This is a genomic window from Pseudomonas sp. SWRI111, assembly GCF_014268555.1.
Classification (GTDB): Bacteria; Pseudomonadota; Gammaproteobacteria; order Pseudomonadales; family Pseudomonadaceae; genus Aquipseudomonas; species Aquipseudomonas hamedanensis.
The window spans coordinates 54,823-112,493 of record NZ_JABWQQ010000008.1 but is presented as its reverse complement, the minus strand read 5'-3'; the positions used below and the strand labels follow the sequence as shown (position 1 = coordinate 112,493).

Annotated in this window: 32 protein-coding genes (2 of these 32 only partly in view); 20 read left to right on the top strand and 12 right to left on the bottom strand. The window is 62.1% G+C overall.

What is annotated here, in order from left to right; translation table 11 throughout:
- The 3 genes from rnhA to HU755_RS11990 all read left to right on the top strand — a co-directional run.
- Window positions 1-286, top strand: partial view of a ribonuclease HI gene (rnhA, locus tag HU755_RS12000; RefSeq protein WP_007910572.1) — the 3' portion only. It extends 185 nt beyond the left edge of the window; the window shows 286 of its 471 coding nt (coding positions 186-471); its start codon lies off the left edge, out of view; it ends in the stop codon at window positions 284-286.
- A gap of 222 nt (window positions 287-508) precedes the next feature.
- On the top strand, window positions 509-1,267 hold the full coding sequence (gene dnaQ / locus HU755_RS11995) for a DNA polymerase III subunit epsilon (RefSeq protein WP_186548027.1): 759 nt from the start codon (window positions 509-511) through the stop codon (window positions 1,265-1,267).
- A gap of 238 nt (window positions 1,268-1,505) precedes the next feature.
- Window positions 1,506-2,120 carry a GNAT family N-acetyltransferase gene (locus HU755_RS11990; RefSeq protein ID WP_186548025.1) on the top strand — a complete coding sequence of 205 codons (615 nt, stop codon included), beginning with the start codon at window positions 1,506-1,508 and terminating at the stop codon, window positions 2,118-2,120.
- Here HU755_RS11990 and HU755_RS11985 read toward each other — a convergent pair.
- A complete protein-coding gene (locus HU755_RS11985; RefSeq protein WP_186632779.1) occupies window positions 2,086-2,979 on the bottom strand; it encodes a LysR substrate-binding domain-containing protein in 894 nt (297 codons plus the stop codon). The two genes, HU755_RS11990 and HU755_RS11985, sit on opposite strands and share 35 nt — an antisense overlap.
- 85 nt (window positions 2,980-3,064) lie before the next feature.
- Window positions 3,065-3,295 carry a hypothetical protein gene (locus tag HU755_RS11980; RefSeq protein WP_186621464.1) on the bottom strand — a complete coding sequence of 77 codons (231 nt, stop codon included), beginning with the start codon at window positions 3,293-3,295 and terminating at the stop codon, window positions 3,065-3,067.
- Between the two features lie 183 nt (window positions 3,296-3,478).
- Between HU755_RS11980 and HU755_RS11975 the strand changes: the two genes are divergently transcribed.
- A complete protein-coding gene (locus tag HU755_RS11975) occupies window positions 3,479-4,036 on the top strand; it encodes an NADPH-dependent FMN reductase (protein WP_186548018.1) in 558 nt (185 codons plus the stop codon).
- Between the two features lie 147 nt (window positions 4,037-4,183).
- Window positions 4,184-5,467, top strand: coding sequence for an arsenic transporter (locus tag HU755_RS11970; protein WP_186632776.1), 1,284 nt, complete (start codon window positions 4,184-4,186; stop codon window positions 5,465-5,467).
- 105 nt (window positions 5,468-5,572) lie between these two features.
- Here the strand turns inward: HU755_RS11970 and HU755_RS11965 are convergent, their stop codons facing one another.
- Window positions 5,573-6,523, bottom strand: coding sequence for a DUF1853 family protein (locus HU755_RS11965; RefSeq protein ID WP_186632773.1), 951 nt, complete (start codon window positions 6,521-6,523; stop codon window positions 5,573-5,575).
- 115 nt (window positions 6,524-6,638) lie between these two features.
- Between HU755_RS11965 and HU755_RS11960 the strand changes: the two genes are divergently transcribed.
- Genes HU755_RS11960 through pepN form a run of 6 tightly spaced genes read left to right on the top strand, consistent with a single transcriptional unit; the run spans window position 6,639 to window position 13,157 of the window.
- Complete coding sequence (locus HU755_RS11960) at window positions 6,639-7,529, top strand: NAD(+) kinase (RefSeq protein ID WP_003224174.1); 891 nt, start codon at window positions 6,639-6,641, stop codon at window positions 7,527-7,529.
- Entirely contained in the window at window positions 7,529-8,500 is a 972-nt protein-coding gene (locus HU755_RS11955) for a metallophosphoesterase (protein WP_186548012.1), read from the top strand. The genes HU755_RS11960 and HU755_RS11955 overlap by 1 nt, the downstream gene beginning before the upstream one ends.
- The gene (locus HU755_RS11950; protein ID WP_186632770.1) at window positions 8,497-9,366 is read left to right on the top strand and encodes a rhomboid family intramembrane serine protease; all 870 of its coding nucleotides are present in this window, start codon (window positions 8,497-8,499) and stop codon (window positions 9,364-9,366) included. The genes HU755_RS11955 and HU755_RS11950 overlap by 4 nt, the downstream gene beginning before the upstream one ends.
- 35 nt (window positions 9,367-9,401) lie before the next feature.
- Window positions 9,402-9,662, top strand: coding sequence for a YeaC family protein (locus tag HU755_RS11945; RefSeq protein ID WP_016774215.1), 261 nt, complete (start codon window positions 9,402-9,404; stop codon window positions 9,660-9,662).
- The gene (locus HU755_RS11940; protein ID WP_186548007.1) at window positions 9,659-10,489 is read left to right on the top strand and encodes a DUF2797 domain-containing protein; all 831 of its coding nucleotides are present in this window, start codon (window positions 9,659-9,661) and stop codon (window positions 10,487-10,489) included. The genes HU755_RS11945 and HU755_RS11940 overlap by 4 nt, the downstream gene beginning before the upstream one ends.
- A gap of 10 nt (window positions 10,490-10,499) precedes the next feature.
- Window positions 10,500-13,157, top strand: coding sequence for an aminopeptidase N (gene pepN, locus HU755_RS11935; RefSeq protein WP_186632767.1), 2,658 nt, complete (start codon window positions 10,500-10,502; stop codon window positions 13,155-13,157).
- A 291-nt stretch (window positions 13,158-13,448) separates the two neighbouring features.
- On the opposite strand, the gene katG is transcribed toward pepN, so the two are convergent.
- Window positions 13,449-15,722 carry a catalase/peroxidase HPI gene (gene katG / locus HU755_RS11930; RefSeq protein WP_186632764.1) on the bottom strand — a complete coding sequence of 758 codons (2,274 nt, stop codon included), beginning with the start codon at window positions 15,720-15,722 and terminating at the stop codon, window positions 13,449-13,451.
- A gap of 269 nt (window positions 15,723-15,991) precedes the next feature.
- Between katG and HU755_RS11925 the strand changes: the two genes are divergently transcribed.
- Complete coding sequence (locus tag HU755_RS11925; RefSeq protein WP_186632761.1) at window positions 15,992-16,390, top strand: hypothetical protein; 399 nt, start codon at window positions 15,992-15,994, stop codon at window positions 16,388-16,390.
- Window positions 16,391-16,560: 170 nt separating this feature from the next.
- Here the strand turns inward: HU755_RS11925 and HU755_RS11920 are convergent, their stop codons facing one another.
- Window positions 16,561-18,771 carry a sulfatase-like hydrolase/transferase gene (locus HU755_RS11920; protein WP_186632758.1) on the bottom strand — a complete coding sequence of 737 codons (2,211 nt, stop codon included), beginning with the start codon at window positions 18,769-18,771 and terminating at the stop codon, window positions 16,561-16,563.
- 36 nt (window positions 18,772-18,807) lie between these two features.
- Here HU755_RS11920 and HU755_RS11915 point away from each other — a divergent pair, with 36 nt between their 5' ends.
- A complete protein-coding gene (locus tag HU755_RS11915) occupies window positions 18,808-19,002 on the top strand; it encodes a hypothetical protein (protein ID WP_186632755.1) in 195 nt (64 codons plus the stop codon).
- 97 nt (window positions 19,003-19,099) lie between these two features.
- Window positions 19,100-20,116, top strand: a complete 1,017-nt coding sequence (locus tag HU755_RS11910) for an ABC transporter substrate-binding protein (protein WP_186621446.1) — start codon at window positions 19,100-19,102, stop codon at window positions 20,114-20,116.
- 221 nt (window positions 20,117-20,337) lie between these two features.
- On the opposite strand, the gene HU755_RS11905 is transcribed toward HU755_RS11910, so the two are convergent.
- The 6 genes from HU755_RS11905 to HU755_RS11880 all read right to left on the bottom strand — a co-directional run bounded on the left by HU755_RS11905 (window position 20,338) and on the right by HU755_RS11880 (window position 25,070).
- Window positions 20,338-20,793: a MarR family winged helix-turn-helix transcriptional regulator gene (locus tag HU755_RS11905; protein WP_186632752.1), complete on the bottom strand. Its 456-nt coding sequence runs from the start codon at window positions 20,791-20,793 to the stop codon at window positions 20,338-20,340.
- 174 nt (window positions 20,794-20,967) lie between these two features.
- Window positions 20,968-21,399, bottom strand: coding sequence for an Ohr family peroxiredoxin (locus tag HU755_RS11900; protein ID WP_186632749.1), 432 nt, complete (start codon window positions 21,397-21,399; stop codon window positions 20,968-20,970).
- 208 nt (window positions 21,400-21,607) lie between these two features.
- A complete protein-coding gene (locus HU755_RS11895; RefSeq protein ID WP_186632746.1) occupies window positions 21,608-22,087 on the bottom strand; it encodes a copper chaperone PCu(A)C in 480 nt (159 codons plus the stop codon).
- Window positions 22,087-22,692 carry an SCO family protein gene (locus HU755_RS11890; RefSeq protein WP_186547990.1) on the bottom strand — a complete coding sequence of 202 codons (606 nt, stop codon included), beginning with the start codon at window positions 22,690-22,692 and terminating at the stop codon, window positions 22,087-22,089. Before HU755_RS11890 ends, HU755_RS11895 begins: the two co-directional genes overlap by 1 nt.
- Before the next feature lie 156 nt (window positions 22,693-22,848).
- Window positions 22,849-24,201, bottom strand: coding sequence for an efflux transporter outer membrane subunit (locus HU755_RS11885; RefSeq protein ID WP_238349988.1), 1,353 nt, complete (start codon window positions 24,199-24,201; stop codon window positions 22,849-22,851).
- Between the two features lie 74 nt (window positions 24,202-24,275).
- Window positions 24,276-25,070: a helix-turn-helix transcriptional regulator gene (locus tag HU755_RS11880; protein WP_186547985.1), complete on the bottom strand. Its 795-nt coding sequence runs from the start codon at window positions 25,068-25,070 to the stop codon at window positions 24,276-24,278.
- Between the two features lie 480 nt (window positions 25,071-25,550).
- Here HU755_RS11880 and HU755_RS11875 point away from each other — a divergent pair, with 480 nt between their 5' ends.
- From HU755_RS11875 to HU755_RS11855, 5 genes are all read left to right on the top strand, one after another.
- A complete protein-coding gene (locus tag HU755_RS11875; RefSeq protein ID WP_186632740.1) occupies window positions 25,551-31,961 on the top strand; it encodes a non-ribosomal peptide synthetase in 6,411 nt (2,136 codons plus the stop codon).
- A gap of 192 nt (window positions 31,962-32,153) precedes the next feature.
- Window positions 32,154-45,116: a non-ribosomal peptide synthetase gene (locus HU755_RS11870; RefSeq protein WP_186632737.1), complete on the top strand. Its 12,963-nt coding sequence runs from the start codon at window positions 32,154-32,156 to the stop codon at window positions 45,114-45,116.
- Window positions 45,113-53,419, top strand: coding sequence for a non-ribosomal peptide synthetase (locus tag HU755_RS11865; RefSeq protein WP_186632735.1), 8,307 nt, complete (start codon window positions 45,113-45,115; stop codon window positions 53,417-53,419). The genes HU755_RS11870 and HU755_RS11865 overlap by 4 nt, the downstream gene beginning before the upstream one ends.
- A gap of 66 nt (window positions 53,420-53,485) precedes the next feature.
- Window positions 53,486-54,634 carry a macrolide transporter subunit MacA gene (macA, locus tag HU755_RS11860; protein ID WP_186621440.1) on the top strand — a complete coding sequence of 383 codons (1,149 nt, stop codon included), beginning with the start codon at window positions 53,486-53,488 and terminating at the stop codon, window positions 54,632-54,634.
- A 2-nt stretch (window positions 54,635-54,636) separates the two neighbouring features.
- Window positions 54,637-56,595, top strand: a complete 1,959-nt coding sequence (locus HU755_RS11855; RefSeq protein ID WP_186632732.1) for a MacB family efflux pump subunit — start codon at window positions 54,637-54,639, stop codon at window positions 56,593-56,595.
- Between the two features lie 26 nt (window positions 56,596-56,621).
- Here the strand turns inward: HU755_RS11855 and HU755_RS11850 are convergent, their stop codons facing one another.
- Window positions 56,622-57,350: a helix-turn-helix transcriptional regulator gene (locus HU755_RS11850; protein ID WP_186632729.1), complete on the bottom strand. Its 729-nt coding sequence runs from the start codon at window positions 57,348-57,350 to the stop codon at window positions 56,622-56,624.
- 256 nt (window positions 57,351-57,606) lie between these two features.
- Between HU755_RS11850 and HU755_RS11845 the strand changes: the two genes are divergently transcribed.
- Window positions 57,607-57,671 carry the beginning of a PLD nuclease N-terminal domain-containing protein gene (locus HU755_RS11845; RefSeq protein ID WP_186547970.1) on the top strand. 163 nt of this gene lie beyond the right edge of the window, so the window shows 65 of its 228 coding nt (coding positions 1-65); the start codon lies at window positions 57,607-57,609; the stop codon falls past the right edge of the window.

The window sequence follows — 57,671 nt, the reverse complement described above, 5'->3', positions numbered from 1 at the left end:
CGAAGCCTTGAAGCGGCCGTGCGAAGTGCTGCTGGTGACCGACTCGCAATACGTGATGAAGGGCATCAACGAGTGGATGGCGAACTGGAAAAAGCGCGGCTGGAAAACCGCCGCAAAAGAGCCAGTGAAGAACGCCGATTTGTGGAAAGAGCTGGACGAGCAGGTCAACCGCCACAAAGTCACCTGGAAATGGGTGCGCGGGCACATTGGCCATCACGGCAATGAGCGGGCCGACCAGTTGGCCAACCGTGGCGTGGATGAGGTTCGCGGGTACAAGCAGAGCTGAGTTTTTCTGAAAAAACAGTGGCGCGCCCATTCGCGAGCAGGCTCGCTCCCGCAGGGAAACGCATTCCAGATCCGATTCTGCTTCTTCCTTGAATTGGAATTCATTCCAATGTGGGAGCGAGCCTGCTCGCGAAGGCCGCGCCTCGGTCTGACTGAAACACCCCGCCGGGCGTGTTAACATCCGCGTTTTTGCCCGATAGACCCGTTGAGAGCTGAGCACCTGATGGCCACCAGATCCGTTGTACTCGATACCGAAACCACCGGCATGCCGGTGACCGATGGTCACCGGATCATTGAAATCGGTTGCGTCGAACTGATCGGTCGGCGCCTGACGGGCCGGCATTTTCACGTTTACCTGCAACCGGATCGCGAGAGTGACGAAGGCGCCATCGGCGTTCACGGCATCACCAACGAATTTCTCGTCGGCAAGCCGCGTTTTGCTGAAGTCGCGGATGAATTCTTCGAGTTCATCAAAGGCGCGCAGCTGATCATCCATAACGCGGCGTTCGACGTTGGCTTCATCAACAACGAATTCGCCTTGATGGGCCAGCACGACCGCGCTGACATCACCCAGCATTGCACCATCCTCGACACCTTGATGATGGCCCGGGAACGCCACCCCGGGCAGCGCAACAGCCTCGATGCGTTGTGCAAACGCTATGGCGTCGATAACTCCGGTCGGGAACTGCACGGCGCCTTGCTCGACTCGGAGATTCTTGCCGACGTCTACCTGACCATGACCGGCGGCCAGACCAGCCTGTCACTGGCCGGCAACGCCTCCGACGGCAATGGCACGGGTGAGGGCGCAGATAACTCGGCCACTGAAATCCGTCGCCTGCCGGCCGATCGCCAGCCCGCGCGAATCATTCGCGCCACCGAGGAAGAACTGGCCGCACATCTGGCGCGGCTGGAGATCATCGCCAAGTCTGCCGGCGGGCCGGCGCTGTGGACGCAGATTGCCGAGGCTGACGCCCAGGCGTAACCACGAAAGCTGAGCGGTACTTGCCAGCGCGCCGCGGTTTCCATCGATGAAGCCAACTGGCCACCCTCGCCACATCCGCTGCAACCCACTACCCTGAGTGCACGGGTCGGGTGCAAACCTGCCGCTTCAGGACACTGAGCTTCATGTACAGAGATTTGAAATTTACGCTGGCGATCATCCATCGCGACATCAAGGTCGACACTGTCGGCTGCGTCAAGGAATGAGGACTTTTCCCAGTATGCAACCGGTCATGAATCCGAAATACCCTGGGTTGTCGGTGCGTGTCGCCGACGAAGGCTTTGCGCCGTATATCTGGGGCAGTGACTTCAGTTTCGAGGTCGCGGCGTATGGCGCGGCGCAGATCGGCAAGCCGGTCGAGCAGTGGCCGGTGACGCCCATCGTGCCGTACCGCAAATGCTACGGGATCGACCCTGAGGAATTCAGCGCCTTTCACAACGCGCCCGACAGTGCGATTTTCATGGCCTGGCTGGACGATGAGCCGGTCGGGCACCTGGTGATCAGCACCAACTGGAACGGCTTTGCGCACATCGACGAACTGGCGGTTCACGCCCCGGCGCGGCGTCACGGTGTGGCCAAGGCGTTGCTGGATGTCGCGCAGTTCTGGAGCCGCAAGAAGAAGCTCCCAGGCATCATGCTCGAAACCCAGAACAACAACCTCGGCGCCTGTCGCTTGTACGAGCGGTGCGGCTACGTGATGGGCGGCATCGACCAGTTGCGCTATCGCGGCATCGATCCGCACACCGCCGAAGTGGCCTTGTTCTGGTATCGCCTGTTCGACAATCCGCTGGAAAACCCGCTCAGCCCGACAGCATCGCCTCGGCTTGTTCCGTGACGATGCCCAGCAGCGTCTGAATCGCGGCCGACGGCACGGCGTGCTTGAAGGTCAGGGCGTAGAGGCTGATCGGCACGGCGGGCGACAACGGGCAGACGTCCAGCCCGCCGGCACGCGCGCCTAACGCGGTGAACGGGTCGACGATGGCCAGCCCTTCGCCAGCTTCGACCATGCTGCGCATCATCTGGTGGGTTTGCACGCGGATCTGGACGCTGGGTGCCGGGCGCAAGCCCTGGAGCTTGTGTTCCAGCGCCGGGCTCAACGGATCCTGACCTTCGAGGCCGACCATGGCCTGTCCGGCCATATCCTGCACAGAGACATATTTCTGCTTCGGCTGCAGCCAGCCGTGCGGCGCCAGCAATTGCAGCTTGCCCTGCGCCAGGGGTTGGCAGTCGATATCGGGATGCTCGGGGTCGTGCAGGCTCAGGCCCAGATCGCTTTCGCGCAACAACAGGCTGCGAATAATGTCGCGGGTCGGCGCACTGAGCAGGCTGCAAGGTGCGTCGGGCAGACGTCGGCGCAGGGCGGCGAGGCTTTGTGGCAAGAGTTGTTGGGTCAGTGGCGGGGTGCCGATGATGCGCAAGGGCGGGGCGAGGTATTGTTTCAGGCTGTTGGCCAGACGCTGCACCGGTTCCAGCGCTTCATAAATGTGCGCGATCTCCACCTGCAACGCCCGCGCTTCCGGGGTCGATTGCAGGCGCCCGCGAACGCTGGCGAACAGCATGAACCCCAACTGGCTCTCGGCTTCGCGCAGACGCTCTTCGATTTCGGTCACTGGCAATTGCAGCCATTCGGCGGCGGTGCCCAGATGACCGGTCTGCAAGAGCGCATGAATCACTTCGATATGGCGTAAACGCATGCGTGAAGTCCATGTTCAGCAGGTGGGGTCAGAGGCTGAATCCTACCCCAAGTCTGCATTCAAGACTTCTGCTCATAACCGTCGGTTATTGAGCGGCGATCGGCTCAGGTTCGCGGATCAGGGTGATACCTGACTGAACCAGGATAAACTCGCTCTCGCTGACTTTGTTGACTCGGTCACCAATAGCCAGTCTGTAAATGGGCTCCGAGCCAGTGGAACCGTCTGCAGACGGATTCGATTCCTGGAATTCATGCACGGAATAAACGCGGCCTTCCGCATCTCTTGCATGAAACTGACCGACGAGTACTGCTGCCATCTGCTTAGAACCTCTGGAGATAAAACGCTTGATTTGCGGCTTGGTAGACCGCCGTCAAGCTTGGTAAGTTTTCCTACAAGAAAAAAATATTTCACGCGCAGGAAAATCCAATGACTGCTGGTGGAATCGTCACCGGATCATCTATAACTACCGGCTCCTCCCACGGACCTTCGAGAGTCTTCCATGAGCAATGTCTACAACGTCGCTGTAGTGGTCGGTAGCCTGCGCAAAGCATCGATCAATCGCAAAGTCGCCCTGGCCCTGGCGGAACTGGCCCCGGCCAATCTCAAACTGGAGATTGTCGAAATCGGTGATCTGCCGCTGTACAACGAAGACATCGACGGCGATTCCCCGCCCGCAGCCTACAGCACTTTCCGTCAGAAAGTGGCGTCATCCGACGCGGTGCTCTTTGTTACCCCCGAGTACAACCGCTCGATCCCGGCGCCATTGAAGAACGCCATCGACGTCGGTTCCCGCCCATATGGCAAGAGCGCCTGGAGCGGCAAGCCCGGCGCGGTGATCAGCGTCTCGCCAGGCGCCATCGGCGGTTTCGGCGCCAACCAGCACCTGCGCCAGACGTTCGTCTTTCTCGATATTCACTGCCTGCAACAGCCGGAAGCCTATCTGGGCGGGGCCGGCACTGCGTTTGACGAGGCGGGCCAGCTGAGCGAATCGGTCAAGCCGTTTCTGCAGAAATTCATTGATGCGTACGGCCAGTTCGTAGAACAACACAAAAAATAATCCGTACACGGACCCATTGTGGGAGCGGGCTTGCTCGCGAATGCGCTGTGCCAGATAAGGATTTTTTATCTGATACAGCGCATTCGCGAGCAAGCCCGCTCACACATTTTGATCTCCACCCATTTCGATATTTGAAGGCTGTTGCGAATGCTCGCTGCGTTACTGATTTTCCTGCTGACCATTACCCTTGTGATCTGGCAGCCCAAAGGCCTTGGCGTCGGCTGGAGTGCGACCCTTGGCGCCGTGCTGGCGCTGATCTCCGGCGTCGTCCACCTAGCGGATATCCCGCTGGTCTGGCAAATCATCTGGAATGCCACCGGCACGTTCGTGGCGCTGATCATCATTAGCCTGCTGCTCGACGAGGCCGGTTTTTTCGCGTGGGCGGCGCTGCATGTAGCACGGTGGGGACGGGGCAGCGGGCGCAAGCTGTTTGCCTTCATGGTGCTGCTGGGTGCACTGGTGTCGGCATTGTTCGCCAATGACGGCGCGGCGCTGATCCTTACGCCCATCGTGATTTCGATGCTGCTGGCGCTGCGCTTTTCCCCGGCGGCGACACTGGCCTTTGTCATGGGCGCCGGGTTTATTGCCGATACCGCGAGCCTGCCGTTGGTGGTGTCGAACCTGGTCAACATCGTTTCGGCGGACTTCTTTCACATTGGTTTCAATCGCTATGCCGCGGTGATGGTGCCGGTGAACTTCGTCAGCGTGGCGGCGACGTTGGGCATGTTGTTGTGGTTTTTTCGCCGCGATATTCCAGCGGCCTACGACCCTGAGCAACTGGAAAACCCGCACACCGCGATTCACGACAAGGCGACGTTCTATGCCGGTTGGGCGGTGCTGGCGATCCTGCTGATCGGCTGCTTCGCCCTCGAACCGCTGGGTATTCCGATCAGCGCCATTTCTGCGGTGTGCGCCGCGCTGCTGTTGGGCATCGCCGCACGGGGTCACAAGATCTCCACGCGCAAAGTGATGAAAGAAGCGCCCTGGCAGATCGTGATTTTCTCGCTGGGTATGTATCTGGTGGTCTACGGCCTGCGCAATGCCGGGCTTACCGGTTATCTCGCCGGATGGCTGGATGTCTTCGCCAGCCACGGCGTGTGGGGCGCGGCCATGGGCACCGGCGTGCTGACGGCGCTGCTGTCGTCGATCATGAACAATTTGCCGACGGTGCTGATCGGCTTGCTGTCGATCGATGCCAGCCAGGCCAGCGGGGTGATCAAGGAAGCGATGATTTACGCCAACGTGATCGGCAGCGATCTGGGGCCGAAGATTACGCCGATTGGCAGTCTGGCAACGTTGTTGTGGCTGCACGTGCTGGAACGCAAGGGCATCCATATTGGCTGGGGTTATTACTTCAAGGTCGGGATCGTGTTGACGGTGCCGGTGTTGTTGGTGACCCTGGCGGCGCTGGCGCTGCGGCTCTCCATATAAACCGAGTCGTCCCTTTCGCGAGCAGGCTCGCTCCTACAATTTAAAACGCGATCCCCTGTAGGAGTGAGCCTGCTCGCGATGGCGGTGGTCCAGGCGCCACAAATCTCAGGTTTGCCCCGGCACATTCGGCCAAAGATCCGACACCAGAAACAACCGCTCTGCCTCTTCCCAGTCGCCCTGCGCATTTTCGCTCAGGCGCACCAGCAATTGCGCCGGAGCCAGCGGCGACAAATCCGCCAGCCACAGACGCAACTGTTCCGCTGTCCAGACCTGATCCGCCGGATAATGCGCCGGCGCCAGCCAGGCATGACGCGGCAGCGGTTGCCAGCGCCCGGCCGAACGTTGCGCGACAAACGCCGGCCAATCCTTCTGATGCAGCCAGTTGCCACGCAGATGCTGCGGGTGTGCGCCCTGCGGGGACGCAGACTGTCCCGGCCATGGATACAGCAGATAACCGCCGAGCCACAAATGCGCGCTGAACGTCTCGATATCCAGTGTCGCCAGCACCTCGCGGCTTTCCGGGCGCGCCGAAATCGGCAGTTGGTGCGCGGCCAGATGCGCCAGTTTGCGATCCAGCCGGTCATGGCAGCCCGGCCCCAGCCATTGCGCCGGATCATGGCCGTCTCCGTTTTGCGGGCCGAGGTAGAGCTTGATCGCCAGTTCCAGATGATGCACGCCGTCGCGGTCACGCAGCAGCATGTCCAGCTCGCCGAGGGTGTGGCCAGCGCGCCGAATTGGCAGGTTGGCGGCGATCAGCTCGATGCCGGGCGCATGCTCCACGGCAAACTGCCACAAGCGTTCGTAATACAGGCCCAGACGCCTTGTCCGAGCCTGCGACAACCAGTGCAGCAAGCCGTAACTGTCACGGTCGAGTTGGCGCAGCCAGTGTTCCAGGCGTGGCGGGTCCTGCACCCAGTCACTGCCGGCCAGCGGGTGGCGCTGCGGCCAGGGCGTAGCGGCGAGCATCGGCGGGGCGAGGATCACCCACGCCAGGTCGCGCACCTCCGGATGGCGCAGTTGATGAGGGAGCTGAAGCAAATCGGGAAACAGGATCATCTTGCGAGCATAGCCTTAAACCTGAGCACACCCTTGAGGCTGAAAGGATTTTGTCTATCTGGCGCTTTCGCCCATAATCGTGCTTTTCGCGTTTTCGATTGTCCGCAGAGGTCCCATGGAGCAATTTCGTAATATCGGCATCATCGGTCGCCTGGGCAGTTCCCAGGTGCTGGATACCGTCCGCCGACTGAAACGGTTTCTGCTCGACCGGCATCTGCACGTGATTCTCGAAGACACCATTGCTGAAGTCCTGCCGGGCCATGGCCTGCAAACGTCGTCACGCAAGATGCTCGGCGAGGTCTGCGACATGGTCATCGTTGTCGGCGGTGACGGCAGCCTGCTTGGCGCCGCCCGCGCCCTGGCCAAGCATAATATTCCGGTGCTGGGGATCAACCGTGGCAGCCTCGGTTTTCTCACCGACATTCGCCCGGACGAGCTGGAAGTCGAAGTCGCCAAGGTGCTCGACGGTCATTATCTGGTGGAAAACCGCTTTCTGTTGCAAGCCGAAGTCCGTCGCCACGCCGAGGCCATCGGCCAGGGCGATGCGCTGAACGATGTCGTGCTGCATCCCGGCAAATCGACGCGGATGATCGAATTCGAGCTGTACATCGACGGTCAGTTCGTCTGCAGCCAGAAGGCCGACGGCCTGATCGTCGCCACGCCAACCGGCTCCACCGCTTACGCGCTGTCGGCCGGTGGCCCGATCATGCATCCCAAGCTCGACGCCATTGTGATTGTGCCGATGTACCCCCATATGTTGTCGAGCAGGCCGATTGTGGTCGATGGCAACAGTGAGCTGAAAATCGTCGTGTCGAAAAACATGCAGATTTACCCGCAAGTCTCCTGCGACGGGCAGAACCATTTCACCTGCGCGCCGGGCGACACCATCACCGTCAGTAAAAAAGCGCAGAAATTGCGGCTGATCCATCCACTCGACCACAACTATTATGAAGTCTGCCGTACCAAGCTCGGCTGGGGCAGCAAGTTGGGGGGCGGAGGCGACTGATGCTCGATCCCGCGCGCAGTTACGACCTGATCGGTGACGTGCACGGATGCGCCTTGACCCTGGAACACTTGCTTGACCGTCTCGGTTATCACAAGCAGGGCGGGGTCTGGCGGCATCCATCGCGCATGGCCGTGTTCGTCGGCGACATCATTGACCGTGGCCCGCGAATCCGCGAGGCGCTGCACATCGTTCATGACATGGTCCAGGCCGGTCAGGCCTTGTGCATCATGGGCAACCACGAATTCAACGCCCTGGGCTGGAGCACCCCGGCGCCACCGGGCAGTGGCAAGCAATTTGTGCGTGAACACACGCCTCGCCATGCCCGCCTGCTGCACGAAACGCTGAGCCAATTCGAAAACCATCCGGGTGATTGGCATGACTTCCAACAATGGTTCTATGAGCTGCCATTGTTTATCGATGCCGGACGTTTCCGGGTCGTGCACGCGTGCTGGGATGCCGGTCTGATCGAGCCGTTGCGCGCGTTGTTTCCCGACGGCTGCGTCGACGAACATTTCCTGCAGGCCTCGGCGGTTCCCGGCAGCTTTGCCTGCACCGTGTTCGACCGTCTGCTGCGCGGCACCGACATGCGCCTGCCGGGCGGCCTGACCATGACCAGTGGCGACGGTCTGGTGCGCGCGTTCTTCCGCACCAAGTTCTGGGAAGACGACCCGAAAACCTACGGTGACATCGTCTTCCAGCCCGATGCCCTGCCGGAACCGGTGGCGCAGACGCCGCTGTCCTCAACGGAAAAGAATGCCCTGCTGCGTTATGGCGTCGACGAGCCATTGCTGTTCGTCGGCCACTACTGGCGCAGCGGTCAACCGGCGCCGATCCGTCCGAACCTCGCCTGCCTGGATTACAGCGCGGTGCTCTACGGCAAACTGGTCGCTTACCGTCTGGATCAGGAAACTCGCCTTGATCCAGATAAATTTGTCTGGGTCGATGTCGAGCGGCCGGAGGTGCTGCAATGAGTGCGGTAGCGGTATTGCGCCTGCCCCTGGCGGTGGACCTGAGCGGCTTCGTCAAACTCCTGCAACGCATGCAAGTCCCGCATCGGGTCAGCGAGGAGGCGGGCGAGCAGGTGCTGTGGGCGCCGGCTGAAATCAGCGAAGACGTGCGGTCGCTGTACGAACGCTTCCCGGCCGGCGATCCCGATCAGCAACTGGACATTCCGCTGGGCCAGACCTTCAAGCGTCCGGGCTTCGCCGAACAACTGAAACACGCCCGGGCCACCGGTTTCATTCTGCTGTTGAGCCTGATTGTCGGCGGTCTGACCTTTCTCGGCGAGAACCTCGAAACGCTGCGCTGGTTGACCTTCCTCGATTTTCGCGTGATCGGTGAGTACATCCAGTTCACCCCATTGGCTGACAGTCTGGCGGCGGGGCAGTGGTGGCGGCTGATCACGCCGATGCTGATCCATTTCGGCATCCTCCATCTTGCCATGAACGGCATGTGGTACTGGGAGCTGGGGCGGCGCATCGAATCGCGCCAGGGCAGTATCAACCTGATCGGCCTGACGTTGCTGTTCAGCCTGGTGTCCAACTATGCGCAGTTCGTCTGGAGCGGCCCGACCCTGTTTGGCGGTCTGTCCGGCGTGCTTTACGGCTTGCTCGGGCATTGCTGGATTTTCCAGCTGCTGGCGCCGAACCCGGTCTATCGCCTGCCGCGCGGCGTGCTGGTGATGATGCTGGTGTGGCTGCTGGTGTGCATGTCCGGGCTGATCTCGCTGATCGGTTTCGGCCAGATTGCCAACGCCGCACACCTGAGCGGGTTACTCATCGGATGCTTCACCGGTTTGTTGGGCGGTTTGTATAACCGCCGTAAACTGGCCGTCTAAATTTTTTGTTTCAGTAAAGAGCACGGAGACCCCTGATGTCCTCTTTCAACGACATGATCAACAACATCACCCCGGACATCTACGAAAGCCTGAAACTGGCCGTGGAAATCGGCAAATGGTCCGACGGCAACAAACTCACCGCCGAGCAGCGCGAGTTGTCGTTGCAGGCGATGATCGCCTGGGAAATCCAGAACCTGCCTGAAGATCAGCGCACCGGTTACATGGGCCCGCAGGAATGTGCGTCGAAGTCGATCGAAGTGCCGAACATTCTGTTCAAGTCGGATGCCATCCATTGATCGAGATTGGCCGCGGTGCAATCAGCAAAATGTCGGCGCGCCTGGACGGGCCGAACGTGCAGTACGCGTTTCGTCTGGACGACGTCGAGGTGCCGGTCAATCCATTGATCGGCAGCACGCTGCGTCTGGAATATCTTGGGGCGATCCATTGCACCCATTGCGGGCGCAAGACCAAAACCAGCTTCAGTCAGGGCTATTGCTACCCGTGCATGACCAAACTGGCGCAGTGCGACCTGTGCATCATGAGCCCGGAGCGCTGCCACTTTGACGCTGGCACCTGTCGCGATCCGGCGTGGGGCGAGCAGTTCTGCATGACCGATCACGTGGTTTACCTGGCCAACTCGTCGGGGATCAAGGTTGGCATCACCCGTGCAACGCAGTTGCCGACGCGCTGGCTCGATCAAGGGGCGAGTCAGGCCTTGCCGATCATGCGCGTGTCGACACGGCAGCAATCGGGTTTTGTAGAAGACCTGTTCCGCAGTCAGGTGGCGGACAAGACCAACTGGCGAGCCTTGCTCAAGGGCGATGCGGCGGCGGTGGATCTGGCGCAGGTGCGCGATCAGCTGTTCGAAAGCTGCGCCGAAGGCCTGCAAGGCTTGCAGGAGCGATTCGGCCTACAGGCGATTCAGACGATTGCCGATGTCGAACCGCTGGAAATCCGCTATCCCGTCGAGCAATACCCGGCGAAAATCGTCAGCTTCAACCTGGACAAGAACCCGATTGCCGAAGGCACGCTGCTGGGGATCAAGGGCCAGTACCTGATCTTTGACACCGGCGTGATCAACATTCGTAAATACACGGCTTACCAGCTCGCCGTGCATCAATAAGGACTCCAGCATGCGCACCGACCAACCGAAGATGATTTACCTCAAGGACTATCAGGCGCCCGAGTACCTGATCGACGAAACACACCTGACCTTCGAGTTGTTCGAGGACCACAGCCTGGTCCACGCGCAACTGGTGATGCGCCGCAACCCCGAGCGCGGCGCGGGCCTGCCGCCGCTGGTGCTCGACGGCCAGCAACTGGAGCTGCTCTCGGTAACGCTGGCAGACAAAGAGCTGAGCGCCGCGGACTATCAAGTCAGCGACAGCCATCTGACTTTGCAGCCGACCAGCGAGACCTTCACGCTCGACACCAGCGTGCGCATCCACCCGGAAACCAACACCGCGCTGGAGGGCCTGTACAAATCCGGCACGATGTTCTGCACCCAGTGCGAGGCCGAAGGTTTCCGCAAGATCACCTATTACCTCGACCGTCCGGACGTGATGAGCAAGTTCACCACCACGGTGGTCGCCGAACAGCACAGCTACCCGGTGCTGCTTTCCAACGGCAACCCGATCGCTTCCGGCCCCGGTGAAGACGGCCGGCACTGGGCGACCTGGGAAGACCCGTTCAAGAAACCGGCGTACCTGTTCGCGCTGGTCGCCGGTGATTTGTGGTGTGTCGAAGATACCTTCACCACCATGAGTCAGCGCAACGTCGCGCTGCGTATTTACGTCGAGCCGGAAAACATCGACAAGTGCCAGCACGCGATGAACAGCCTGAAGAAGTCCATGCGCTGGGACGAAGAGGTTTATGGCCGCGAGTACGATCTGGACATTTTCATGATCGTGGCCGTGAACGATTTCAACATGGGCGCAATGGAGAACAAGGGCCTCAACATCTTTAACTCCAGCGCCGTGCTGGCCCGCGCCGAAACCGCCACCGACGCCGCGCACCAGCGGGTCGAAGCGATCGTCGCTCACGAATACTTCCACAACTGGTCGGGCAACCGCGTGACCTGCCGCGACTGGTTCCAGCTGTCGCTCAAGGAAGGCTTCACGGTGTTCCGCGACGCCGGTTTCTCCTCGGACATGAACTCGGCCACGGTCAAACGCATTCAGGATGTCGCGTACCTGCGCACCCACCAGTTCGCCGAAGATGCCGGCCCCATGGCCCATGCCGTGCGCCCGGACAGCTTCATCGAGATTTCCAACTTCTACACCCTGACTGTGTACGAAAAAGGCTCGGAAGTGGTCGGCATGATCCACACCTTGCTCGGCGCCGAAGGCTTCCGCAAGGGCAGCGATCTGTACTTTGAACGCCACGACGGCCAGGCCGTGACCTGCGATGACTTCGTCAAGGCCATGGAAGATGCCAACGGTGTCGACCTGACCCAGTTCAAGCGCTGGTACAGCCAGGCCGGTACGCCACGTCTGGCGGTGAGCGAGTCCTATGACGCCGCTGCCAAGACTTACAGCCTGACCTTCCGCCAGAGCTGCCCGGCAACCCCGGACAAAGTCGAGAAGCTGCCGTTTGTGATTCCAGTGGAGCTGGGTCTGCTCGATAGCCAGGGCAACGAGATGGCCCTGCGTCTGAGCGGTGAAGCCGCCGCTCAGGGCACCACTCGGGTTATCTCGGTGACCGAAGCAGAACAGACCTTCACCTTCGTCGATATCAACGAGCAACCGCTGCCATCGCTGCTGCGCGGGTTCTCGGCGCCGGTGAAACTGAGCTTCCCGTACAACCGCGATCAGTTGATGTTCCTCATGCAGCACGACAGCGATGGCTTCAACCGCTGGGATGCCGGCCAGCAACTGGCGGTGCAGGTGCTACAAGAGCTGATCGGCCAACAGCAGAAGGGCGAGACCCTGACGCTTGACCCGCGTCTGGTCTCGGCGCTGCGCACGGTGCTGTCCGACGAGTCGCTGGATCAGGCGATGGTTGCCGAAATGCTCTCGCTGCCGGGGGAGGCCTATCTCACCGAGATCAGCGAAGTGGCCGACGTCGAGGCGATCCATATAGCCCGCGAATTCGCCCGCAAGCAATTGGCTGAAGGTCTGTTCGAGGCGTTGTGGCTGCGTTATCAGGCCAACCGCGACCTGTCGAAGAAAACCCCATACGTCGCCGAGGCCGAGCACTTCGCCCGTCGTGCGTTGCAGAACATCACCCTGTCGTACCTGATGCTCAGCGGCAAGCCGGAAGTCCTGGCGGCTGCGCTGGAACAGTTCGAAAACGCCGACAACATGACCGAGCGCCTGACTGCGCTGGCGGTGCTGGTCAACTCGCCGTTCGAAGAACAGAAAGCCCTGGCGCTGGCGAGTTTCGCCGAGCACTTCAAGGACAACCCGCTGGTCATGGACCAATGGTTCAGCGTGCAGGCCGGTAGCACCTTGCCGGGCGGTCTGGAGCGGGTGAAGGCGTTGATGCAGCACCCGGCGTTCAACATCAAGAACCCGAACAAGGTGCGTGCACTGATCGGCGCGTTTGCCGGGCAAAACCTGATCAACTTCCATGCGGCGGACGGCTCTGGCTATCGCTTCCTGGCGGATCTGGTGATCGAGCTGAACGGCTTCAACCCGCAGATCGCCTCGCGCCAACTGGCCCCGCTGACCCGCTGGCGCAAATACGACAGCGCCCGTCAGGCATTGATGAAGGGTGAGCTGGAGCGGATTCTGGCATCGGGTCAGCTGTCGAGCGACGTCTATGAAGTCGTCAGCAAAAGCCTGGCTTAACCCGCCCTTGTAGGAGCTGTCGAGTGAAACGAGGCTGCGATCTTTTGATTTAACTGATCGTTCCCATGCTCTGCGTGGGAATGCCTCAATGGACGCTCTGCGTCCGCTTTGGCACGCGGAGCGTCCCGGGCTGCATTCCCACGCGGAGCGTGGGAACGATCAATTGCAGCAACACACCGATCCAATGTGGGAGTGAGCCTGCTCGCGATGGCGTTGTATCAGTCATATTTCAGTGTCTGACACACCGCGATCGCGAGCAGGCTCACTCCTACAGAGGTTGCGTTTCGTCAGTTATCTCAGATCAAACCGATCCAGATTCATCACCTTCGTCCATGCCTTGACGAAATCATTGACGAACTGCGTCTTCGCATCGGCGCTGGCGTACACCTCGGCCAATGCGCGCAATTGCGCATTGGAGCCGAACACCAGATCCACCCGCGTCGCCGTCCATTTCGCGGCACCGGTCTTGCGGTCGCGCCCTTCGAACTCATCCGCATCCCGTGACGTCGGCGTCCACTCCACACCCATGTCCAGCAAGTTGCTGAAAAAGTCCTGGGTCAGCGCTTCGGTTTTATCAGTGAACACACCATGGCGACTCCGCCTGACATTGGTGTTCAACACCCGCAAGCCACCCAGCAGCACCGTCATTTCCGGCGCGGTGAGCGTCAGCAGTTGTGCTTTGTCGATCAGTAAAGCCTCGGCCGAAACGCTGTATTTGCCCTTGCTGTAGTTACGGAAACCGTCGGCAATCGGCTCAAGGAATCCAAACGATTCGACATCGGTTTGCTCTTGCGAGGCGTCGGCGCGGCCCGGTGAAAACGGCACCGAAATCGAATGTCCGGCGTTTTTCGCGGCTTGCTCGACCCCGGCATTGCCCGCCAGAACGATCAGGTCTGCCAGGGAAATTTGCTTGCCGCCCGTTGCCGTTCCGTTGAAGTCTTTTTGAATGCCTTCAAGCGTCGTCAGTACCTTATCCAGTTGCTCCGGCTGGTTGGCCTGCCAAAACTTCTGCGGCGCCAGACGCAAGCGTCCGCCATTGGCGCCGCCGCGTTTGTCCGAACCACGAAAGGTCGAAGCGGCCGCCCAGGCGGTCGACACCAGTTGTGATACCGACAGTCCTGACGCCAGCACGGTGTTTTTCAGGGCAGTGGCATCACTGTCATCGATCAGCGCGTGCGTTACCTGGGGAATCGGGTCTTGCCAGAGCAATTCCTCTTGCGGCAACTCCGGACCGAGGTAGCGCGACAGCGGGCCCATGTCGCGGTGGATCAGTTTGTACCACGCGCGGGAAAAGGCGTCGGCCAACTGTTCTGGATGGGCCAGAAAGCGCCGGGAAATCTGTTCGTAAGCGGGATCGAAACGCAGCGCCAGGTCAGACGTGAGCATGGTCGGCGACAGGCGTTTGTTCGGGTCGTGAGCATGGGGCACGGTGCCTGCGCCGGCGCCGTTTTTCGGTTGCCACTGGTGCGCGCCGGCCGGGCTCTTGGTCAGTTCCCATTCGAAGCCGAACAGGTTTTCCAGGTAGTTGTTGCTCCATTGGGTGGGGGTGGTGGTCCAGGTGACTTCCAGGCCACTGGTGATGGTATCGGCGCCTTTACCGCTGCCAAAGGCGTTTTTCCAGCCCAGGCCTTGCTGTTCCAGACCGGCCGCTTCCGGCTCGGGACCGACGTTGTCGGCAGGCCCTGCGCCGTGGGTCTTGCCAAAGGCGTGGCCGCCAGCAATCAGCGCCACGGTTTCCTCGTCATTCATGGCCATGCGGCCGAAGGTCTCGCGAATGTCTTTGGCCGAGGCCACCGGATCCGGATTGCCTTCAGGGCCTTCCGGGTTCACATAGATCAGGCCCATCTGCACCGCGGCAAGGGGATTTTCCAGGTTGCGTTCGCCCTGATCGGTGCGGCTTTCTTCCTTGCCGTGTAAATCCGGCTCAGCTACCAGCGTGCCATCGCCGGGTTCCTGCACCGGGCCATTGCTCTTGCCGTAACGGTTATCGCCGCCCAGCCACTCGGTTTCCGAACCCCAGTAGACGTCTTCGTCCGGCTCCCAGACATCGGCGCGACCGCCGGAGAAACCGAAGGTCTTGAAGCCCATGGATTCCAGCGCAACGTTACCGGTCAGCACAATCAGGTCGGCCCAGGAAATATTGCGCCCGTACTTCTGTTTGACCGGCCACAGCAGACGCCGGGCCTTGTCGAGGCTGACGTTGTCCGGCCAGCTGTTGAGCGGGGCAAACCGTTGCTGGCCGGAACCGGCGCCACCGCGTCCATCGGCGGTGCGATAAGTCCCGGCGCTGTGCCAGGCCATGCGCACGAACAGCGGCCCGTAATGGCCGAAGTCCGCTGGCCACCAGTCCTGGGAATCGGTCATTAGCGCTTTGATGTCTTGTTTCAGGGCCTGGAAGTCCAGGCTTTTGAACGCTTTGGCGTAGTCGAAGTCCGGGCCTAGCGGATCTGACTTGGGCGAATGCTGACTGAGGATCTTAAGGTTGAGTTGATTCGGCCACCAGTCACGGTTCGTTGTACCGCCACCGGCAGCGTGGTTGAACGGGCATTTCGATTCGTTTGCCATGTTCGTGTCCCTATCAGGTCATCTCGGCCGGCTCGTGCCGACTTCGGACTGGTAAGGCTAGACGCGAGTTGGGGAGTCGGCTAATAGGCCGGGTATTCGGGACTGATAGGCTACCTCTCTCAATAAGCTGAGAGAGGGAATACTTCGACATCGGGTTATTTCGAATGGTTCTAAAAGACTGGTATATCTGACAGTGGCCGCTGATCGCGCATCAAAATATATTCAAGGTGCAATGAAGACCCACAAACCTAAATAAAGGAATAGATATTATGTCTCGGCAAGAATTGCTTCTGCTTTTAAAAAATTCAAAAGCTACGGGGTCGTTTGTAGCTTCTATCGATGGAAAAGAGTTTCTTCACAGCGAGCAATTCTTATTCCACAACGCAGGTGAGGAATTTTTCATTATCGGTAGTAACAATAACGAGGATTGGGTGGTGTTCTCTGTTCCAACTTCGTTGGAAGGCGGCCCTCACACCGTAAAGTATCCCTTTGGAACACTGGAATGGGATGTCCTGAAAGATAATGATAAGTATCCCATTAAGTCCGGCTCGGTAACCGTTACCTTTGATAAAAATAAAACTGCTGTGTCCGGCGATGTTAATTTTATTGTTAAAAATGATGCTGGTGGTGCCAAAAAAGTAACGGGGAAGTTTGAAATTAACCAATAAACATCCCGAATAAAGCGGATTAAAATAATAGCAAAAACGCCAAGGGGGAATCGATTGGTGGTCGATTGATGGCAGGAAAATACTGGGTGACTTTCACTCTCGTAAGATAGAGCTTATACCGGGAAAGAATGCAGGCTCCTTAACGTCAGGCGCCTGCACACGCTGGCCGATCAACTGGACTGCGCAGCCTCATCCTCAGGCATCTCATCCAGAATATCCTCCTGCCCCGGCAGTTCAGTAATCACACTGAAGTCCGTCACCTCGACCGCGCCATTGCCATAGCCCAACAAATGAAACGAGAAGGCCTTGCGCGGCTGCGGGTTTTCAAAGCTGAAGTCCATCTCCAGCGGCTGATCCGCCGTGGCGACCATTTCCGCCGGCAGGCCCAGTTGCACGTCCTGTTCGAACTCCTTGGCCTTGAGCTGGATATACGCCGCCTGCTGCGGGTCGACCGAGCGCACGGTCAGACGTACGCGGGTGTGTGAGCCTTTGGGCATTTCCAGGTATTGCGCGCCGATCAGGTTGTCGGCCCAGTCATCCTTGATCTGCGCTTGCAGCGGGATAACGTTGTTGCTGCCGAACTGGTAGCGATGGTTAAGCGACGTGCGCAGCAAGGACAAATCCAGCGCGTTTGCGCGCGCGGCAATCTGCCTGGCCAGGTGACCGCTATAGATGCCTTTGTAGGTGGCGCTGTCGGCGATGAACCCGGCGCTTTCGTAATAGCGGCAGCGGCGCGGCAGGTCGCATTCGGAAAAGATGCCTTGGCCGTTGTGGTAACGCAGCTTGCCGTTGGTGAACGACATGATTTCGCGCCCGAACTCGTAGTCACGGAACAGCGAACGACCGCTCAGCGCACTCGGCACCGGCAGGTCGAAGTAGTCGAGGATCGAGGTGCTCAGATCGACATGGCCATAGACGCCGACGTTCAGGCGCGGCAGTTGCGCCTGTTCCGGCGCCAGCGTCAGGTTGAAGCCCCACGACGAGGCCAGGCGCACGCCATCGATGCCGTGGGATTCGTCCGAGGTAATCACCACCAGAGTGTCCTTGAGAATGCCTTGACGTTCCAGTCCCAACAGAAACTGGTCCAGCGCGTCGTCGAGATAACCGACAGCGGCCTGCTTCGGCGTTTCATAGCGCTCAAGATAATCCTCCGGTGCGGAGTAGGGCTGGTGGGTGCCCACGGTCAGCAGCGTCAGCATCCATGGCTGCTGGTGCTTTTTCAGTTGCCCGACGTAATCCAGCGCGCCCTCGAAAAAGGCCTTGTCGTCCTTGCCCCACGGGAATTCCAGGTAATTGCTGTTGCTGAACCATTCCAGGCCATGGGTCGCATCGAAACCAATGTGCGGCATGATCTTGTCTTTGGCCATGAAGCGCAGGCCGGCGCCCTGCAAGTAGTGCGTACTGAAACCGTGTGCGCGCAGTTGCGCCGGCAGGCAGGCCTGATTGCGCTCGGTCAGGGTGAGCATTTCCACGCCCTTGGGCGTGCCGTTGTTGAGCTTGTCGTAATCGCCGCAGAGCATGGCATACAGACCGCGTATGGTCTGATGGGTGTGCAGCACGTAATCAGGGGTATTCATGCCGCGCTCGGCCCAGCGGCTGAGGTTGGGCATCAGGTCTTCCTGATAATGGCTGCCGATCGCCTCGCGGTTGGCGCGAATATAGGCGCCGGGGATGCCTTCCAGGGCGATGATCAGCACGTTGCGCGCCTGACCCGGCGCGGCCAGCAGTTTCTGCCCGTTGAGGTCGACATCGGTTAGGCCGGCCATGGCCGGCGCCGGTTCTTCGACGTCGCCGTCCAGCCATTCCTCGGCCTGAATCTGCCAATCGGCGACTTCGCTGGCAAGCAACTGATGCGGCAGGTTGTACAGGCGCCAGGCATCGCCGTCGTCAGGCCACAGGTTTTGTGCGCCCCAATGGGCGGCGAACAAGACGATTGGCGCAGCCCAGACAGAGCGCGGCAAATTCGGACGAGTCAGGCCGCGCCCGACAAATTGAGTCAGCAACCAGAAAACCAGTGCCACCAACAAAGCGATGGTCAGGGCAGGGTGCGCAAGTCCGCCGCCCGTGGAGTTTTCAACGAACTGCGGGTCGATCAGATAATGAATATCGGAAGGCGTCGGCAGCCGGCCGACAGCGCTGACCAGTTCCGCCGTGGCGATCGCCAGCAGCGCCCAGAACAACAGCACCGGCAAGGCCAGCCACCACGCGCGACGATGCAGCGTTACGACCAGCAGACTGCCAACGGCCAGATCTGACAAATAGCCCAGCGGCGTCGACCAGCCCAGCGCCATGCGCAGGCACACCGGCACGATCAGCACCAGGACGATGAGGGAAAGAAGGCGGACATTCGGCCGCCGCAGCCAGTTAAAAAGAGCGCTCACAAAAAAGCCTGCATGTCATGAAAGGGTCAAAAAAGTGTGGGTGATGATACCAAGGGCAGGCGCGCTGATCGGCTTTTTAAATGGCTGGGCTACGATTCGCAAATCGCCGGACGCTCAGTGTTTGCGGGCCTTCTGGACGAAGAGCCGCTGTTCGCTGAGTTGAGTTTTTTGTTTCAGGCTGTTGTTGGCCATCGCCCGCTCGCGATAGCGGTGCAATGGATAGCCAAATGACTCAGTGCTATCGTTATGCAATAAAGGTATTTAATTTATATTTTTTATATCGATAAAGTCAGGCCTTTCAGCTCACTCCCTTAGCTGCGAGGTTGTCATGGCCCCATCGTTCAAACGTTCCGCGCTGGCTCTATTGGCCGCGACCCTGACGGCGGGCGCGCTGTTCAGCAGTGCGGCTCAGGCTGAAGGCAAAATCAGCATTGCCCAGCAGTTCGGCATCGGCTACCTGATGCTTGACGTGGTACGCGATCAGCAACTGATCGAGAAACACGGCAAGGCGCAGGGCCTGGATATAAAGGTCGACTGGAACAGCATTTCCGGTGCGACGGCGATGAACGAAGCACTGCTGACCGGCGCTCTGGACGTGGTGTCTGCCGGCGTACCGCCAATGCTCACCGTCTGGGATCGCACCCGAGGCAAGCAGAACGTCAAGGCCATCGCCGCGTTGGGCTCGATGCCCAACTACCTGCTGACCAACAACCCGAACATCAAGACCCTCAAAGACTTCAGTGACAAGGACCGCATCGCCGTGCCGGCTGCCGGCGTAGGTTTTCAGTCGCGCACCTTGCAGATCGAAACCGCCAAACAGTTTGGTGATGACCAGTTCAAGAAATTCGACAATATCTCGGTCAGCCTGCCGCACCCGGACGCGACCGCCGCGCTGATTGCCGGCGGCTCGGAAATCAATTCGCACTTTTCCAGTCCGCCGTTCCAGTACCAGGCCCTGCAAAATCCCAACGTGCACAAAGTGCTGAGTTCCTACGACGTTCTTGGCGGTCCGGGGACATTCAATGTGTTGTACACGACGGAAAAATTCCACGACGAAAACCCGAAAACCTACAAGGCCTTCTACGACGCGCTCGCCGAGGCCGAGAAAATCATCAAGGCTGACAAACCCGCCGCCGCGCAGGCGTACATTCGCGTAGAGCAATCGAAGTTGCCGCTGACCCTGGTCGAACAAATCGTCCAGGACCCGGAGATCGACTTCACCGTGGTGCCGCAGCGCACCTTTATCTATGCGCAGAAATTGCAGGAATTGGGTGTGCTGAAAAACAAGGCGGCGAGCTGGAAGGATTACTTTTTTGAAGAGGCGCATGGTGGTGAGGGGAGTTGAGGGTTCCGTCAGCTCCCACAGGTTTTGTGCCGAACCCGGAAAACCGCGTCACCCCGAACTTACTGTAGGAGCGAGCCTGCTCGCGATAGCGTCAGATCATTCAGCACTTTGGCGACTGACACACCGTCATCGCGAGCAGGCTCACTCCTACAAGGAATCTGTGGCAAGCGCGAAATGGAGCATCATTCAGAGCCACTGTGGGAGCGCTGTTGTACGCCAGGTCAATCCTCGCCATTCACCGACCTGATCAGGTTATTACGCAATTTGACGATCGACTGCTGCATCTGCGTGAACTCATCCTGCGTCAGGCCTGTGGCCTCAAACAGGCTGGTGCCCGACGACACTTTGCGCAGGTCGCGGCCGCTTTGGGTGAGACTGATCCGCACCTGGCGTTCGTCCGCCGGGTCACGCTGACGCTGCAGATAACCCATGGCTTCGAGTTTTTTCAGGATCGGGGTGAGGGTGTTGGATTCCAGAAACAGCTTCTCGCCGAGGCTGCCTACCGTCTGGTCATCCTGTTCCCAGAGCGCGACGGCGGTGATGTATTGCGTGTAGGTCAGGCCGAGCTGTTCGAGAATCGGTTTGTAAGCCTTGCCGAACGCGAGGTTGGTTGAATAGATGGCGAAACACAGGAAATCGCTGAGTTTCAGGTCGCTGGGCGCTTCGGGCTTTTTCATAGTCATCCTCTTCGGTCGGGAAACCGTTGAACCGTATGGGCGAACTATACGTCGGATGCGATTTGATCGGGAGAGCTTCGAAAGATGAGGCCGGCCGGTATGCCTGAAAAAGCCAACCGGTCGGCGCTTGTAACTTATACGCTAACATCGCATGCGATGTATTTACCAAATAGATTATTCAGTGATCACGCTCAACGCCACATCGATGTTCCCACGCGTCGCTTTGGAGTAGGGACAGATCTGGTCGGCGGTGTGCGCGAGGGTTTTCGCGATGTCTGGAGCGATACCGGGCACCCGCAAGGTCAAGCGTGCCTGAAGGTAGTAGGCCGGGCCGGTCTGACCGAGATCGACTTCGATGTCCACGGACATGTCCGCAGGCAATACCACGTTGAGATCATTGGCGACCAGACCGACCGCAGCGGTGTAGCACGCGGACCATGCGCCGGCGAACAGTTGCTCGGCGGTCGGATGGGGCAGGGCGTTGGCAAACACATGGGCCGGTTTCGCGCTGCCAGGTGATGACAGTTGAATGTCGAGGTTGCCTTTTTGGCCATGGGCGATGGTGTGGGTTTTGCCGGTGGCCAGGACTTTTTCGATTTTGCTCATGGTGAATCCTCATAAGGGCGACACTGGATTAATGGTCGTATGCGGTTAAATCGCATGCGATGGAAATAGATTGTTCCCAGTGCGACTTTTTGTCAAGCCCGCGTTGCCGCGCGTTCCGACCAGCGGTCAGTTTCCTTCACCCAAAAAAAACGGGGCGGCCCGATCAGGCCGCCCCGTTTTATTGAGCGAAAAGCGCTTCAGTCAGCGATCAATGCATTTTGCTGTGATCGTGGCCGCCCATGTTGGTCAGCGCACGAACCGGTGCTTTCACTTCGATGGTTTCTTTCTCGCCCTTGGCGTTTTCCACGGTCAGGGTCAGCGGCACGCTGTCGCCTTCTTTCAACTGGCCGGTCAGGCCCATCAGCATGACGTGGTAGCCGTTCGGGTCGAAGCTCACGGCTTTGCCGGCAGGCAGGTCAACCGACTTCACCGGGCCCATGCTCATGACGTCGTTTTTCATGCTCATTTCGTGGATCTGCACGTCTTTGGCCGCTGGCGAGGCGACGCTGAGCAACTTGCTGTCGCTGTCGGCGGTGAGGGTCATGAACGCACCACTGGCAGACTGCGTCGGCACGGTGGCCCGTACCCAGGCGTCGTCGACCCGGGTCTGCGCCGACACCTGGAATGCCAGGCCGAGCAGGGACAGTGCACACACGGTGCGTTTGAGATGATTCAGAACAGGACGCATCAGCAGACCTCCATAACAGTGAGCAAATCTTCCGTGCATTCTTCTGCCGAAAGCGATGTAGACAGACCCAGGCGCAATTCGCCACGCGAGTCGTAGACGTAGCTGGTGGCCGTGTGGGAGATGGTGTAAGTGTCGCCAGCCGGGACTTTCTCGTAGAACACGTCGAATTCCTTGGCCGTGGCCTTGGTTTCCTCAACCGTGCCGTACAGCGCGACGAAGCTGGGATCAAAGGCTTTGACGTAGGCGTCGAGGATTTGCGGCGTGTCGCGCTCCGGGTCCAGGGTGATGAAGATCACCTGCAGGCGATCGCCATCGCGGCCCATCAGTTTCTTGATCTTCGCCGCGCGGGCGAGGGTGGTAGGGCAGACTGCCGGGCATTGGGTGAAGCCGAAGAAAATCATCGGCATCATTCCGCGAAAGCTCGACAGCGACATGGTTTCGCCCTCGGTGTTCTTCAGCTTGAAGGTGCGTCCGAGGATCTTGTCGCTCAGATCCTTGCCGTACTTGTACGACAGTTGGCCACGGGTGTCGCAGCCGGCGAGCAGGCCAAGCCCGAGTACGCCCATTCCCGCAAGCACCTTGCGGCGAGTCAACAAAGCCGTCATTTGATACCGCCTTTTGCAGCCCGTCAGTCGACAGGACTGGCGGGGGGTTAACCGTAAAAGCGGCGCATGATAGCAAACTGAGCGCGACCGCCGGCCGCGGATCGCCGGTCCGCACAGGATCGGGCGACAAAAGGTGTAAGAAGAAATGACCGGCGTTTACCGCGCGAGGCGTTCATCAGTCGGCCAGCCACCTCCCAGCGCGGCGTATAGATTGACCTCGGCAACCAGCTGCGCCAGGCGGTCGGTGATCAACCCTTGTTGCGACGCAAACAGCGAGCGCTGCGCGTCTAGAAACGTCAGGCTGCTGTCGACTCCGTTGCGATAGCGGTGCTGCGCCAGGTTGTAGTAATCCTGGGTGGCCTGTACCAAATCGCGCTGGGCCTGCAATTGCTGCCCGTAGGTGCTGCGCGCCGCCAGTCCGTCGGCGACTTCCTGAAACGCCGTCTGAATCGATTTTTCGTATTCGGCGACGGCCACGTCTTTTTGCAGCCTGGCGTAATCCAGACTGGCGCGCAGGCTACCGGCGTTGAAAAGCGGCAGGCTGATTTGCGGCTGGAAAGTCCACGCGCCGGAGCCTGCGCTGAACAAACCGGAGAGATCACGGCTGGCCGTGCCGCCATTGGCAGTCAGGCTCACGCTGGGGAAAAAGGCTGCACGTGCCGCGCCGATATTGGCGTTGGCGGCTTTAAGCCGGTATTCGGCCTGGAGAATATCCGGACGCCGTCGCAGCAGGTCCGACGGCAGCCCGGCCGGCAGCGGCGAAACCAGCTCGCCAGCCAATGGCAACGCCGGCAGTTGCGCCGGCACCGGCGCACCCACCAGCAGCGTCAGGCTGTTGAGGTCCTGCGCGACCAGACGCTGATAGCGCGCCAGATTGACCCGCGAGCTGTCGACGCTGGTCCGCGCCTGTGCCTGTTCCAGCGCCGAAGATTTGCCGGCTTCGCGGTTGCGTGTGGTCAGGTGCAGGCTCTGCTCATCGGCGGCGAGGGTGTCACGGCTGAGTTCGAGCAGTTGCTGATCGGCGCGCCAGGTCAGGTAGGCATTGGCAACATTGCTTACCAGGCTCAGTTCGGCACTGCGCCGGGCCTGCTCGGTGGCGAGCCATGTCTGCAGGGCTTGCTCGCTGAGGCTGCGCACCCGACCGAAGAAATCCAGTTCATAGGCGCTGATACCCAGATTGACCGCATAGGCCGAGGTGATCTGCGCCTGGCCACCGGTGACGCTGGATGGCAGGCGCTGGCGCAGTTCGTTGGCATTGGCCGAGACCGCCGGCAGCAGGTCAGCGCGTTGAATGCGGTATTGCGCCTGGAACGCCTGAACATTCAGCGCAGCCACGCGCAGGTCGCGGTTGTTGACCAAAGCGCTTTCGATCAGTTGCTTGAGTGCCGGATCGTTGAACAAGGTTCGCCAGTCTTTGCCGGTTGTAGCCGGCCGCGTTGCCATGGGGTACTGCGCGGCACTGGGCGATGGCGGTCGCTGGTAGTCCGGAATCAACGAGCAGCCCGTCATCAGCAGGGTCGTGCAGAACAGGGAAAGCCGTAAGGCGCGTTTGCGCCTCAGACGCTGGAAAGAGTGGGATGAGTTCAAGCCCCGGCCATCCATTTCGCCAAGCCATGCCGCCCACTGACGCCCAGCTTGGCGGCGGCACGCTTGAGATAGGTTTCGATGGAGCTGTTCTTGACCCGCAGCTTTTCCGCCATCTGCGGCACGGTGCCGCCGGTCAGCAGGCCCAGGCAGACTTCCTTCTCGCGGGCCGAGAGGACGATGTTACTCAATGCCAGGCGTTCATCGAAGACTTGCGCCAGCGGTGCCTGATCCCGCTCGGCCAGCGGCGGGCGTGGCTGGCGGGCGAGGTTTTGCCGGGTCATCTGCGCATGGCGCTCGATCAGCGGCAGCAGGGTGTCGGACAAGCTTTTCAGAAACGCCAGCTCCGGCAGGGAGAACACCCGCTGCGTATGCGGGCGATAAACCGAGATGACGCAGCGGCGATTGGAGGTGCGCGACACCAGATTGCATTGATGCACGCAGTGCTGCGGATGACGTGGCAACAGTGAAGCTTTCAATTGGATCAGCAATGAATCGTTCATCTCGATCATCTTCTGCAACAGCGGATGATCGTCGGGCCGCTCCAGCGTGGCATGGCTGGCGCCGGCCTGCGGCAGGCCTGCGCTGCCCAGCGGCTTGATCTCCACTACGCTCGCCTGGCGCTCATCCAGCGTCCACTCGCTGAGATCGAGGCGGTTGACCGGCACCAAAGTGTCGACCAACTGGAACATGTTGCTGGCGAAGTGATCGTCGCCGGTGCTGGCTATCAGCTCTCCAAGTTGCCAATAAAAATGCGGGTTTTCCATGTTGCGAATACTGCCGGTCAGATTCATATCCTTCTCATCCCTGGTTCAGAGCCATTACCGCTTCGTCTGCCGTTTCTGCCAAAAGCCACCGCGTGATCACTTCTCCTTGAACTGATCTGGAGCGGATTTAAGCCTATGCATTTGTCCTGCGTCTGTAGGGGAAAACAGGGACACAAAGTGCCACTATTTTGGAATGTTGGCGCTGGGATCCTGACGGTTCTCACTGGCGCTCCAACGGCTTCCGTGACTGTCCGGTCACGGCGGGCGCCCGGTAGATCGGTCCGAGAGGATGCTCCAGCGGCCGGGGCTGGGCGAAAAGCAGCATCGGCGCATGGTGTTTTTCCTACAGCTTTTTCAGCAATGCTCCGCCAGAAAACGCCAGGCCGCTGGCTGTGGAGGGGCTGTCCAGAGCCATGCGGGGTCGGTTGCGCTTGTCCGGGTTTCAGGTGTCATGCGCTCATCAGGGCCGATGCTTGAATACGCGGCAAATCACATGAGATGGATCTTATGCAGTCAACTTCTGCTTACGCGGCGGACGATCTGTCCGTGCCTTGCGAAACTTTTCCGCTGACCGCCGCCCAACGGGACATCTGGCTGGACCAGTTGAGCCGTGGCGACGCGCCGCTGTACAACATTGGCGGTTATGTCGAACTGTGCGGCCCGCTGGACAAGACCGTGATGCACGCGGCGCTCGAGTGCCTGGTTGCCAACCACGACGCGTTACGCACCGTGCTGCTGCCAGGGGCTGATACGCAAGGCATGCCCCGCCAGCGATTCGCCCCGACAATGCCGGTGGCGATGCCGCTGTTTGATTTTTCCGTGCAGGCCGATGCGCGAACAGCCGCGCAAGCGCTGGTGCAACAGCAGATGGCGCAGACTTATCCGCTGGAAGGCCAGCCGCTGTTCCGCTTCTGTCTGATTCGTCTGGACAGCCACCGCCATTGGCTGGCGACTCAGGCCCATCATTTGATTCTGGACGGCTGGGGTTTCGGGCAAATGCTCAAGTCCCTAGGCGACATCTACAGCGCGCTGAGTCAGGGGCAATCACCGCTGATTTCGCCGCCATCCTATGTCGAATTCATTCACGACGATGCGCGTTATCAGGCCTCGGAGCGATACGCCCGTGATCGCGCCTACTGGCTCGACAAGTACCGTTCGCAGCCGGAGCCGCTGTTGTTACCGCGTCATCGTGAGCGTTCCAGTCAAGGGGCGCGACCGTCACAGGCTTATGTGCAAGCGTTGCCTGCATTGCTGCACCAGCGCATGCAGCAGTCGGCGCGACAGTTTGGCGCTTCGGCGTTCCACGTGTTGCTGGCGGCGTTGCATGTGTATTTCAGCCGCACCGCGCAGCGTGACGAATGGGTGGTGGGCTTGCCGCTGCTCAATCGCTCGGGTGCGCGCTTTAAAACCACCCTCGGCTTGTTCGCTCAAGTCAGCGCCGTGCGCTTGTGCTTTGCTCGCGAGTTGCCGTTTGCAGACCTTGTGCGGTCTATCGCGGCTGAGCTGAAACAGGATCTGCGCCATCAGCGCTTTTCCCTGAGTGAGATGAATCGTGCGCTGGGTCTGCTGCGCGAGGATCGCGCCCAACTGTTCGAAATCTCGGTGTCCTACGAGCAGGACGACCACGATTACCGCTATGGCGCGGCCTCGGCACACACCGTCAAAGTCTCCAATGGTCATGAAGCGACACCGCTGGCGGTTCACCTTCGCAGCAATCGCTTCAACGATCAGGCCTGGCTGCATCTTGTTTACGATCAAGCTTATTTTGACGCCGCCGAAGTCGAAGCGCTGGGTGCCCGCTTGCTGCTGATTCTCGAGCAGGGGCTGGAGCAGCCCGCGCTGACGATGGCGGAGTTCTGCCTGAGCACCGCGGATGAATCGAGTCAGTTACAGCAGTGGAACGCCACGCAGGCGGACTTCCCGCAAGACCAGACGATTGCCCAGCGCTTTACCGCGCAAGCAGCGCAGCGGCCCGACGCCATTGCTGCCCTTTATCAAGGGCAGCAACTGACCTATGGCCAACTCAACAGCCAAGCCAATTTTCTCGCCCGGCATCTGATTGCGCTCGGAGTGCAGCCCGATGATCGCGTTGCCGTCGTCGCCCGGCGTGGCCTCGATACCCTGACCGGACTGCTCGCGGTACTCAAGGCTGGCGCGGCTTATGTGCCGGTCGACCCGGCTCACCCGAGCGAGCGCTTGAGCTATCTCCTCACAGACTGCGCACCGCTGGCTGTGCTGACGCAAAGCGATTTGCGCGCCCGCTTGCCGTTGCTGCAAGTACCGGTGATTGAGCTGGATCGTCGCGACTGGCCGACCGACACCGACGCCGATCCTGTGGTGGCGGGGTTGACCGTGGCGAACCTCGCCTATGTGATTTACACGTCCGGTTCCACGGGCGTGCCCAAAGGCGTGATGGTCGAACACCGCGCGTTGGGTAATCTGCTCGACTGGCATTGTCAGGCCTTCAGCGTCGGCCCAGGCCAGCACACCTCAAGCCTGGCCGGATTCGGCTTTGACGCGATGGCCTGGGAGGTCTGGCCGGCCCTGTGCGCAGGCGCGACCCTGCACCTGGCCCCGGCCCAGGACGGCGGCGAAGACATCGACGCACTGCTGGCGTGGTGGCGGGCGCAACCGCTGGACGTGAGTTTTCTGCCGACACCCATCGCCGAATATGCGTTCAGCCGCCAGCTCGACCATCCGACCCTGCGCACGCTGTTGATCGGCGGCGATCGCCTGCGCCAGTTCAGCCGCGCGCAATCGTTCGAGGTGATCAACAACTACGGTCCAACCGAGGCCAGCGTGGTCGCGACCTCCGGCAAATTAGAGGCCGGCCGTACGCTGCATATCGGCAGACCGGTGAACAACGCAACGGTGTATGTCCTCGACGAACAGCAGCGACCGCTGCCAATCGGTATCGCCGGTGAGCTGTACATCGGCGGCGCCGGTATCGCCCGCGGTTACCTGAACCGCGCAGACCTCAGCGCCGAACGCTTCCTGCGCGACCCGTTCAGCGAGGTGCCCGAGGCGCGTCTGTATCGCACTGGTGATCGGGTACGCTGGCAGCACGACGGCACGCTGGAATATCTGGGGCGCAGTGATGATCAAGTAAAAATCCGTGGCGTGCGTGTCGAGCCGGGCGAAGTCGAGGCGGTACTGAGCAGCCACGACGCCGTCCGGGAGGCGGTGGTGCTGGCGCGCGATGGGCAGTTGTTGGCGTGGTTCAGCGAACGCCGGCCCGTGGACATCGTCGAGTTGCATGCTTATCTGCAAGCACGCCTGGCCAGTGCCATGTTGCCGCAGGCCTACGTGCGGTTGACGACGCTGCCGCTGACTGCCAACGGCAAACTCGACCGCAAGGCCTTGCCCGCGCCGGGCCCGGACGCCTTGATTCGCCGTGACTATGCGCCGCCGCAGGGAGACGTCGAAACGGCGTTGGCACAGATATGGGCCGAGGTGTTGCAGGTAACGCGGATCGGCCGCCACGACCATTTCTTTGAACTCGGCGGGCACTCGCTGCTGGCGGTCAATTTGATCGAGCGTATGCGCCAGCTCGGCATGAGTTGTGACGTGCGGGTGTTGTTCGGCCAGCCGACCCTGGCCGCACTGGCGGCGGCCGTTGGCAGCGGGCGTGAAGTCGACGTGCCGGCCAATCGCATTCCGGCCGGTTGCACCGCGATCAGCCCCGACATGCTGTCGCTGGTCGAGCTGGATCAGGCCACCCTCGCCCGCGTGGTTGCCAGCGTGCCCGGTGGTGCCGCCAACGTGCAGGAGATCTATCCGCTGGCACCGTTGCAGGACGGCATTCTGTACCACCACATCACCGCCACGCAGGGCGATCCGTACTTGCTGCAATCGCACCTCGCCTTCGACAGTCTGGAGCGTGTCGAAGCCTTTGCCGATGCATTGCGTCAGGCCATGGCCCGACACGATATCCTGCGCACTGCCGTGGTCTGGGAGGGGCTGGTCACGCCGGTGCAGGTGGTTCTGCGCCAAGTCGAACTGCCGGTACAGGAGGTCAGGATTGACCCAGCCCAGGGTGACGTTCTCAATCAATTGCATCGACGGTTTGACGCGCGCCGCTATCGCCTCGACGTCAGCCAGGCACCGCTGCTGCGCTTGCTGTTTGCCCGCGATCCGGGCAAGGGGCGGATGGTCGGTGTGTTGCTGTTCCATCACTTGGCGATGGATCACATTGCGCTTGAAGTACTGCGCGCCGAACTGTCCGCCAGCCTTGCCGGGCAGTGCGAGCCGTTGCCGCCAGCGGTGCCGTACCGCAACTATGTGGCGCAAGCTCGGCTTGGCGTCAGCGAGACGGAGCATGAAGGCTTTTTTCGCGAGATGCTCGGCGATATCGATGAGCCGACGCTGCCGTTCGGTCTGCACGATGTACAAGGCGATGGCCGCGGTATCGAGGAGTCGCAGCAACCACTGGCTGCCGAACTGGACGGACGTCTGCGCCAGCAGGCGCGTCGGCTCGGCGTCAGCGTGGCGAGCCTGATTCACCTGGCCTGGGCGCGGGTGCTGGCGGCCACGTCGGGGCGTGAGCGGGTGGTGTTTGGCACGGTGTTAATGGGGCGCATGCAGGGCGGCGAGGGCGCCGACCGCGCACTGGGCGTGTTCATCAACTCCTTGCCCTTGCGGGTCGATGTCGCTGCGACTGCGCTAATCGCCGTGCAGGCCACCCACCAGCGCCTGACCGGATTGCTCGGGCACGAACACGCTTCGCTGGCGTTGGCCCAGCGCTGTAGTGGCGTGGCGGCGCCGACTCCGCTGTTCAGCGCGCTGCTCAACTATCGACACAGCGACCGTCAAAACGGTAATGCCGAAGGGCCGGACTGGCAAGGCATCGAAACCCTGGCCAACGAAGAACGCACCAATTACCCGCTGACCTTGAGCGTCGACGATTTCGGTGATGGCTTGCAACTGACTGCCAGGGCGCTGACCCACATCGGCGCGCAACGGATTGGCGGGTACATGCAGATGGCCGTGAGCGGGCTGGTTGACGCCCTGGAACAGGACTCGGATCTGCCGGTGAACCGACTACCGATTCTGTCGCCGACAGAACGAGAGCAGTTGCTGACCCACTTCAACGCAACCGAAGTCGAATGTCCGCTCGAGCAGCCGCTCCACGTGTTGTTCGAACGGCAGGTGCAACGTCAGCCGGATGCGATTGCGTTGCACGCCGGCGACGCGCAACTGACCTGGCGACAACTCAATGAACAGGCGAACCGTCTGGCCCATCACCTGCGCGAACAAGGCGTGCAGCCGGATGACCGGGTGGCGATCTGTGTCGAGCGCAGTCTTGAGCTGGTAATCGGCTTGCTGGCGATTCTCAAGGCCGGTGGCGCCTATGTGCCGCTGGACCCGGACTATCCGCTGGCGCGTCTGCAATTCATGTTGCGCGACAGCGCTCCGGTGGCGGTGCTGCTGCACGCGGCGACTCGCAATTTGCTAGGTGACACGGATGCTACCGTGGTCGACTTCAACCGCAGCACCTGGGACGACGCGCCGAGCGGCAACCTGCAAGTGCCGGGCCTGAATGCGTCGAACCTGGCTTACATGATCTACACGTCAGGCTCCACGGGGACGCCCAAGGGCGTGATGATTGAACACCGCAGCGTTTGCAACCTCATGCACTGGGGCTCGCAGATTCGGCCCCCGACCGCAGACGGCGCGCTGTTGCAAAAGGCGCCGTTCAGCTTCGACAGCTCGGTGTGGGAGATTTTCTGGCCGTTGAGCGCTGGCCTGCGGCTGGTGCTGGCGCGTCCTGATGGCAACCGCGATTCGGCTTACGTCACGCAAGTGATCCGCGAACAGCGCATCAGCGTCGTCAAGTTCGTTCCGGCGTTGTTGCAGCAATTCCTCGAGCAGGACGATGTCAGTGCCTGCACCAGCCTCACCGACGTGTTCTGTGGTGGTGGCGACCTGACCGTCGCGTTGGCCCGTGCCGTGCGCGAACGCTTACCGTGGGTGCGCCTGCACAACGTTTACGGCCCGACCGAAACCACGGTCGACAGCAGTGCCTGGACGTTGGAGCCTCATGAGCCGGTGCCCGAACGCGTCGTACCGATCGGCAAGGCACTGGGCAATACGCGGCTGTATATCCTTGACGGCAACGATCAGCCAGTGCCGTTGGGGGTCAGCGGCGAGCTGCACATCGGCGGCGCAGGCGTCGCGCGTGGCTATCACCGATTGCCGCAGATACAGGCTGAACGCTTCATTGACAGCCCGTTCGTTGCCGGTGATCGCTTGTATCGCAGCGGTGATCGGGTGCGCTACCAGGCGGACGGCAATCTCGAATTTCTCGGTCGCAGCGATTTCCAGTTGAAGCTGCGCGGCCTGCGCCTGGAACCGGGGGAAATCGAAGCCCGGCTGATTGAACATGGCGCCGTGCGCGAAGCGCTGGTGCTGGTGCGCGACGAGCGCCTGGTGGCGTACTTCACCGTGCGCGACGGTCACGCTGCGCCGCGCATCGAAGACCTGCGTGAGCAGGTCTTGCAGCAATTGCCGGAGTACATGGTCCCGGCCGCATTCGTGCGGCTTTCAGCGATGCCACTGACGCCCAACGACAAGATCGACCGCAAGGCGTTGCCGGCGCCCGGCGCCGAGCACTTGCTCAGCCGCGCTTACGTGCCGCCCGAGGGCGACATCGAACAGGCTGTGGCGCGGGTCTGGGCCGAGACGCTGGGCATTGATCAGGTCGGGCGCAACGACAACTTCTTCGAGTTGGGCGGGCATTCGTTGCTCGCCGTGAGTCTGGTGGCGCGCATGCGTCAGGCCGGCCTGCATGTCGATGCGCGCACGCTGTTCAGTCAGCCGACGCTGGCGGCACTGGCGGCGCAGACCTCGCGGCAAACGCACACGGTCGACATCGCGCCGACCACGATTCCGCAGCTCAACCGCAAGCGTCGGCTCTGACCCTCCAAACGCATCTGCGGGGGCCGGTGCGCGCCCGCAGAAGCGTCTGCGCTGCTGTCCAGAGCAGGGCTTGTCCCGGCTTCCCATGTCAGCCAGCACCGCGCCGATGTTTTAGCTTTTCCGGGCTGCGCGCCGCGTGCACGGACTCGCTGCAGCGTGTGCCTTTTTCTCGTCTTTACAGCAGGTTATCCCATGCATTTCAGCGAACTGATGGCAGTTATTTCCACCCATGCGATCCGCCTTCAACAGGAAGATGAAGACCTGGTCATTCTGGGCAGTGACGACGCGCTGGACGATGCGTTGTGGGACAGCCTCGCCACCCACAAGGCGCAACTGCTTGAGCTGGTCGCCCGGCACAACGGTGACTGGCTGAGTCCGGCCTTTCGCATCACCCCGGACATGCTGCCGCTGGTGACGCTGGATCAACCCACCCTCGACCGCATCGTCGCCGGCGTGCCGGGCGGTGCGGCGAACCTGCAGGACATCTACCCCTTGGCGCCGCTGCAGGAGGGCATGCTCTACCTGCATTTGTCGGCACCAGCGGGCGATCCGTACGTGTCGCAAGCACGCTTCGCCTTTGACAGCCGTGAGCGTCTGCAAGCCTTCGCCGACGCGTTGCAATGGATGATTGGCCGCCACGACATTCTGCGCACTTCGTTTATCTGGGAGCGCCTGGACGAACCGCTGCAAGTGGTCCAGCGCAAGGCTTCGTTGCACTGCGAAGAACTCGATCCGAGCGGCACGGGTGACGTGCTCGAGCAACTGTTGCACCGCCATGATCCGCAACATTTCCGTCTCGATGTCCAGCAAGCGCCGCTGTTGCGTCTGGTGTTTGCCAACGATCCAGACAACGGCCGTGTGGTCGCGTTGTTGCTGTTTCATCACCTGATCATGGATCACCTCGCCCTGGACGTGGTGCGCCGCGAAACGCAGGCGTTTTTGCTCGGGCAGACCGTGCAGGTGGCTCCAGCGGTGCCGTATCGCGATCACCTGGCGCGGGCGCGGCTGGGGGCGAACGAGCCGGCCCACGAGGCGTTCTTTCGCGAAATGCTTGCCGATATCGACGAGCCGACACTGCCTTGCGGGTTACGGGACGTGCAGGGCGACGGGCACTCGATCGAAGAAGCCTCATTGATGCTCGACGGCGCCCTGAGCCAGGCACTGCGCGAGCAGGCGCGGCAATTGGGCGTGAGCGTGGCGAGTGTCATGCACCTGGCGTTGGCGCGGGTGCTCGGCCAGTTATCCGGGCGTACGGCGGTGGTGTTCGGCACGGTTCTGCTCGGGCGGATGGCGGCCGGCGAGGGCGGTGAAGATGCGTTGGGGATGTTCATCAACACCTTGCCGCTACGGGTGGATGTCGGCGCGGACGATGTGCGCGCCGGCGTGCTGCTGACCCATCGCCGCCTGACCGCGTTGCTCGGCCATGAACAAGCCTCGCTGGCGCTGGCCCAACGCTGCAGCGCCGTGGCTGTACCGACGCCGCTGTTCAGTGCGATCCTCAATTACCGTCACAGCAGCGTCGATGAAGTCGCCGAGATTATTGATATCGCCCCGGGCGTGCAGGTATTGGGCGCTCGCGAACGCACTAACTATCCGCTGACCGTCAACATTGATGATCTGGGCGAAGATCTGCGTATCACCGCTCTGGCGGACATCCGTCTTGGCGCGCAACGGATCGCCGATTATTTGCAGACCACCCTGCGAGGTCTGGTCGAAGCACTGCAGACGGGCGCGCCAACGCCGCTGCACAGTATTGGTATCCTGCCGGCGAGCGAGCGCGAGCATCTGCTGTATGGCGTCAACGCACCGCTCGCACACTTTGCCGATACCCCTTTGATCCATCAACAGTTCGAAGCCCATGCGCAGGCGCGGCCCGACGCCACTGTGTTGATCTTCGATGAGCAGACCCTCAGTTACGGCGAACTCAATCGCCGCGCCAATCAGCTCGCCCATCACTTGCTGGCGCTGGGTATCCGTCCGGATCAACGCGTGGCGATCTGTGTCGAGCGGGGCCCGCAAATGATTGTCGGCTTGCTCGGTGTGCTCAAGGCCGGCGCTGCTTATGTGCCGATCGACCCGGCGTATCCGCAGGAGCGAATCGCCTTCACGTTGCAGGACAGCGCCCCGGTGGCAGTGCTGATACAAGCTGCCACAGGCACATGCGTTGGCGCGTCCGAGGTGCCGCAGATCGACCTCGACAGCCCTCAACTGCGCGCCGAATCCGAAGGCAACCCGCACGTTGCCGGGCTGACGTCGGCGCACCTGGCTTACGTGATTTACACCTCTGGCTCGACGGGTTTGCCCAAGGGGGTCATGGTTGAACATCGCAACGTGGCGCGGCTGTTCTCGGCGACCGCCGACTGGTTTCAGTTCAATGAGCAGGACGTCGGGGCGTTGTTCCACTCGTTCGCTTTCGATTTTTCGGTGTGGGAAATCTGGGCGGCGCTGGCCTTCGGTGGGCAATTGCTGCTGGTTCCGCAAACTGTCAGCCGTTCCCCGGACGAATGCTATGCGTTGCTCTGTCGCAGCGGTGTCACGGTACTCAATCAGACGCCCAGCGCGTTCCGCCAGTTAGTCGCCGCGCAGGGCCGCAGCGCGCTGCAACATTCACTGCGCGAGGTGATTTTCGGCGGCGAAGCGCTGGAGCCTGGGTTGCTCAAACCGTGGTTTGCCCGGGTCGGCAACGCCGGTACGCGGCTGGTCAACATGTACGGCATCACCGAAACCACGGTGCACGTGACGTATCGACCGCTACAGGCAGCTGACGCGCAGTTGGTCGGCGTCAGCCCGATTGGCGGGCGCATCCCCGATTTGCAGCTTTACGTGCTGGACGCTCAATGCGAACCGGTGCCGGTCGGTGTGACCGGCGAGTTGTATGTCGGTGGCGCGGGCGTGGCGCGCGGTTATCTCAATCGTCCAGAGCTGAGCGCCGAGCGGTTTATTCGCAACCCTTTCAGCGCGACTGCCGACGCGCGCCTGTACAAGACCGGCGACCTGGCGCGCTGGGCGGCCGACGGCAGCCTCGACTATCTGGGGCGCAACGATGATCAGGTGAAGATTCGTGGCTTTCGCATCGAACTGGGCGAGATTCAGGCGCGCCTGTCGGCCTGTAACGGTGTGCGCGAAGCTGTGGTGATCGCCCGTGAAGACAGCCCCGGCGACCCGCGGCTGGTGGCGTACTGGATCGCTGATGACGAAGAACCGAGCGTGGCGCAATTGCGCGACACGCTGCTCGGCTCGCTGGCGGACTATATGGTGCCGAGTGCGTTCGTGCGGCTCGACGCCTTGCCGCTGACCGCCAACGGCAAGCTCGACCGCAAGGTATTGCCGACGCCCGACAGCGATGCGTTCGCACGGCGCGGGTTCGAGGCGCCGCAGGGCGCGATAGAACATCTCATTGCGGACATTTGGCAGCGCTTGCTCGGCGTCGAACAAGTAGGCCGGCATGACAACTTTTTCGAACTGGGCGGACATTCGCTGCTGGCGGTCAAGCTGATCGAACGCATGCGCCAGCATGACTTGCAGTGCGATGTGCGCGTGCTGTTCGGGCAACCGAGCGTGGCGGCGTTGGCGGCGACCCTTGGGGCGACACCGAGTTATGTCGTACCGGCCAATCGCATCGAACCCGGCTGCACGTCGATCACCCCGGATAAACTGCCATTGGCCGATCTGGATCAGGCCGGCATCGACACGGTGCTTGCCAGCGTCCCCGGCGGTGTCGCCAACGTCCAGGACATCTATGCCCTGGCGCCGTTGCAGGCCGGCATTCTCTATCACCACCTCGCCACCCACGCTGGCGATCCCTACGTGTTGCAGGCGCAGTTCGCGTTCGCCGGGCTGGCGCAGATCAAAACCTTTGTCCGCGCCTTGAACAGCGTGATCGCCCGGCACGATATCCTGCGCACCAGCGTGGTCTGGGAGGGGCTGGAGGAGCCGGTGCAAGTGGTCTGGCGTGAGGCGCCACTGACCCTTGAGCGGGTCGATGCCGACGGGCTCGCCGGCGATGTGCTGGAGCAAATGCAGGCGCGTTTCGATCCGCGTCACTATCGCCTCGACCTCAAGTCTGCCCCGCTGATGCGTTTTGCCTACACCGAAGACCGCGCCAACCAACGCTGGGTCGGCATCCTGCTGATGCATCACATCGTCCTGGATCACACCGCACTGGAAGTGCTGGTGACGGAAATGAGCGACCTGATGCACGGGCAAACAAAGGATTTGCCGCCAGCGGTGCAGTATCGCAACTACGTGGCCCAGGCCCGTGCTGGCGCCGATGACGCGGCGCACGCGGCGTTTTTCCGCGACATGCTCGGCGATATCAGCGAACCCACACTGGCCTTCGGTGTGCAGGACGTGCTCGGCGACGGCAGTGCCGTTGTCGACAGCCAATTGACTGTCGATGAGGGCCTCGGCCAACGTTTGCGCGCGTTGTCGCGGCGTCTCGGTATCAGTATCGCCAGCCTGGTTCATCAAGCCTGGGCACAAGTACTGGCGCAGGTGTCCGGCCAGCAAGAAGTGGTTTTCGGTACCGTGCTGCTCGGGCGCCTGCAGGGCGGTGAGGGCGCGGACCGCGCGTTGGGCATGTTCATCAATACCCTGCCGCTGCGCGTCAGCGTCGCTGCCGAATCGGTGCAGGACAGCGTGCGCGCCACCCATCAACGCCTGGCCCAACTGCTTGGACACGAGCAGGCTTCACTGTCGCTGGCCCAACGTTGCAGTGGCGTCGCCGCGACGCTGCCGCTGTTCAGCACGCTGCTCAATTACCGCCACAGTCAGCCGGACGCGGCCAGCGTGAAATGGGACGGCATCGAGATTCTTTGCTCGCGTGAGCGCAGCAATTACCCACTGGTGGTCAGCGTTGACGACATGGGCGACGGTTTCCTGTTGAACGTACAGGCCGTGCCGCAGGTGGATGGCGTGCGCGTCTGCGATTACCTGCAAACCGCGTTGCACAGTCTGGTGACCGCACTCGAGCACACGCCGGCGCTGCCGGTTGAACAGTTGTCGATTGTCTCGCCGGGCGAACGTCATAAGGTGTTGTTTGCCTTCAACGACACCGCCCAGCCGTTCCCGCCGGCGCAGACTGTGCAGCGCCTGGTCGAAGCGCAGGCGCTGGCCAATCCCCAGGCGTGGGCGGCGGTGCAGGGCGAGCAGCGTTTGAGTTACGCCGAACTGAATCAGCGCGCCAATCGCCTGGCCCACCACCTGATCGCCCTTGGCGTACAGCCGGATGACCGCGTCGCCGTGTGCTTGCGCCGCAGTCCGCAGATGCTCGTCGCGCTGCTGGCGATTCTCAAGGCAGGCGCCGCTTACGTGCCGGTCGATCCGGCCTATCCGCGCGAGCGCATCGCCTATCTGTTGCAGGACAGCGATCCCGTAGCGGTGCTGGCCGAGGCGTCGACACGCACCCTGCTGGGCACGGTGCCGTTGATTGATCTGGACAGCGACCGCTGGGCGCAGTTGTCCGCGCGCAACCCCCAACTGCCGGCGCTGACCCCGGCGCATCTGGCTTACGTAATCTACACCTCAGGCTCCACCGGCCAGCCGAAAGGGGTGATGGTCGAACACCGCACGCTGGAAAACCTTGTGCACTGGCACGCCGCCGCGTTCGACCTGCACCTCGGCAGTCATACCGCCAGTGTTGCCGGATTTGGCTTTGACGCCATGGCCTGGGAGGTCTGGCCGGCGCTGTGTGTGGGCGCCACTGTGCACTTGCCACCAGCAGCGATCGGCAATGAACACCTCGATGAATTGCTCGAATGGTGGCGCGCGCAACCGTTGCAGGTGAGTTTTCTGCCGACGCCGGTGGCTGAATATGCGTTCAGCCGTGAGCTGGGCCACCCGACTTTACGCACGCTGCTGATCGGTGGCGACAAGCTCAGGCAGTTCCCGAGTAACCAGACCTTCGACGTGATCAACAACTACGGCCCGACCGAAGCCACGGTGGTGTCAACATCGGGTCGCATCGAGGCTGGGCAGGTATTGCACATCGGCCGGCCGATTGCCAATGGCACAGTTTATCTGCTGGACAGTCAGCAACAACCGGTGCCGGTCGGTGTGCCGGGGGAGGTGTATGTCGGCGGTGCCGGGGTCGCACGGGGCTATTTGAATCGCCCGGCATTGACCGCCGAAATGTTCCTGCAAGACCCGTTCAGCGATGAACCGCACGGGCGTCTGTACCGCACCGGCGACGTCGCGCGTTGGCGCGCGGACGGCACGCTCGAATACCTGGGGCGCAATGACGATCAAGTCAAACTGCGTGGCGTGCGCATCGAGCCCGGCGAAATCGAAGCCGCATTGAGGACCCACAGCGGCGTGCAAGACGTCGTGGTGCTGGTGCGTGACGGGCGGCTGCTGGCGTGGTTCAGCGAGCGCCGCGCGGTAGATATCGCCGACTTGCGCGATCATTTGCAGAGTCGCCTGCCCGAGGCGCTGATCCCGGCCGCCTATGTCCGCGTCGACGCCATGCCGCTGACCGCTAACGGTAAACTCGACCGAAAAGCCTTGCCGGAGCCGGATCAGAGCGCGTGGCTCAGCCATGAATATGCGGCGCCGCAAGGTCCGCTGGAAACCGCCCTGGCGCAGATCTGGAGCGATCTGCTCAAGGTCGGGCAGGTCGGGCGCCATGACAATTTCTTCGAACTGGGCGGGCATTCACTGCTCGCCGTGAGCTTGATCGAACGCCTGCGTCAGCTCGGCCTGAGTGCTGATGTGCGGGTGCTGTTCAGCCAGCCGACCCTTGCCGCACTGGCCGCAGCGATGGGCAGCGGGCGCGAGATTGCGGTGCCGGCCAATCGCATTCCTCGCGATTGCCGTTACATCAGCGCGGACATGTTGAGCCTCAGCGAACTGGATCAGGCCAGTGTCGATTGCATCGTCGCCACGGTGCCGGGCGGCGCGGCCAACGTGCAGGAAATCTATCCGCTGGCGCCGTTGCAGGAAGGCATTCTTTACCACCACATCAGCGCCGGCGCCGGCGACCCGTATCTGCTGCAATCGAGTCTGGCGTTTGCCGACATCCATCGGCTGCACGCGTTCGCCAATGCGCTGCAAACGGTGATCGCGCGACACGATATTTTGCGCACCAGTGTGGTCTGGGAGGGGCTGCCGAGCCCGCAGCAAGTGGTTTGGCGGCACGCGCCGTTGGCGTTGGACGCCGTTGCGCTGGCGTCGGCGGACGGTGACGTACTCGCACAACTGCAAGCACGCTTCGTCGCCCGCCAATGGCGTCTGGACCTCGGGCAGGCACCGCTGATGCGTCTGGTGTATGCCGACGATCCCGTGAACAAACGGGTCGTGGCGCTGCTGATGTTCCATCACATTGCTCTCGATCACACTGCGCTGGAGGTAGTGCAGGAGGAAATGCGCGCCACTCTGCTCGGCCATACCGAGCCACTGCCGGCAGCGGCACCGTACCGCAACTACGTGGCGCAGGCCCGCCACGGCGTCAGCGAGCAGGAACACGAGACGTTCTTTCGCGAAATGCTTGGCGATATCGACGAGCCGACCTTGCCGTTCGGTTTGCGTGAGGTCGCGGGAGATGGGCGCGATATCGAATCCCATGTCAGCACACTGCCGCTGGAGTTGAGCCAGCGCTTGCGGGCGCAGGCGCGCAGCTTCGGGGTGAGCGCGGCCAGCCTGTTCCACTTGGCTTGGGCGCAGGTGCTGGCGGTCACCGCCGGCCAGCCGCGCGTGGTGTTCGGCAGCGTGCTGCTTGGGCGGATGCAGGGCGGTGAGGGCGCTGACCGGGCACTGGGCATGTTCATCAATACCTTGCCGTTGCGTGTGGAGGTGGCCGAACACGGCGTCGGCGCCGCACTGCGCGATGTGCATCAACGCCTGGCCGCGCTGCTCGGCCATGAACATGCCTCGCTGGCCCTTGCTCAGCGATGCAGTGCTGTCGCGGCGCCGTCGCCACTGTTCAGTTCGGTGCTCAACTATCGTCACAGCGCCGCGCGCCAGACGGCTGAGGCGGCGTGGCAAGGGATCGAGTTTCTCGCCCACGACGGGCGCAGCCATTATCCGCTGACGCTGAGCATCAACGATCTGGGCGAAGGCTTCGATCTGGCGGTGCTGACACCTGGCGAGGTGGGGGCACAACGGGTCTGCGACCTGATGCAGTGCGCACTGACGGCGCTGGTTTCGGCGCTGGAGGAAAACCCCGGGCAGGCGCTGAATCGCCTGGCGATCCTGCCGCCGTTCGAGCGTCAACGCGTGCTGACGCAGTTCAACGCCAGCGCTACGGCTTTCCCGCCCGCGCAAACCGTGCACCGATTGTTCGAGGCGCAGGCCTTGCTCAATCCAGAGGCTGTGGCGGTGCAAGCCGACGAGCAACAGCTGACCTATGCGCAGCTCGATCAACAGGCCAATCGTCTCGCGCATTATCTGCTCGAACTGGGCGTCAGGCCGGACGCGCGGGTGGCGATTTCCACCCGGCGTGGCCCGCATATGTTGCTGGCGATGCTGGCGGTACTCAAGGCCGGCGCTGCCTATGTGCCGATCGATCCGGCGCATCCGGCCGAGCGCATCGCCTATTTGCTGGCCGACAGTGCGCCGCTGGCGCTGCTGGTGTCGGGCGTGGATCTGGGCACTGTGGAAGTGCCGGTGATTGATCTTGGCGATGAGCGTTGGCATGACCTGCCTGAACACAGCCCAGAGGTCGAAGGTTTGACTGCGGACAATCTCGCCTATGTGATCTACACCTCTGGCTCCACCGGCCAGCCGAAAGGGGTGATGGTCGAACACCGCACGCTGGAAAATCTCGTGCACTGGCACGCCGCCGCGTTCGACCTGTGCGCCGGCAGCCATACCGCCAGCGTTGCCGGGTTCGGTTTTGATGCCATGGCCTGGGAGGTCTGGCCGGCGTTGTGTGTGGGCGCCACTGTGCACTTGCCACCGGCAGCGATCGGCAATGAACACCTCGATGAATTGCTCGAATGGTGGCGCGCGCAGCCGTTGCAGGTGAGTTTTCTACCGACGCCGGTGGCTGAATACGCGTTCAGCCGTGAGCTGAGCCACCCGACCTTGCGCACGCTGCTGATCGGTGGCGACACGCTCAGGCAGTTCCCGCGTAACCAGACCTTCGACGTAATCAACAACTACGGCCCGACCGAAGCCACGGTGGTGGCGACGTCGGGTCGCATCGAGTGCGGGCAGCCACTGCACATCGGCCGGCCAATCGCCAATGCCAAGGTGTATGTCCTCGATGCGCAACAGAACCCACTGCCGGTGGGTGTCAAAGGTGAGTTGTACGTAGCCGGTGCAGGCGTGGCCAGGGGCTATCTGAACCGCGATGAACTGACCGCCGAACGCTTTCTTGCCGATCCGTTCAGCCAGGAACCGGGCGCGCGCATGTACCGCACTGGCGACCTTGCGCGGTGGCGTACCGACGGCACGCTGGAGTATCTGGGGCGCAACGACGATCAGGTGAAACTGCGTGGCGTGCGTGTGGAGCTGGGCGAAATCGAAGCGGCACTCGCCAGTCATCCGGCCTTGCAAGAGGCCGTCGCCCAGGTGCGTGACGGTCAGTTGCTGGCCTGGTTCACCGCCCGCGCGCCGCTGGACCTCGACGACCTGCGCGAGTATCTGCAGATGCGCCTGCCGCAAGCCTTGCTGCCGGCGGCTTACGTTCGGCTGGCCAGTTTGCCGCTGACTGCCAATGGCAAACTCGACCGCCAGGCTTTGCCGGAGCCGGAGCAAAACGCCTGGCTGAGCCGCCAGTACGAAGCGCCGCGAGGCTCGGTGGAAACCGCGCTGGCGCAAATCTGGAGCGAAGTGCTCAAGGTCGAACAGGTCGGCCGGCACGACAACTTCTTTGAACTGGGCGGGCATTCGCTGCTGGCGGTCAGCGTCATCGAGCGCATGCGCCAGATCGACCTGAGCACCGACGTGCGCGTGCTGTTCGACCAGCCGACACTGGCAGCGCTGGCAGCGGCCGTCGGCAGCGGACGGGAAATCGTGGTACCGGCCAATGGCATCGCGGCGGACTGTGATCACATCACGCCGGACATGCTCAGTCTGCTTGAACTGGACCAGGCGACGCTCGACCGCATCGTTGCCACGGTGCCGGGCGGTGCGGCCAATGTGCAGGACATTTACCCGTTGGCGCCGTTGCAGGAAGGCATTCTTTATCACCACATCACGGCTGCGCAAAACGATCCGTACGTGCTGCATTCGCGCCTGACGTTCGCCAGTGTCGAGCGCGTCGAGGCGTTCGCCCGTGCGCTGCGGCAGGTCATGGCGCGCCACGACATCTTGCGCACGGCGATTGTCTGGCAGGGCCTGGCAGTCCCCGTGCAGGTGGTGTGGCGCGAAGCTCAATTGCCGGTAGAAGAAGTTGCCTTTGAGCAGTTGACGGTGGACAACCTGGACCTCACTCAGGCACCACTGATTCGGCTGTTGTACGCCCGCGACCCGGCCACTGGGCAAGTGGCCGGCCTGCTGCTGTTCCATCACATCGCCCTTGATCACACGGCGCTGGAAGTCGTGCGCGAAGAAATGCAGATCAGCCTGGGCGGCGAGCAGCGTTCGCTACCGGTGCCAGTGCCGTATCGCAACTACGTGGCACAGGCGCGGCTTGGCGCCAGTGAGGCGGAGCACGAGGTGTTTTTCCGCGACATGCTCGGCGATGTCGATGAGCCGACCTTGCCGTTCGGCTTGCGTGAGGTCAACGCGGCGGCCGATGCTTGTGAAGAGGCCTCGCTGGCGCTGCCCGACGCGCTCGCGCAGCGTTTGCGCGGTCAGGCACGGCACATGGGCATCAGCGTCGCGAGCGTGTTTCATCTGGCCTGGGCACAAGTGCTGGGCGCTACCTCCGGACAGGATCGGGTGGTGTTCGGCACCGTACTGATGGGGCGCATGCAGGGCGGGGCGGGTGCCGATCGCGGGCTGGGCATGTTCATCAATACTTTGCCGTTGCGTGTGGACCTTGGCGCGCAACCGGTGCGTGCGGCACTCCGGGCCACCCATGGGCAACTCACCGGCCTGTTGGCGCATGAGCATGCTTCGTTGGCACTGGCCCAGCGTTGCAGCCGGATTGCGGCGCCGGCGCCGCTGTTCAGCGCGATGCTCAACTACCGGCATGGCAGCGCCACGCCTGCCCAGGCACACCCGGCGTGGCAAGGCATCGAGACCTTAAGCAGTGAGGAACGCACCAACTACCCGCTGACGCTCAACGTCGATGACCTGGGCACAGGCTTCAGGCTCACCGCGATGACCTTGGCGCAGGTCGGTGCGTTGCGTATCTGTACCTATATGGAAACCGCGTTGCAGGCGCTGATCGATGCCTTGGAGCGCGCGCCGCAGCAACCTGTCAATCAGTTGTCGGTCCTGCCGGACGCCGAGCGTCAGCGCCTGCTGTTCGACTTCAACGCGACGGCGGTCGATTACAACCTGCAGCAGAGTTTGCACGGTCTGTTCGAAGCCCAGGTGTTGCGCACCCCGCATGCACCGGCGTTGCAAATGGCTGACCAGCGCCTCGACTTCCAGCAACTTAACGAGCGCGCCAACCGCCTGGCCCATCATCTGATCGCGCTTGGGGTTCAGGCCGATGCGCGGGTGGCGATCTGTGTCGAACGCAGTGTGGCGATGGTTGTCGGCCTGTTGGCTATCCTCAAGGCCGGCGGCGCTTATGTCCCGCTGGACCCGGACTACCCGGCCGAGCGCATTGCTTACATGCTCGCCGACAGCGCGCCGGTGGCGGTGCTGGTGCAAGGCAGCACCGCCGCGCTGGCGAGTGCGCTGGCGGTGCCGGTGATCAATCTGGAACACGACAGTTGGCACGACTTGCCGGCGGCCAATCCGCAGGTCCGCGGCCTGACCTCGGCGCATCTGGCTTACGTGATCTACACCTCAGGCTCCACCGGCCAGCCCAAGGGTGTCGCCAACGAACACCGCGCGGTGGTCAACCGCTTGCTGTGGATGCAGGACGCGTATGCACTGAGCGCTGTAGATACCGTATTGCAGAAAACCCCATTCAGCTTCGACGTGTCGGTCTGGGAGTTTTTCTGGCCGCTGATGACCGGCGCGCGCTTGCTCCTGGCCCGTCCTGGCGGGCACAAGGAGCCGGCCTACCTGAGCGAGCTGATCGAGCGCGAACACATCACCACCGTGCATTTTGTGCCGTCGATGCTCGACGTGTTTCTTGCTCACGGTCAGACCGAACGCTGCGCCGCACTGCGCCAGGTGATGTGCAGTGGCGAGGCGTTGCCCGGCAGCTTGGTACGGCGGTTCAAACAGCAGTTACCGGCCAGCCAATTGCACAACCTTTACGGCCCGACCGAAGCGGCGGTGGATGTCACCGCGTGGAGTTGCGCCGGGCCGCTGCAGGACACGCCGGATAACACGCCGATTGGCAAACCGATTGCCAACACCCGGATGTACATCCTCGACGCGCAGCAACAACCGGTGCCGCAAGGTGTGGTTGGCGAGTTGTACATCGGTGGCGTGCAGGTCGCGCGTGGTTATCTGAACCGCGCCGAACTGAGTGCCGAACGCTTCCTCAGCGACCCGTTCAGCCAGCAGGCGCAAGCGCGCATGTACCGCACCGGCGATATCGCCCGTTATCGCGCCGACGGCCACATCGAGTATCTGGGGCGCAATGACGATCAGGTGAAGATTCGCGGCCTGCGCATCGAACTGGGTGAAATCCAGGCCGGCCTGACCAGGATCGATGGCGTGCACGAAGCGGCGGTGCTGGCCCGTGAAGACGTGCCGGGGGACAAGCGGCTGGTGGCGTACTACACCGGTTTGCGGCTGGACATCGACATCCTGCGCGCCGCATTGCTGCACGCCTTGCCGGACTACATGGTCCCGGCAACGTTCGTCCATCTCGAGCGCCTGCCGCTCAGTCCCAACGGCAAACTCGACCGCAAGGCGTTGCCGGCACCCAATCAGGATTCGCTCATCAACCGCCCCTACGAGGCGCCGGTCGGCGAGGTGGAAATCACGCTGGCGCGGCTGTGGGGCGAATTGCTCAATGTCGAACGAGTCGGGCGGCATGACCACTTTTTCGAATTGGGCGGGCATTCGTTGCTGGCGGTGAGTCTGGTCGGCCGTCTGCAACAGGAAGGCCTGGAGGCGGATGTCCGGGCGTTGTTCGAACAACCGACCCTGGCCGGCTATGCAGCAATCACGGAAAGAATGGAGATCGTCCTGTGAACCTGAACCCTTTGTTGGCGACACTCAAGGCCCGAGACATCCAGTTGACGGTCACGGACGAGCAGTTGCGCGTCAATGGCAACAAGCAGGCCTTGAGCGATCCGGCGCTACTGGCGTCGTTGCGCGAGCACAAGGCGGCGTTGATCGAGTTGATCAAGGCCGGCGAGTATTCGGCGGCGCGTGTCGGGCAGGTCGAGGTACCGGCCAATGGCATCGGCCCCGGTTGCACGCGCATCACCCCGGCGATGCTGACCCTGACGCAACTGAGTCAGGACGCCCTCGATCACCTGCTCGAAGGCATCCCCGGCGGGGCTGCCAACGTGCAAGACATCTATCCGTTGACGCCATTGCAGGAAGGCATTCTTTATCACCACGTCAGCGCGCAACACGGCGATCCGTATGTCATGCAGGCTCAATTCGCTTTCAGCGGGGCGGAGCGTTTGCAGGCATTTGTCGATGCGTTACAAACGGTGATCGATCGTCACGACATCCTGCGCACGGCGGTGGTCTGGGAAGGTCTCGACACACCGCTGCAAGTGGTCATGCGCGCTGCGCGCCTGCCGCTGGAAGAAGTGACTCTGGAAGCCGATGGCGGTGATGCCCTGGCACAGTTGCACGCCCGTTTCGACGCCAGGCAGTTCCGTCTCGACGTGACCCGTGCGCCGCTGTTGCGCCTGGCGCATGCCCGGGATGTGAGCGGGCAACGCATCGTCGCGATGCTGCTGTTCCATCACCTGGCGATAGACCACTCGGCCCTGGCGGTGGTCAGCGAGGAATTGCAGGCCTGCCTGTGCGGACACGCCGCGCGGTTGGGCCCGCCCGTGCCGTTTCGCAAATACGTGGCGCAAGCCCGATTGGGCATCAGCGAGGCGGAACACGAAGCGTTTTTCCGCGACATGCTCGCTGACATCGATGAACCGACCTTGCCGTACGGATTGCAAGGCGTGCACGGTGACGGCAGCGACGTCGTCGAATTCAGCCAGGCGCTCGACCCGCAACTCAATCGCCGCCTGCGGGCCCAGGCGCGTCAGCTGGGCGTGAGCGTGGCGAGCCTGTTTCACCTCGGTTGGGGGCAAGTGCTCAACGCCCTGACCGGGCAAGCGAGCGTGGTCTTCGGCACCGTGTTGATGGGGCGCATGCAAAATGCCGAAGGCACCGAACGCGCGCTCGGCATCTTCATCAACACGTTGCCGTTGCGTGTGGACATCGCAGCGCTCGCCGTCGGTGAGGCGGTCAAGGCCACCCACGCGCGGCTGACTACCTTGATGCGTCATGAACATGCGCCGCTGGCGCTGGCGCAACGCTGCAGCGGTGTGGTCGCTTCTTCGCCGTTGTTCAGCACGCTGCTCAATTATCGACACAGCGCCTCCAGTGCCGCTGCCAGCGACGAAGCACTCGCCGCGTGGGAAGGCATCAGTGTGTTGCGCTCGGAAGAACGCACCAATTACCCGCTGACCCTGAGCATCGACGACTTCGGCGACCGGTTCAGCCTGACGTTGCTGGCCAGCAGCGCCGTCGATGGTAGACGTCTCTGCGCCTACCTGTTGTGTGCGGTGGAGCAATTGTTATCGGCGCTCGAACAGGCGCCCGAGACGCCGCTGAACCAGTTGTCGGTGCTGCCGGCCGCAGAGCGTGAGCAAGTGTTGCGCGAATTCAACGCCAGCCAGGTCGATTACCCGGCGGCGCTGCCCGTTCATCAGCGTTTCGAAGCGCAGGTGCTGGCCCGTCCGGAGGCGCTGGCGGCCGTTCATGGGGGCGAGGCGCTGACCTTTGCCGAGTTGAACCACAAGGCCAACGCGCTGGCGCATCAGTTGATCGGTCTGGGCGTGCAGCCGGATGACCGCGTCGCCATCGTTGCCCGACGCGGGCTGGAGGCTCTGGTCGGGCTGCTGGCGATTCTCAAGGCCGGCGCCGGTTACGTGCCGGTCGATCCGGCGCACCCGGCCGAACGCCTGCTGCATCTGCTGCGCGACAGTGCACCCGTGGCCGTGTTGACCAGCACCGAGCTGCGCGAACGCCTGCCGATGCTGGCCGTGTCAGTGCTCAATCTGGACCCGCGGACCTGGCCGGCGGGCATCACCGGTAACCCGCAATTGCCGAGTCTCAATGCCACGCATCTGGCTTACGTGATCTATACCTCTGGCTCCACCGGGTTGCCCAAGGGCGTCATGGTCGAACACCGCACCTTGTCGAACCTGATCGATTGGCACTGCTCAGCCTTTGATTTGTGTGCTGGCCGCCATACCTCAAGCCTCGCCGGATTTGGCTTCGATGCCATGGCCTGGGAAGTCTGGCCGGCGCTGTGCGCGGGCGCGACCCTGCACATCGCACCGGCCCACGATGGCAGTGAAGACATCGACGCCTTGCTTGACTGGTGGCGCGCACAACCGCTGGACGTGAGCTTCCTGCCCACGCCAGTAGCCGAGTACGCGTTCAGCCAACAGCTGGAACATCCGACCTTGCGCACGCTGCTGATCGGCGGCGACCGCTTGCGGCAGTACTCGCGCAACCAGCGTTTCGACGTGATCAACAATTACGGCCCGACCGAAACCACGGTGGTCGCCACCTCCGGGCGTATCGACAGCGACGACGCCTTGCACATTGGCAAACCGGTGAGCAATGCCACGGTGTACCTGCTCGATGCGCAACAGCGGCCGGTGCCGATTGGCGTCGCCGGCGAGTTGTACATTGGCGGCAGCGGCGTGGCCCGTGGGTATCTGAACCAGCCGCAGCTCACTGCCGAACGCTTCCTCTGCGATCCGTTCAGCCACGCCGCACAGGCGCGCATGTACCGCTCCGGCGATCTGGCGCGCTGGCGCAGCGACGGCACGCTCGAATATCTGGGGCGCAATGACGACCAGGTGAAGATTCGCGGCGTACGCATCGAGCCGGGCGAAATCGAGCAGCGCCTCAACCAATTGCCCGGGATTCAGGAAGCGGTAGTGCTGGCCCGCGAGGATCAGCCGGGGCAGTCGCGGCTGGTGGCGTATTTCACCGAGCAGGCGCAAGTGCAGGCGCTGGACGTGGCGCAGTTGCGCGCGCTGCTGCTGACCCAGTTGCCGGAATACATGGTGCCGTCCGCTTTCGTCAAACTCGACGGATTGCCGCTCACGGCCAACGGCAAGCTCGACCGCAAAGCCCTGCCGAAACCCGAGCGCTCTGCGCTGTTCGTCCGCGACTATGTGGCGCCGGAGGGCGAAGTGGAAACGGCGCTGGCCGACATCTGGGCCGACGTGCTGCAGGTCGAACGGGTAGGGCGCGAGGATCATTTCTTTGAACTCGGCGGGCATTCGCTGCTGGCCATGCGCATGGTCGCGCACGTCAGGCAGCGCCTGGGCGTCGAGCTGGTGCTCAGCGATCTGTTTGCCAACGCCGAGCTGGCAGCAGTGGCGCAGGTGTTGACCGAAGCCGGGCGCTGCACGCAACCGCCGATCCTGCCGGTGCCTCGTGACACTGCGCTGCCGCTGTCGTTTTCCCAGCAGCGCTTCTGGTTTCTGGCGCAGATGGAGGGTGCCAACACCGCCTATAACATCCCGATTGCCCTGCGCTTGCGCGGCGCCCTGGACGACGTTGCCCTGCAACGCGCACTGGCCCGCATCGTCGCGCGCCACGAAACGCTGCGCAGCCGCTTCGCGCCGCTCGATGGCGACGCGCAGGTGCTGATTGCTCCGGTCGACAGCGGTCTTGTGCTTCGTCTCGAAGATCTGCGCCAACATCCGCAGGCGCACGAGGCGTTGCAGGCATTGATTCAGGGCGAGGCCTCAGGACCATTCGACCTGCTTGACGATCCGTTGATCCGCGGACGGCTGGTACGCCTGGCCGACGATCACCATGTGCTGCTGCTGACCTTGCACCACATCATCTCTGACGGCTGGTCGATGGGCGTGCTGACCCGCGAACTGATGGCGCTGTATCAGGCGTTCAGTCAGGGTGAAGACGACCCGTTACCGCCGTTGACCCTGCAATACAGCGACTATGCGGTGTGGCAGCGGCGCTGGTTGAGCGGCGAGGTGTTGCAGCGCCAGAGCGAATACTGGCAGCGCACCCTGCGTGACGTGCCGGCCTTGCTGACCTTGCCGACGGATCGCCCGCGCCCGGCGCAGCAGGATTACGCCGGCAGCAGCATTGCGCTGCAACTGGATGCGCGTTTGAGCGCCGGACTCAAGGCCTTGAGCCAGCGCCACGGCGTGACGTTGTACATGACGCTGCTCGGCGCGTGGGCGCTGCTGTTGGGGCGCTTGTCCGGGCAAACCGATGTGGTCATCGGATCGCCGGTCGCCAACCGTAACCGCGCCGAAGTCGAGGGGATGATCGGCCTGTTCGTCACCACCCTGGCATTGCGCATCGACACCGCTGGCGAGTTGAATGGCCAAGCGCTGCTGACGCGGGTCAAGGCGATTACCCTGCAAGCGCAGGCGCATCAGGACCTGCCCTTCGAACAAGTGGTGGAAATTACCCGTCCGGTGCGCAGCCTGGCGCACAGCCCGCTGTTCCAGAGCATGTTCAACTGGCGCAACAGCGACGGACCGGCGCTGGCCTTGGGCGAGCTGACGCTGGAAGCCGTGGCCGAGCCCAGTCATTTTGCCAAGTTCGACCTGACCCTGACCCTCGGCGAGACCCCGGAAGGCATTGGCGGCTGGCTGGAATACGCCACCGCGCTGTTCGATGAAGCCACCGTGCAGCGTTTTGCCGGTTATCTGCGGCAGCTGTTACAAGCGATGGTCAGCAACGATCAGGCGCTGCTCGCCCACGTGCCGCTGGTGCAGGACGAGGAGCGTCAGCGCTTGCTGGTGGATTTCAATGCGACCGATCGCGAATATCCACACACCGACACGGTACAGCGGTTGTTCGAACAATACGCCGCGCGACAGCCCGACGCCGTCGCAGCGGTACATGGCGAACAGACCTTGAGCTATGCCGAGCTGAACCGCCGGGCCAATCAACTGGCCCATTTTCTGCTGAGTGTAGGCGTGAAGCCCGGCGATGCGGTGGCGATCCTGTTACCGCGCTCGCTGGACCTGCTGATCGCGCAGCTGGCGATCGGCAAATGCGCGGCGGCCTGGGTGCCGCTGGATATTCACGCGCCGGCCGATCGCCAGGCGTTCATGGTCGACGATTGCCGGGCCGCTGCGCTGCTGACCCGCAGCACAGCCACGGTGGCTTTTGCGGTGCGGCGGATCGACCTCGACTCGCTGCAGCTCGACGCCCAGCCCATTCATAACCCGGATCTGCCGCAATCGGCGCTGTCGCTGGCGTACATCATGTACACCTCCGGCTCCACCGGCATGCCAAAAGGCGTGATGGTGCCGCACCGGGCGATCACGCGGCTGGTGATCAACAACGGCTACGCCGATTTTAACCGCCAGGATTGTATAGCGTTCGCCTCCAACCCGGCCTTCGATGCGAGCACCATGGACGTCTGGGGCGCACTGCTCAATGGCGCACGTGTGGCGATCATTGACCATGCCACCTTGCTCGATCCGCAAGCGTTCGGCGACGAACTCAAGCGCAGCGGCGCGAGCATCCTGTTCGTCACCACGGCCCTGTTCAACCAGTATGTGCAGCTGATTCCCGACGCCTTGAAGGGTTTGCGCATCCTGCTTTGTGGCGGTGAGCGCGGCGATCCGGCGGCGTTTCGCAAGCTGCGCACCGAGGCGCCGAATGTGCGTCTGGTGCACTGTTATGGCCCGACGGAAACCACCACTTACGCCACCACGTTTGCCGTGCAGACTGTCGCCGAGGAGGCCGACAGCGTGTCGATTGGCGGGCCGATTTCCAATACGCAGGTGTATGTGCTCGACGCCTGTCAGCAACCGGTGCCGTTTGGCGTCACGGGTGAGTTGTACATTGGCGGGCAGGGCGTGGCCCTGGGGTATCTGAACCGGCCTGAACTGACGGCGCAGAAGTTCCTGCGCGACCCGTTCAGCACACGGCCCGACGCGATGATGTATCGCACCGGCGACCTGGTGCGCTGGCTGGCCCCCGGGCAGCTTGAGTGCATCGGTCGCAACGACGATCAGGTGAAAATTCGCGGATTCCGTATTGAGCTGGGCGAGATCGAAAACCGTCTGCTCGGTTGCCCCGGCGTCAAGGAGGCCATTGTGCTGGCGCGGCGTGACGGTACGGAACCGACGCGCCTGGTGGCCTATTTCACTGCCGACGATGCCGACCTGCAAAGCGCCACGCTGCGCGCCTTGTTGCAGGCACGGCTGCCGGAATACATGGTGCCCTCGGCGTGGGTGCGTCTGGAGACGTTGCCGCTGAACAACAATGGCAAGGTCGATCGCAAGGCCTTGCCGGCACCGACGCAGGCGGCGTTGCTCAGCCGTGTGTACGAGGCGCCGGGCAATGCACTTGAAACCCGTCTCGCCGGGTTGTGGGGCGAAATCCTCCAGGTCGAGCGGGTCGGTCGCCACGACAACTTCTTCGAGCTGGGCGGGCATTCGTTGCTGGCGGTGCGTCTGGTCAACCAGATGCAGCAGGCCGATCTCCCCATGACCTTGGCCGAGCTGTTCCAGCATCCCAGCGTTGAAGCGGCCGCGGCGCTGCTCGCTGGACGTGATGGCGGGGTTGCGCCGGAGCCTGAGCCGGGGCTGACGCTGGTGCGCGCTGGTGATCAGGGCACGCCATTGTTTCTGGTCCACGAATTCAGTGGCCGCGACGTGTATTTTCCCGCGCTGGGCCGGCACATCGGCGGTGCTTTTCCTATCTACGGGCTGCCGGGCATCGACTACGGCCAAACCCAGTTGCGCACGCTCGAATGCCTGGCGAGGCGCATGGTCGGGATCATTCGCACCCGACAACCGCATGGCCCTTACCGACTGGCCGGTTGGTCGTTTGGCGGTGTACTGGCTTATGAGGTCGCTCAGCAGTTGCTCGGACTGGACGAAATTGTCGACTTTATCGGGCTGATTGACAGCTATGTGCCGCGTCTGGCCGATCCGCACAAGGCGCGCTGGAACGATGCGCACGTGCACAAGCGTCAATTGCTCTTGCATTGCACCGCGCACTGGGCCGGTCTTGGCGAAGACGGGCAGGGCGGACTCGCCGCGCTTGCAGCGTTGCAGGCCGAACTGGAATCGCTGGCGTTCGCCGAGCTGCTCGAACGTTGCCAGCGCCAGCAGTTGCTGCACCCTGAGTTGGCGGCAGCTTCGGCGGCAGAGGCCTGGCATTACCTGGATCGCGAGGTGGCGCACGGGCATGCGCTGGCACATTACCGGGTCAGTCCGTTGCCCCTGCCGCTGCATGTGTTCCGTGCGAAACAACGCTCGGCGGCGATGGCGCAGCTCAGCCCGACCCTGGGGTGGGCTGAAGAGTTGCCGGGTAGCGAGCTGCGCTGCATCGACGTGCCGGGCGACCACCAGAGCATGATGAAGGCCCCGCATATCCAAGCGCTGGGTCAGGCGATCAGCCAGGCACTGGAAGCGGCGCAGGCGCCGGCATTGCCTGGCTACCAACCGCTGGTGACCATTCAGACGGGCGACAGCTCACGGGCGCCGATTTTCTGCGTGCCGGGGGCCGGCGACAGCGTCACCGGGTTCATTCATTTGACCGAGGCCCTCGGCCCCCAATGGCCGATTCACGGCCTGCAACCGCGCGGGCTGGAAGGTGGGGCGGTGCCGCACAGTCAAGTCGAGGCGGCAGCGCTTTTTTACCGGCGGGCAATCGAGCAACTCTACCCGCAGGGTCCGCTGCACCTGATCGGGCATTCGTTCGGCGGTTGGGTAGCGCATGCGATGGCTGCGCAGTTTGAGGCCGACGGACGTGAAGTGGCGTCGTTGACCCTGATTGACAGCGAGTCGCCCGGCGGCAACGGCGTGATCGGCAGAGCCTACACCGCGACCGCGGCGCTGCAACGGCTGATCGAGGCGCTGCAACTGTCGGCCGGCACTTCGCTGGGCATCGATGCCGTGGCGTTCGCCGACGCCGATGACGCCACGCAACTGGGTTTGCTGCACGCGGGCATGGTGCGCGCGGGCGTGCTGTCGGCACGGTCTACGCCACAGTCGCTAATCGGTTCGACGCGCACTTTTGCCAGCGCCTTGCGCACGGTCTATCAGCCGCACCAGCGCTACAGCGGCCCGGTGCGCCTGGCGCTGGTCGACGATCCGACGCTGGATGCGGCCGGTAATCAGCGAGAGCAAGCGGCGATGGTCGAGGGCTGGCGAAGGGAGGTAACTGATCTGACGGTGTGGTACGGGCCGGGCAATCATTTCACCCTGCTCAAGGCGCCCAACGTATTCAGTTTCGCCGCGTGGTGGCACGAAGGGCTCACCGAGCCTGCCAGTGAAGTGCTCTCCTGATTGATGTGTACGTCTTGCAGCCCGGTCGCTGACCGGGTTCAACCCTGAACGGATTTGTAGTCATTTATGGAAAAGTCGAAGTTGCGCAAAGTCGCTATGGGTGTGGCGCTGGCGGCAGTGGCCGGCTTGCTGTTGTACGCGGTGCAGGCGCCGGCGGAGGCGCCGCAGTACCTGACCGCCACGGTAGAACGCGGTGACATCGAGAACGCGGTGCTTGCCACCGGGTTGCTGGAGGGCATCAAGCAGGTCGATGTCGGTGCGCAGGTGTCGGGGCAATTGAAGTCGCTCAAGGTCAAGGTCGGCGACAAGGTGAAAAAGGGCCAGTGGCTCGCGGAAATCGATCCGCTGGTATTGCAGAACACTCTGCGCCAGGCCCAGGTCGATGAAGAGAACCTGCAAGCCCAAAAGCGCGCGACCCAGGCCCAGTTGCGGCAGACCAAGGCGTTGTACGAGCGTTATCGGAATTTGCAGGAGGACGCCTCCATTTCTCGTCAGGATTTCGAAACCGCGCAATCGAATTACGAAGTGCAGCAGGCCAACCTGCTGTCGCTGGAGGCACAGATCAAAAGTGCGCATATCCAGATCGACACCGCCAAGGTCAATCTGGCGTATACGCGGATCATTGCGCCGATTGATGGCGATGTGGTCGGCATCGTCACCCAAGAAGGCCAGACGGTGATCGCTAATCAGTTGGCGCCGATTCTGCTGAAACTCGCCGACCTGGACACCATGACCGTCAAGGCGCAAGTCTCGGAAGCAGATGTGATTCACATCGCGCCGGGGCAGGCGGTGTATTTCACCATTCTGGGCGAAGACAAGCGTTATTACGGCAAGCTGCGCGGCACTGAACCGGCGCCGCAGAACTTCCTCGAAACGCCGCCCGCCGGCACGCCAAAGCAAAACACGGCAGTTTTTTACAACGCCCTGTTCGAGGTGCCGAACCCGGACCATCGCTTGCGTATCTCGATGACCGCGCAGGTGCGCGTAGTGCTCGACACGGCCCGGTCAGTGTTGACCATCCCGGTCGCGGCGCTCGGGGCGCGCAACAGCGACGGCAGTTTTCCGGTGCGCGTACTCGACGCCAAGGGCCAGGCCCAGCCGCGCAATGTGCAGGTCGGGATCAACAACAACGTCAAGGTGCAGATCAATGACGGTCTGGCTGAAGGCGATCGGGTGGTGATCGGTGATCCGGTGTCCGCCGTGGCGGGGTCCTGATCATGGCCGAAGCCCTGCTGCAACTGAGCGGCATCACCCGCAGTTTTACCGCTGGCGACCGCGAATTTCTAGCGCTGAAAGACATCGACCTGAGCATCCATGCCGGGGAAATGGTGGCGATCATCGGTGCGTCCGGCTCCGGCAAATCAACCCTGATGAATATTCTTGGCTGCCTCGATTACGCCACCGCCGGCAGCTACAAGATCAACGGCCGGGAAACCCGTGACCTCGACAGCGAGGCGTTGGCCGAACTGCGCCGCGATTACTTCGGATTTATCTTTCAGCGTTATCACTTGCTGCCGCACCTGAGCGCCATGCACAACGTCGAGATTCCGGCGATTTATGCCGGGACCCCGGAGCCGCAGCGCCATGCGCGCGCCCGCGAGCTGTTGGCGCGCCTGGGCCTGGAGCGGCACCTGACGCATCGACCGAGCCAACTCTCGGGCGGCCAACAACAGCGCGTGAGTATCGCCCGCGCCTTGATGAACGGCGGCGAAGTGATCCTCGCCGATGAGCCGACCGGCGCCCTCGACACCACCAGCGGCAAGGAGGTGATGCACATTCTGCAAGAGCTGCACGCCGCCGGGCACACGGTGATTCTGGTGACCCATGACCCGAAAGTCGCGGCCAACGCCGAGCGCATCATCGAGGTCAGCGATGGCGAGATCCTCAGCGACCGGCGCAACGTGCGCGACAGCGAAGCGTCTTCCCCTGACGAGCCGGCCGCGCGGCCAGCCACCGCGGCGCGGCGTCTGGTCGCCAGCCTCGGGCTGTTCAAGGAAGCCTTCAACATGGCCTGGGTCGCGCTGATTTCGCACCGCATGCGCACCTTGCTGACCATGCTCGGCATCGTCATCGGCATCACCTCGGTAGTGTCGATCTCGGCCATTGGCGAGGGGGCCAAGCGTTATGTACTCAAGGACATCCAGGCGATCGGCAGCAATACCATCGATATCTATTCCGGCACCAGTTTCGGCGACAGCCGTTCCGCCGCCATCGAAACCCTGGTGCCCGCCGATGTCGCGGCGCTCAATCAGCTGTATTACGTCGACAGCGCGACGCCGGTGGTCGGGCGCAATCTGCTGTTGCGCTACCGCAACATCGACGTCGATGCCCAGGTCAACGGCGTCAGCGACCTGTATTTCCAGGTACGCGGAATCAAGATGGCGGCGGGCATTCACTTCAGTGAAAGCGATGCGCGGCGCCAGGCCCAGGTGGTGGTCATCGATCACAAGACCCGTCAGCGCCTGTTCAGCGAGCAGGTCGATCCGCTCGGACAAGTGATTCTGATCGGCAATCTGCCGTGCACCGTGATCGGTGTGGCAGCGGAAAACAAAAACCTGTTTGCCGCGAGCAAATCACTCAACGTCTGGGTGCCCTACCAAACCGCTGCCGGACGCCTGCTGGGCCAGCGCTATCTGGACAGCATCAGCGTGCGTATCAAGGACGGCCAGCCAAGCAAAGTGGTAGAAGACAACGTCAACAAGTTGATGCTGCAGCGTCATGGCACCAAGGATTTCTTCACCAACAACCTCGACAGCATCATGCAGACCGTGCAGAAGACCAGCCGCTCACTGGCGTTGCTGCTGTCGCTGATCGCGGTGATTTCGCTGGTGGTCGGCGGCATCGGCGTGATGAATATCATGCTGGTGTCGGTGACCGAACGCACCCGCGAGATCGGCATCCGCATGGCCGTCGGCGCGCGGCAGTCGGACATTCGGCAGCAGTTTCTGGTGGAGGCGGTGATGGTCTGTCTGCTCGGCGGCGCGATCGGCATTTCCCTGTCATATGCCATCGGCCATTTGTTTTCGGTGTTCATCAAAGAGTGGGAAATGGTGTTTTCGCTGGGTTCGGTGCTGACGGCGGTGTTCTGTTCGACGCTGATTGGCATCGTCTTCGGTTTCGTGCCGGCACGTAACGCCTCGCGGCTCGACCCGATCGAGGCGCTGGCACGGGACTGAGGCTCAAGCTCGTGCCAGCGCGGTCATCAGGCGACGCCGGTGGCCGAGCTGTGCTGCGGCGAATACATCCACTTCATGAGTGAATGCCGGCCACTGATGCCCAGTTTGATCGCCGCGCGCTTGAGGTAGCTTTCCACGGTGTTGACCTTCAACTGCAACTGCGCGGCCAGTTCCGGCGCCGTCTGCCCGGCGAGCAGGCCGATGCACACTTCGCTTTCACGGCTGGACAGTTTCAGCCCCAATTGCTGCAAACGTTCGTTGAAGCGCAGGCGCAAGGTCTCCAGCCCGCTGCTCTCTGACGTGGTCGCCGGGCTTTGCGGGTCATTATCCAGCGGTTGCAGGGCGTTGATGTGTTTTTCCACCATCGGCAGCAGGACCGGGGAAATGTCCTGCAACAGGCTGCGCTCGCGGGCGGAAAACCGCTCTGACTGATCGTTGCGGTACACCGAAATCACGTAGCGGTAACCGTCCTTGCGCCGGGTCAGGTGCAGTTGCGAGGCGTCGGTGGCGGTCGTGGCGGGGACGGGCGGTAACGCGTCGCTGTGCTCGCAGAACAGCGTTTCGGCCAATAACGCCGCTTCTGTTGCGGGGTCGGGCTCGCTGCGCGCAACCACCGATTCGACGCGCATCTGCCGGATATGCGTGGCGTCGACCGCCAGTTGCGTACGGATCAGGTCATGCAACATCCGCGGAAAATGGCGGCTGCCGGTGCTGGCGATGACTTTGCCGATGTGCGGAAACAGGTGTGAATTCATGTCTTCATCCATGAGTGGCAATGAGTGGCGCGTGTGCCTGAAACACCGGCGTGAAGCTCCTTGACCGGTGAAACGCTGCAGGTTTGGATCCTATCCTAGTACAACGTTTCAGCTTGCGTTCAATCAAGCGCCGTTCGGCCGACGAGAAGCGGCTCCATGCTGGCACAGGCATGGCGGTCCAGTCTCGCCGGGATTTTTTTGAACGCTGGCGTAAGCACGAGGCCCAAATCTGTACCAACCTGTGGAGGACTGCGTCATGAACGAAGCCGTCAGTTATTTTTCGATAGGTATCGCTGTGATTATTCTGCTGGTCGATCTGTG

Excerpts from the sequence above, each read along its gene's own strand:
- HU755_RS11850 (WP_186632729.1), bottom strand. The coding sequence starts at position 57,350 with ATGAATTCACACCTGTTTCCGCACATCGGCAAAGTCATCGCCAGCACC.
- HU755_RS11900 (WP_186632749.1), bottom strand. The coding sequence starts at position 21,399 with ATGAGCAAAATCGAAAAAGTCCTGGCCACCGGCAAAACCCACACCATC.
- HU755_RS11895 (WP_186632746.1), bottom strand. The coding sequence starts at position 22,087 with ATGCGTCCTGTTCTGAATCATCTCAAACGCACCGTGTGTGCACTGTCC.
- katG (WP_186632764.1), bottom strand. The coding sequence starts at position 15,722 with ATGGCAAACGAATCGAAATGCCCGTTCAACCACGCTGCCGGTGGCGGT.
- HU755_RS11885 (WP_238349988.1), bottom strand. The coding sequence starts at position 24,201 with ATGACGGGCTGCTCGTTGATTCCGGACTACCAGCGACCGCCATCGCCC.
- HU755_RS11950 (WP_186632770.1), top strand. The coding sequence starts at position 8,497 with ATGAGTGCGGTAGCGGTATTGCGCCTGCCCCTGGCGGTGGACCTGAGC.
- HU755_RS11985 (WP_186632779.1), bottom strand. The coding sequence starts at position 2,979 with ATGCGTTTACGCCATATCGAAGTGATTCATGCGCTCTTGCAGACCGGT.
- HU755_RS11960 (WP_003224174.1), top strand. The coding sequence starts at position 6,639 with ATGGAGCAATTTCGTAATATCGGCATCATCGGTCGCCTGGGCAGTTCC.
- HU755_RS11970 (WP_186632776.1), top strand. The coding sequence starts at position 4,184 with ATGCTCGCTGCGTTACTGATTTTCCTGCTGACCATTACCCTTGTGATC.
- HU755_RS11910 (WP_186621446.1), top strand. The coding sequence starts at position 19,100 with ATGGCCCCATCGTTCAAACGTTCCGCGCTGGCTCTATTGGCCGCGACC.
- HU755_RS11925 (WP_186632761.1), top strand. The coding sequence starts at position 15,992 with ATGTCTCGGCAAGAATTGCTTCTGCTTTTAAAAAATTCAAAAGCTACG.
- HU755_RS11965 (WP_186632773.1), bottom strand. The coding sequence starts at position 6,523 with ATGATCCTGTTTCCCGATTTGCTTCAGCTCCCTCATCAACTGCGCCAT.
- HU755_RS11880 (WP_186547985.1), bottom strand. The coding sequence starts at position 25,070 with ATGAATCTGACCGGCAGTATTCGCAACATGGAAAACCCGCATTTTTAT.
- pepN (WP_186632767.1), top strand. The coding sequence starts at position 10,500 with ATGCGCACCGACCAACCGAAGATGATTTACCTCAAGGACTATCAGGCG.
- HU755_RS11855 (WP_186632732.1), top strand. The coding sequence starts at position 54,637 with ATGGCCGAAGCCCTGCTGCAACTGAGCGGCATCACCCGCAGTTTTACC.
- HU755_RS11975 (WP_186548018.1), top strand. The coding sequence starts at position 3,479 with ATGAGCAATGTCTACAACGTCGCTGTAGTGGTCGGTAGCCTGCGCAAA.
- dnaQ (WP_186548027.1), top strand. The coding sequence starts at position 509 with ATGGCCACCAGATCCGTTGTACTCGATACCGAAACCACCGGCATGCCG.
- HU755_RS11990 (WP_186548025.1), top strand. The coding sequence starts at position 1,506 with ATGCAACCGGTCATGAATCCGAAATACCCTGGGTTGTCGGTGCGTGTC.
- HU755_RS11905 (WP_186632752.1), bottom strand. The coding sequence starts at position 20,793 with ATGAAAAAGCCCGAAGCGCCCAGCGACCTGAAACTCAGCGATTTCCTG.
- HU755_RS11945 (WP_016774215.1), top strand. The coding sequence starts at position 9,402 with ATGTCCTCTTTCAACGACATGATCAACAACATCACCCCGGACATCTAC.
- HU755_RS11980 (WP_186621464.1), bottom strand. The coding sequence starts at position 3,295 with ATGGCAGCAGTACTCGTCGGTCAGTTTCATGCAAGAGATGCGGAAGGC.
- macA (WP_186621440.1), top strand. The coding sequence starts at position 53,486 with ATGGAAAAGTCGAAGTTGCGCAAAGTCGCTATGGGTGTGGCGCTGGCG.
- HU755_RS11870 (WP_186632737.1), top strand. The coding sequence starts at position 32,154 with ATGCATTTCAGCGAACTGATGGCAGTTATTTCCACCCATGCGATCCGC.
- HU755_RS11875 (WP_186632740.1), top strand. The coding sequence starts at position 25,551 with ATGCAGTCAACTTCTGCTTACGCGGCGGACGATCTGTCCGTGCCTTGC.
- HU755_RS11955 (WP_186548012.1), top strand. The coding sequence starts at position 7,529 with ATGCTCGATCCCGCGCGCAGTTACGACCTGATCGGTGACGTGCACGGA.
- HU755_RS11890 (WP_186547990.1), bottom strand. The coding sequence starts at position 22,692 with ATGACGGCTTTGTTGACTCGCCGCAAGGTGCTTGCGGGAATGGGCGTA.